Genomic DNA, 56,530 nt, shown 5'->3' with positions numbered 1-56,530 from the left:
CAAGCTGCGGTCAGCGAAGACCAGTACTTCGGGATTCAGGCTGGCCAGGGACTCGACTGAAAAGGGTTTGTAGCCGCTATGAGTCGCCAGATTCTGGCCGCCGGCCTCCTGCAGCAACCAGTCAGCTGCCGTGTCCTTGCCGGCAACCAAGGGCTTGCCACCCGCATGCCCCAGTAACAACAGCACACCCGGTGCTTTTTGCCGGGTCTGCAGCTGGCTGATCCAGGCCCTCTGCTGTTCCAGTTGCTGCTGATAGTTCCGGAACAATTGCGCGGCCTTGTCTTCGGTGCCCAACAGCTTGCCCAGATGCTGCAAGTTACCCTGCAAGGTCGGCAAATCAGGTTGCGCCGAGAACAGCTCGACCTGCACGCCTGCGCTACGAATCTGCGACAGCGTCGGCGGTGGGCCCATTTCTTCGGTGCCGACGAGAATCTGCGGGCGCAAACTCAAAATGCCCTCAGCTGACAACTGCCGCTGATAACCGATACTGGGCAGTGCCTTGAGTGATTCCGGGTGCTGGCTTGTAGTATCTACACCAACCAGCTTCGACTCGCCCCCCAATGCGCTGACCCACTCCGACAACGCTCCACCGGCACTGACCCAACGTTGCGGCAATTGAGCCGCTACGGCGCCATTGGCAAGCAAAAGTCCGACACAGAACACAATAGCGCTGGAACTCAGGCGCATAAGAGGTTTTCCTTTGAGTGGCTGCCCCACTGGATTACGCGTCAATGTGACATGCCGAGGACCCTCGGCATCGTAATCAGCGAGTGCATGCACAACGAGCGAAGCGCGCATTTGATAATTGCTTGCATTTGAGCGTCAAGCACAGACATGTTTCGTCACATCACACCATGGCAGCCCGAGCATAGAGCCTTCGGCATTTGAGGATAGACATGAAGTTTCTTTGCACCCACGCCGAACTGGGCGATGCCAGCAGCCGCGGTTTTGATATCGACGGCCAGAAGCTGTTCGCCGTACGCCGTGACGGCCAGGTCTACGTCTATGTAAACCGCTGTCCGCACCGGGGCGTTGCGCTGGAATGGCAGCCCGATCAGTTTCTCGACCAGAGCGCCAGCTTGATCCAGTGCGCCACCCACGGCGCACTGTTCCTGATTGAAAGCGGTGAATGCATCGCTGGCCCTTGTGCCGGGCAATCCTTGACCACCGTCCCCTGCAAGGAAGATAGCCATGGGATCTGGGTGCAACTCTAGCCGTTCAGGATGACCTCCAGACGCCGGTCGATGCAAACCTCTTCTGCGCTCAGCCGCACGCCGTAAGCCAACACCTCGACCCCGGACGCAATCGCCTCACGCAGCGCCGCGGCATAACCCGGATCGATCTCCTCGGCCGGACGCACTGCCTCGATGCCGGTCAGGTTGACGCAATACAACTGCACCGCACGAATACCGTCCCGCGCCAGACAGGCCAACTCCCGCAGATGCTTGGCGCCGCGTACGGTCACGGCGTCGGGAAACGCGGCGATCGGTGAACCATTGAAGCCTAGCGTGACACTTTTGACCTCGACAAACGCCGGGCCACTTGGGTAATCCAGGCGGAAATCGATTCGGCTGTTTTCCTGACCGTAAGCCACTTCGCGCTTCAGCCCGGTGAAGCCATTGAGCTCAGCGATCAAACCGGCGCGCAAAGCCTCCTCGATCAAGCCATTGGCCCGTGCCGTATTGACGCACGCCAGCCGCCCCTGTGGGGTTTCGCTGATTTCCCAGGTACCGGGCAATTTGCGTTTAGGGTCATTGGAACGACTGAACCAGACCTGCCCGCCTTCCACCATGCAGTTCAACATCGAGCCGGTATTGGGGCAGTGAATGGTCAGCAACTCGCCGCCAATGGTTTCGATATCCGCCAAAAACCGTTTATAGCGACGTAGCAAACGACCTTCTTCGAGTGGAGGATGAAAGCGCATCAGCCTTGCCAGTTCCGCAAACCGCGAGCAATCCGCTCGACTGCTTCCTGCAAACGATCCAGGTTCTGGGTATAGGCAAAGCGCACGTGATGGCCGGCCTGATGACGGCCGAAGTCCAGCCCCGGCGTAAAGGCGACGTGCTCGGTTTCAAGGAAATGCCGGCAGAAAGCAAAGGCATCGCCACCAAACGCGCTGATATCCGCGTATAGGTAAAACGCACCTTCCGGTTCCACGGCAATACCGAACCCCAGCTCCCGCAGGGCTGGCAACAGGAAGTCACGACGACGGCCAAACTCGGCGCGCCGCTCTTCAAGAATGCTCAGCGTGTCGGGCTCGAAGCAGGCTAATGCGGCGTGCTGGGCCATGCTTGGTGCACTGATATAGAGATTCTGCGCAAGTTTTTCCAGTTCACCGATGGCCGCCTGCGGCGCCACCAACCAACCCAGGCGCCAGCCCGTCATGCCGAAATATTTCGAGAAACTATTGAGGACAAACGCGCTGTCATCGACTTCCAGCACGCTGGCCGCGTCAGTGCCATAGGTCAGACCGTGATAGATCTCGTCCACCACCAGATGACCGTTACGCGCCTTGATCGCAGCAGACAACCCGGCCAATTCGTCACGACTCAAAATGGTCCCGGTCGGATTGGCCGGTGAAGCCACCAGCGCACCGACGCTATCCTGATCCCAATGATGCTCGACCAGCTGCGGGGTGAGTTGATAACGCGTGTGCGGACCCACCGGCACCAGCTGCGCTGCACCTTCCACCAATCGCAGAAAGTGCCGGTTGCACGGGTAACCCGGGTCCGCCAGCAGCCAGTGTTTACCCGGATCGACCAGTAAACTGCTGGCCAGCAGCAGCGCACCCGAGCCACCGGGGGTGATCAGAATACGCTCGGGATCGATGTCCAGGCCGTAACGCTGCCGGTAAAAACCAGAGATGGCGGCTCGCAACTCCGGGATTCCACGGGCGGCGGTGTAACGGGTTTTCCCCGCTGTCAGCGCAGCCTGGCCAGCCTTGATAATCGGCTCAGCCGTGGTGAAGTCCGGCTCACCGATTTCCAGGTGAATGACATCGTGGCCGGCCGCCTGCAACTCATTGGCGCGTGCCAGCAACGCCATGACGTGGAAAGGTTCGATAGCGCGGCTGCGCGCACTGTAGGGCTGAGCCATTAGCCATTCCTTCAATGGGGAGCAAAAAACTGATTCTACCCAACGACTGGATCGAGGGAGAGCTTAAAGCAGTTTGAACCATCAGATCGCAAGATCAAACAACTCGAACGTCTGGCTCAAGTTTGACTAAAATCATTAATTGAGCAGGCTCCAGACCTACCAGGCCAGACTTTTCAACCTTTTGCAAACATCACGGACCGCAGGCTCGACAACCGGGAGTAGCGCGGCCCGTTTTGATCTGGTAAGTTCGCCCGCTTGCAGCCGCAGGGCCGGCAGGTGTCGGTATGGAACATTCCTGCGCAATGGATTACAAGAGTAGAGGCGGTCCATTCATGCCCACCCAAGCAAAGCAAAAGCAGAGCCAGTCGATCAGTGGCTTCGAACCCTACGTTGAAACCAAGGGTGAGGAGTACATGGGCGAGCCCATGCGCAAGCACTTCACCAAGATCCTGAACAAGTGGAAACAGGACTTGATGCAGGAAGTCGACCGCACTGTTGATCACATGAAAGACGAAGCGGCCAACTTCCCTGACCCGGCCGACCGTGCCAGTCAGGAAGAAGAATTCAGCCTTGAACTGCGTGCCCGCGATCGCGAGCGCAAGTTGATCAAGAAAATCGACAAGACCCTGCAGCTGATCGAAGACGAAGAGTACGGCTGGTGCGAGTCCTGCGGCGTCGAAATCGGCGTCAAGCGACTGGAAGCCCGCCCTACCGCCGACATGTGTGTCGATTGCAAAACGCTGGCGGAAATCAAGGAAAAGCAGGTCGGCAAGTAACAGTCGACTTGAACGAAGAACGGAGCGTGCAAACGCTCCGTTTTTGTTTCTGGCGCCTGAGCGCCCGCAGGAGCAGCCGGTCGACGCTCGATTGGTCCGGGCGGCGTTCCGACGATGTCGATTTCAAGGACACCATCGCCGGCAAGCCGTGCGCCTACCGGAACAGACAACGTAACATCGCACCCATGACTACCATTAAATCCCCCGCGTACATCGGGCGCTTCGCCCCCACTCCCAGTGGTTACCTGCACTTCGGCTCGCTGGTCGCTGCCCTGGCCTCGTACCTCGATGCCCGCTCGGTAGGCGGACACTGGTTGGTACGCATGGAGGATCTTGACCCACCACGGGAAGAACCCGGCGCCCAAGTTGCGATCCTTGCTGCTCTGGAGCACTACGGCTTCGAATGGGATGGCGAAATGGTCCGACAGAGTGACCGTCACGACGCTTACGCCGAAGTGCTCAATCGCCTGTTCAACCATGGTTTGGCCTACGCTTGCACCTGCTCACGCAAACAGCTTGAGCCCTATCACGGCGTCTATCCCGGCCTGTGTCGCAATGCTGGCCACGCCAGTGACAACGCCGCAATCCGCTTGCGGGTGCCCGAGCTTGAATACCATTTTGAAGATCGGGTGCAGGGAGAGTTTCGTCAACATCTGGGGCGCGACGTCGGTGACTTCGTCATTCGCCGCCGCGACGGGCTTTACGCCTATCAACTGGCCGTAGTGCTCGATGACGCCTGGCAAGGTGTGACGGATATTGTCCGCGGCGCCGACCTGCTGGACTCCACACCGCGTCAGCTGTACCTGCAAGAATTGCTGGGACTGCCGCAACCGCGCTACCTGCACGTGCCGCTGATAACACAACCGGACGGCCACAAGCTGGGAAAATCCTACCGTTCAGCACCGCTGGCCGACGATCAAGCCACGCCACTGTTACTCCGAGCACTGCGTGCCCTGGGCCAGAAACCCGCTAGCGAACTCGACTACGCCAGCCCCCGGGAAGTGCTGAACTGGGGCATTAAGCACTGGGATGCTTTGCAGATCCCGCGCACACTGACCCTGCCCGAAGCGCAAATACGCTGACGGCGCTTGCAGCTTGGCGCCCATCCGTTACCATCGCCGCACGTTTTCGGGCACGCGCACAATAAAGAGAGGCCAGGATGTACATCTATCGTTTGGTCCTGCTCCTGGTAGTCGGGATCTATCTGTTCTCCCCGGCCATCATGGATTGGTGGATCGACGCCACTGGCGCCTGGTATCGCCCTTATCTGCTCTGGCTGATTCTGATCGTCGTGACCTTCATCCTGCAGAGTCAAAAAGATGCCGATGAGCTTTAGCCTGACCCAGATGATCCTGATCAGCGCCGCCTACCTGGCGGTGCTGTTCGCAGTGGCCTGGATCAGTGAGCGCGGGATGATCCCGCGCTCGATCATTCGCCACCCACTGACCTACACCTTGTCGCTGGGTGTGTATGCCAGCGCTTGGGCGTTTTACGGCACGGTCGGCCTGGCCTATCAGTACGGCTATGGCTTTTTGTCCAGTTACCTCGGAGTTTCCGGGGCCTTCCTGCTGGCGCCAGTGTTGCTGTATCCGATTCTGAAAATCACCCGCACCTACCAGCTATCGTCGCTGGCCGACCTGTTCGCATTCCGTTTCCGCAGCACCTGGGCCGGCGCGTTGACGACGATTTTCATGCTGATCGGCGTCTTGCCATTGCTGGCGCTGCAGATTCAGGCAGTCGCCGACTCCATCAGCATCCTCACCCGCGAGCCGGTACAGCATCGCGTGGCCCTGAGTTTCTGTGCGCTGATCACCCTGTTCACGATCTTCTTCGGCTCCCGGCATATCGCTACCCGGGAAAAGCACGAAGGGCTGGTGTTCGCGATCGCTTTTGAGTCGGTGATCAAGCTGATCGCCATCGGCGGCGTCGGTCTGTATGCCCTGTACGGTGTGTTCGACGGTCCGCAACAGCTTGAGCTATGGCTGCTGCAAAACCAGACCGCCCTCGCCGCCTTGCACACACCTCTGCAAGAAGGCCCATGGCGCACGCTGTTGCTGGTTTTCTTCGCCTCGGCAATCGTCATGCCGCACATGTACCACATGACCTTCACCGAAAACCTCAACCCGCGCGCTTTAGTGAGCGCAAGCTGGGGCCTACCGCTTTTCCTGCTGCTGATGAGCCTGGCGGTGCCACTGATTCTCTGGGCCGGCCTGAAACTGGGTGCCACCACCCATCCGGAATACTTCACCCTGGGTGTCGGCATTGCCGCCAACAGCAAGGCACTGGCGCTATTGGCTTATGTCGGCGGGCTGTCGGCCGCCAGCGGGCTGATCATCGTCACCACCCTGGCGCTGTCCGGGATGGCCTTGAACCACCTGGTGCTGCCGCTCTATCAGCCGCCCGCCGAAGGCAACATCTATCGCTGGTTGAAGTGGACCCGCCGGGCGCTGATCGTCGCGATCATCATGGCCGGCTACGCGTTCTATCTATTGCTGGGAGCCGAGCAGGATCTGGCCAACCTCGGCATCGTCGCCTTCGTCGCGACGTTGCAATTCTTGCCCGGCGTGCTGTCGGTGCTGTATTGGCCTACGGCCAACCGCCGCGGCTTCATTGCCGGGTTGCTGGCGGGGACGCTGGTGTGGCTGGTGACGATGCTGTTGCCGTTGATCGGCAATCTGCAGGGCTTCTATATTCCGCTGCTGAACATGATCTACGTGCTGGATGACACCAGTTGGCACATGGCGGCCATCGCCTCGCTGGCCGCCAACGTGCTGATGTTCACCCTGATCTCGCTGTTCACCAATGCCAGCACCGAAGAAGCCAGCGCCGCTGAAGCCTGTGCAGTGGATAACGTCCGTCGCCCGCAACGCCGAGAACTTCACGCGGCCTCGCCACAGGAGTTCGCCACGCAACTGGCCAAACCGCTGGGGGCCAAAGCCGCACAGAAAGAAGTCGAACAGGCGTTGCGCGACCTTTATCTGCCCTTCGATGAGCGTCGTCCTTACGCCTTGCGCCGGTTGCGCGATCGTATCGAGGCCAACCTCTCCGGCTTGATGGGGCCGAGCGTGGCCCAGGATATGGTCGAGACTTTCCTGCCATACAAGGCCGGCGGTGAGAACTATGTCACTGAAGATATCCACTTCATCGAAAGCCGCCTCGAGGACTACCACTCGCGCCTGACCGGCCTGGCGGCCGAGCTCGACGCCTTGCGTCGATATCACAGACAAACCTTGCAGGAACTGCCGATGGGCGTCTGCTCGCTGGCCAAGGACCAGGAAATCCTCATGTGGAACAAAGCCATGGAAGAGCTGACCGGCATCGCCGCCCAGCGTGTGGTGGGTTCGCGTCTGAGCACTATTAACGATCCGTGGAAAGAATTGCTGCAAGGCTTCATCAACCTGCCGGACGAGCATTTGCACAAGCATCACCTGGCCCTCGACGGCCAGACCCGCTGGTTGAACCTGCACAAAGCCGCCATCGACGAGCCGCTGGCGCCCGGCAACAGCGGCCTGGTGCTGCTGGTCGAAGACCTGACCGAAACCCAGATGCTTGAGGACAAACTGGTGCATTCCGAGCGGCTGGCCAGCATCGGCCGACTGGCTGCCGGCGTGGCACATGAAATCGGCAACCCGATCACCGGTATCGCCTGCCTGGCGCAAAACCTGCGTGAAGAGCGCGAAGAAGACAGCGAACTGACCGAAATCAGCGGCCAGATCCTTGAACAGACCAAGCGCGTCTCACGCATCGTCCAGTCGCTGATGAGCTTCGCCCACGCTGGCAGCCATCAGCACAGCGACGAGCCCGTGTGCCTGGCCGAAGTGGCGCAGGACGCCATTGGCTTGCTGGCACTGAACCGACGCAACTTCGAAGTGCAATTTTTCAACCTGTGCGACCCCGAGCACTGGGTCGACGGCGACCCACAGCGGCTCGCCCAGGTACTGATCAACCTGCTGTCCAATGCCCGCGACGCCTCACCGGCCGGCAGTGCAGTACGGGTCAAAAGCGAAGCCGGCGAACACACGGTCGATTTGATCGTCGAAGACGAAGGCAGTGGTATCCCGAAGAACATCATGGACCGATTGTTCGAACCCTTCTTCACCACCAAGGATCCTGGTGAAGGCACCGGTCTGGGCCTTGCACTGGTCTATTCCATCGTTGAAGAGCATTATGGACAAATCACCATCGACAGCCCGGCTGACTCCGAAAGCCAACGCGGCACCCGTATCAGGGTGACCTTACCGCGTCATGTCGAAGCGACGTCCGCTGTGAACTGAGACCGTCGAGAGAATCGAATCAATGCCGCACATTTTGATCGTCGAAGACGAAACAATTATCCGCTCCGCCTTGCGCCGCCTGCTGGAACGTAACCAGTACCAGGTCAGCGAAGCCGGTTCCGTGCAGGAAGCACAAGAGCGTTTCAGCATTCCCACGTTTGACCTGATCGTCAGTGACCTGCGTCTACCGGGCGCACCTGGCACCGAGCTGATCAAGCTCGGCCAGGGCACTCCAGTGCTGATCATGACCAGCTACGCCAGCCTGCGCTCGGCAGTCGACTCGATGAAGATGGGCGCGGTGGACTACATCGCCAAGCCTTTCGATCACGACGAAATGCTTCAGGCCGTCGCACGCATTCTGCGTGACCGGCAATCGGCACAGAGCGCTGCGGGTGAACGTCCTGCCGGCAAAGCGGCCAATGGCGCAGAGAAAGCCGGTGTTGATAACAGCAACGGCGAAATCGGCATCATCGGTTCCTGTCCGCCCATGCAGGATCTTTACAGCAAGATCCGCAAAGTCTCGCCTACCGATTCCAATGTGCTGATCCAGGGTGAGTCCGGTACAGGTAAAGAGCTGGTCGCTCGTGCCCTGCACAACCTGTCCAGACGCGCCAAAGCGCCGATGATTTCGGTGAACTGTGCGGCCATTCCGGAAAGCCTGATCGAGTCCGAACTGTTCGGCCACGAGAAAGGCGCCTTTACTGGCGCCAGCGCTGGCCGTGCGGGCTTGGTCGAAGCCGCTGACGGCGGCACTTTGTTCCTCGATGAAATCGGCGAGTTGCCGCTGGAAGCTCAGGCTCGTTTGCTGCGCGTGTTGCAGGAAGGCGAAATCCGCCGGGTCGGCTCGGTGCAATCGCAGAAGGTCGACGTACGCCTGATCGCCGCGACTCACCGTGATCTCAAGAGTCTGGCCAAAATAGGCCAGTTCCGTGAGGACTTGTATTACCGTCTTCACGTAATTGCCCTGAAGTTGCCAGCCCTGCGTGAGCGTGGAGCCGACGTCAACGAAATCGCCAACGCCTTCCTCGCCCGGCAAAGCGCCCGGGTCAACCGCACTGACCTGAAGTTCGCCCCGGATGCCGAGCAAGCGATTCGTCATTACTCCTGGCCGGGTAACGTTCGTGAACTGGAAAATGCGGTCGAACGTGCGGTGATTCTGTGCGAGAGCCCACAGATTTCCGCCGAGCTACTGGGAATCGATATCGAGCTTAGCGACCTGGAAGATGACGATTTCATCGGTTTGGCGCCGCAACAGGGCAGCGCCAACAACACCAGCCACGAGCCCACGGAAGACTTGTCACTGGAGGACTACTTCCAGCATTTCGTCCTTGAGCATCAGGATCACATGACCGAGACCGAACTGGCCCGCAAGCTCGGGGTCAGCCGCAAATGCTTGTGGGAACGGCGCCAGCGCCTGGGTATTCCACGGCGCAAGACCGGGGTTGCCAGCGAGAGCTGAGTCCGCTCAGCCACACGGGTAACACCCTCATACGTAAAAAAACTGTTACCTAAGCTTTTTCACGTAACAAAAGCCGGGGCTTACGGTAACGAAGCCCCGGCTTTTTTATGCCCTGAAAAACCTCCACCTACCGGCTAACCCCTTGTTTTACTGAGCCTCTCAAAAGTTGGCACGACACCTGCTATATGCTTAGTACAAAAACAATAACAAGCAACGTAAAAGACAATAAAAATAAGACGAATCGGCTCACGCACAATAAAAACAACACGGCGGAGGCGCAGCTAACTGATTCTTTTGGAGAGGCGTTGTATTTGGGGCTTGCCCCGCAACCAGGCCGAGAACAACAAAAAACTGTCCTAAGACAGAGCCTGAACTGGTTGGATCACTGGATCATGCAACACAGCGACCAAAGCAATCCGTTTGCTCTTGGCTCCCGATTGGGAGGGTCACGAAGGCAAAACCTCGTGGCAAGGGCGATCAACAAAAACAAAAAGCCCAACACCAATAATAAAAATAGAGCATGCAACTACTTCTTGGGGAGCTTCGGCTCCCCTTGTAGTTTCTGCGATTCCTGACACCGCGATCAGAACCCGCCGCCTCAGCTCTTAAGAGTTATCCGTATCAGCGTGGCGCAGCTTCCTACACCATCCCCCGACTAAATGCTAGAATCCCCGCCCATCATGCGGTCATTCTTCGTTATGGCCGAACATTCCTTCAAACAGTGCATCCCATGCTGAAGAAGTTGTTCCAGTCATTCCGTTCTCCCTTGCGTCGTACGCAACACATTCGCAGCACGCCTGAAGTGCTCAACAGCAGCCAGCATTCGCTGCAACGCGCCCAGTTCAGCCGTTATGCGGTAAACATCGTCGAACGCCTGCAGAACGCCGGCTACCAGGCTTATCTGGTCGGCGGCTGTGTGCGCGACATGTTGCTTAACATCACCCCCAAAGACTTCGACGTTGCCACCAGCGCCACACCGGAACAGGTTCGCGCCGAATTTCGTAATGCGCGGATCATCGGCCGTCGCTTCAAACTGGTGCACATCCACTTTGGCCGCGAAATCATTGAAGTCGCGACCTTCCGCGCCAATCACCCGCAAAACGACGACGAGGAAGACAGTAACCAGTCCTCTCGTAACGAAAGCGGGCGCATACTGCGGGACAACGTCTATGGCACACTGGAAGAAGACGCTCAACGTCGCGACTTCACCATCAATGCCCTGTATTACGATCCGGTCAGCGAACGCATTCTCGACTACGCCAACGGCGTACACGACATCCGCAACCACCTGATCCGTCTGATCGGCGATCCACGACAACGTTACCAGGAAGATCCGGTACGGATGCTGCGGGCCGTGCGTTTCGCCGCAAAACTGGACTTTGGCATCGAGAAGCACAGCGCCGCGCCTATTCGTGAGCTCGCGCCGATGCTGCGGGAAATCCCGTCGGCCCGACTGTTCGAAGAAGTGCTCAAGCTGTTCCTCTCCGGGCATGCCGCCGACACCTTCGAAATGCTGGTGGACCTTCAGCTGTTCGATCCATTGTTCCCGGCCAGCGCCGAAGCACTGGAACACAACCCGACGTACACCCACACCCTGATCAGCGAAGCCTTGATCAACACCGACCTGCGCATCAAGCAGAACAAGCCGGTCACCCCAGCGTTCCTGTTCGCCGCCCTGCTCTGGCCTGCCCTGCCGGCCCGCGTGCTGCGTCTGCAGGACCGTGGCATGCCGCCGATTCCGGCGATGCAGGAAGCCGCTCACGAGCTGATCAGCGAGCAGTGCCAGCGCATCGCGATTCCGAAACGCTTCACCATGCCGATCCGCGAGATCTGGGACATGCAGGAACGCCTGCCTCGGCGCAGCGGCAAACGGGCCGATCTACTGCTGGACAACCCGCGCTTCCGTGCCGGTTACGACTTCTTGCTGCTGCGCGAAAGTGCCGGCGAACAGACCCATGGCCTGGGCGATTGGTGGACCGATTATCAGGACGGCAACGACAGCGAGCGCCGCGACATGATCCGCGACCTCAGCAGCAAGGACGATAGCGCCAGCGGTGCCCCGCGCAAACGGCGCCGCAGCGGTGCCAGCAAGCGCAAGCGCAGTGCCACTGCCGGTACACCGAGCGCGTCGGGCGAGTAAGTTCATGGAACGCATCTACATAGGTATGGGCAGCAACCTGGCAGCCCCGGTGGAGCAATTGCGTAACGCCGTCGATGCGTTGGCGCAGTTGCCGCAGTCCGAACTGGTCGGCGTGTCAGCCTTCTTCCAGAGCGACTCTCTGCTCCCCGGTCAACCGCGTTACACCAACGCCGTGGCCGCGCTGGACTGCAGACTCGCGCCACTGGAGCTGCTCGATGCGCTGCAAGCCATCGAAAACGATCAGGGCCGCGAGCGCAATGAACGCTGGGGACCACGCACGCTGGACCTGGACATCCTGCTGTTCGGTAACCGACTGATCGACGAACCGCGCCTTAAAGTCCCCCACTACCACATGCAGGCCCGAGCCTTCGTGCTCTACCCCTTGGCCGAACTGGCCCCCTCAGGCCTGCAACTGGCTGATGGCCGACTTCTCAGCGAATTGCTCGCCAACTGTCCATTTATCGGACTCGAACGTCTGGCGCAGGTTTGATTTTTTGCAGGCGCGAGGTGCTGAATCGCATCAGTAACGTCGGTAACACCATCGCCGTAACAATGCGGTAACACACACAATTGACTTCCAGAGTTCTCCTCACGACTATAGGCGTCCCGCTGCCGCCAACCCGGCGCTAAAGGGCGCAATCCAGGCCATATAAGCACCACGAAAGAGGGTGCGCCTGTATAAATGATGAATCACGCGCGTTACTCGCAGTAGTTTCCACAGCGCCTGAATGAGGACTTTTTTCATGCCAGACATCACCCTGACCACCCTGCAAAGCCTCAAGCAAAAAGGTGAAAAAATCACCATGCTGACTTGCTATGACGCAACCTTCGCCCACGCCTGCTGCCAGGCTGGCGTCGAAGTGCTGCTGGTGGGCGATTCCCTCGGCATGGTGTTGCAAGGGCATGACAGCACACTGCCAGTGACCACCGCTGAGATGGCATACCACGTTGCAGCCGTCAAACGCGGTAACACCGGAGCACTGATCCTCGCGGACCTGCCGTTCATGGCCTACGCGACCACCGAACAGGCCCTGACCAACAGCGCACAGCTGATGCAGGCCGGGGCCCATATGGTCAAGGTCGAAGGTGCAGTCTGGCTGGCGGAGTCGATCCGCCTGCTGGCTGAGCGCGGCGTACCGGTATGTGCACACATGGGGTTGACGCCGCAGTCGGTGAACATCCTCGGTGGCTATAAAGTCCAGGGCCGCAATGAGAACCAGGCCCGGCAGATGCGCGCCGACGCCATTGCCCTGGAGCAGGCGGGTGCCGCCATGTTGCTGCTTGAGTGTGTACCGAGCGAACTGGCACAAGAGATCACCCAGGCAGTGAGGATTCCGGTAATCGGGATCGGCGCCGGTAGCGCCACCGACGGCCAGGTGCTGGTTCTGCACGACATGCTCGGCCTGTCCCTCACTGGCCGTGCACCGAAGTTCGTGAAGAACTTCATGGCGGGTCAAGATAACATTCAGGCGGCCTTGAACGCATACGTCACTGAAGTCAAAGCCGTAACTTTCCCTGGCGCTGAACACGGATTCTCTGCATGAACACTGTCAAGACCGTGCGCGAGTTGCGCGCCGCTGTAGCCCGCGCCCGCAGCGAAGGCAAGCGTATCGGCTTCGTGCCGACCATGGGCAACCTGCACAGCGGCCATGTGGCGCTGGTGACCAAGGCGGCCCAGCGAGTGGATTTCGTGGTGGCGAGCATTTTCGTCAACCCGCTGCAATTCGGCGCGGGTGAAGACCTCGACAAGTACCCGCGGACCCTGGCCGCCGATCAGGAGAAACTGCTCCAGGCCGGCTGCCATCTGCTATTTGCCCCAGGCGTTGAAGAAATGTACCCGGACGGCATGGCCGGCCAGACTCGGGTCAGCGTCCCGCAACTGTCCGAAGGTCTGTGCGGCGCCAGCCGTCCCGGTCATTTCGAGGGTGTGGCGACGGTGGTCTGCAAGTTGTTCAATATGGTCCAGCCAGATCTGGCGATCTTCGGCCAGAAAGACTTCCAGCAACTGGCGGTCATTCGCGCCCTGGTCCACGACCTGAACCTGCCGATCCAGATTATTGGCGAGCCGACTGTCCGCGCCGCTGATGGTCTGGCGCTATCCTCGCGCAACGGCTACCTCACTGAGGAACAACGCGCCATCGCACCGGCCTTGTACCGCAGCCTGAGCCAGATTGCCGAAGCCATCGAACAAGGCGAGCGCAATTACCCCAAGCTCCTGTCAATGCATAACCAAAAGCTCGAAGCGGCCGGCTTTCGCCCCGACTACCTGGAAATCCGCCAGGCACTGAGCCTGCGTCCGGCCACCGCGGATGACCGCGACCTGGTGATCCTCGCCGCAGCCTATCTGGGCGCCACCCGGCTGATCGACAACCTGCATTTGAACCTCGACGCGTAAAAGAAAGCGGCTCCGCCACATACTTGTGGGAGCGGGCCGGGCGACGTTCGCTTGCTCGCGATGACGGCTTAACATTCAACAAAGATGTTGACTGCCAGACCGCTATCGCGAGCAAGCGAACGTCGCCCGGCCCTTCCCACATATTGCCCGCCTCAAAGGCTTCGGGCAAACTCCCCGCCGTTCGGATCTGACCAAGGAAACATTCATGCACGCCATCATGCTCAAAGCCAAGTTGCATCGCGCCGAAGTCACCCATGCTGTGCTCGACTACGAAGGCTCTTGCGCCATCGATGGCGAATGGCTGGACTTGTCCGGAATCCGCGAGTACGAACAGATCCAGATCTACAACGTCGACAACGGCGAGCGCTTCACCACTTATGCGATCCGTGGCGAAGAAGGCTCACGCATGATTTCGGTCAACGGCGCCGCAGCACACAAAGCCAAGGTCGGTGATCGGGTAATCATCTGCGCCTATGCCCACTACAGCGAAGCTGAACTGCTCAACTTCAAGCCGCGCATGCTCTACATGGCGCCGGGCAATGAACTGAGCCACACCAGCAATGCCATCCCGGTTCAGGTCGCCTGACCAACCGCGCATTTCTCCACACTGAAAGCCTGGCGGTCATGTCCGCCGGTCGCGATGTTATAAAAAAGTACCGTTCACCGGTCAGACAAAGCCAAGACAGATCAAGACGCGAGGTTTACTGTATTCGCCCTGCGCTTTTCAATCGTGTTAACGCAGGTTGACTGGACATTGTCTTGTGACTGAGCAGGACATTCCGGGCTTTTTAGTGTCCAAAAGGCAGTTCAAGTAAAAGGAAACCCGCTGCGATGGCGTACTACCGCACTCCTCACGACGTTACCGCTCTGCCCGCCTGGCAAGCGTTGAATCAACACCGCGAAGCCATGCAGGATTTCAGCATGCGCGAAGCGTTCAATGCCGACCCCCAGCGCTTCAATGAATTCACCTTGAGCGGCTGTGGGCTTTTTCTCGATTACTCGAAAAACCTGATCAACAAAGAAACCCGCGACCTGCTGGTGGGCCTGGGTAACGAAGCCGGTCTGCAGGACGCGATCAAGGCGCTGTTCGCTGGCGAGCTGGTCAACTCTTCTGAAGGCCGCCCTGCCCTGCACACCGCACTGCGCCGCCCGGTAGGCGACAAGCTGTCGGTGAACGGCGTCAACGTGATGCCGGAAGTGCACAAGGTTCTGAACCAGATCACTGAGTTGGTCGGCCGGATCCACGACGGTCTGTGGCGCGGTTACACCGAGAAGCCGATCACCGACGTGGTGAACATTGGTATCGGTGGCTCGTTCCTCGGTCCGGAGCTGGTCTCCGAAGCGCTACTGTCCTACGCCCAGAAAGGCGTGCGCTGCCATTACCTGGCGAACATCGACGGCAGCGAGTTCCACGAGCTGTCGGCGAAGATTCGTGCAGAGACCACGCTGTTCATCGTTTCCTCGAAATCCTTCAACACCCTGGAAACCCTGAAAAACGCTCAGGCCGCTCGTGCCTGGTATCTGGCCCAGGGTGGCTCTGAAGCCGAACTGTATCGTCACTTCATCGCAGTCTCCAGCAACAATGCCGCCGCCGTGGCGTTCGGTATTCGCGAAGAGAACATCTTCCCGATGTGGGACTGGGTTGGCGGGCGTTACTCGCTGTGGTCGGCCATCGGCTTGCCGATCGCCCTGGCCATCGGCATGTCCAACTTCAAGGAGTTGCTGTCCGGCGCCTACACCATGGACCAGCACTTCCAGAGCGCGCCATTCGAAAAGAACATGCCGGTGCTGCTGGCGTTGCTCGGCGTCTGGTACGGCAATTTCTGGGGCGCGCAAAGCCACGCGATCCTGCCGTACGACCACTACCTGCGCAACATCACCAAGCACTTGCAGCAACTGGACATGGAATCCAACGGCAAGAGCGTGCGCCAGGACGGAACACCGGTGTCCACCGACACCGGCCCGGTCATCTGGGGTGGCGTAGGTTGCAACGGTCAGCATGCATACCATCAGTTGCTGCACCAGGGCACCCAGTTGATTCCGGCCGACTTCATCGTGCCGATCGTCAGCTTCAACCCGGTGGCCGACCATCACCAATGGCTGTACGCCAACTGCCTGTCGCAAAGCCAGGCGCTGATGCTCGGCAAGACTCGCGCCGAGGCCGAAGCCGAACTGCGTGACAAGGGCATGAGCGAGGACGAGGTGCAGAAGCTTGCGCCGCACAAGGTGATCCCGGGCAACCGTCCAAGCAACACGCTGGTCGTCGAACGCATCAGCCCGCGTCGCCTCGGCGCACTGGTGGCAATGTACGAACACAAAGTCTTCGTGCAAAGCGTGATCTGGGGCATCAACGCCTTCGACCAATGGGGTGTGGAGCTGGGTAAAGAGCTGGGCAAAGGCGTCTACAACCGTCTGGTCGGCAGCGAAGAAACCCTGGCCGAAGACGCATCCACCCAGGGCCTGATCAACTACTTCCGCGGTCGTCACCGCGGGTAATCTGAAACTTGCTCCCGTAGGAGCCGAGCTTGCTCGCGATGCAGACGCCGCGGTGTATCAGGTACACCGCGTTATCGTTCATCGCGAGCAAGCTCGGCTCCTACAGAGTCGCTTCTTCCCCCTCTTGAACCCACCTGCTACTCGGCGCATCTTTATCACTTGTCGCAAAACAAGAATAAGGAACCGTCATGTTCGATATCAGCACTTTCCCCAAAGCCGATGCCGTCCGCCGGGCTGCGCAACTGAGTCAGGACGACTACCAGCGCCTGTACCGCCAATCCATCGAGCAACCCGACATCTTCTGGGCTGATCAGGCCAAGCGTTTCCTCGACTGGTCAACACCGTGGCAAAGCGTTCACCACGCGGATCTGAAAACCGGCGCGGCGAGCTGGTTCGCGGGCGGCCAACTGAACGTCAGTTACAACTGCATCGACCGCCATCTTGAACAGCGCGGCGACCAGATCGCGATCATCTGGGAAGGCGACGACCCCGCCGAATCGGCGCAGATCACCTATAAAAAACTTCATCACAACGTCTGCCGCCTGGCCAACGTACTGAAAAGTCGTGGCGTTAAAAAAGGCGACCGGGTCTGTATCTACATGCCGATGATTCCCGAAGCCGCCTACGCCATGCTCGCCTGCACACGCATTGGCGCGGTGCACTCGGTGGTCTTCGGTGGTTTTTCCCCGGACGCCCTGCGTGACCGGATTCTCGACGCCGACTGTCGCACTGTGATCACCGCCGATGAAGGCGTGCGCGGCAGTAAGCTTGTCCCACTGAAAAAGAACGTCGACAAAGCCCTGCTCAGCTGTCCGGACGTCAGCACGGTGCTAGTGGTCGAGCACACCCAAAGTGAGGTCAACTGGGTCGAAGGCCGTGACCTCTGGTATCACCAGGCCCTGCGCAGCATGAGTGACGACTGCCCCCCCGAACCAATGGGCGCTGAAGACCCACTGTTCATCCTTTACACCTCTGGCAGCACCGGCAAACCCAAAGGTGTACTGCACACCACTGGCGGCTACCTGCTGCAAGCGGCGATGACCTTCAAGTACGTGTTCGACTACCGTGACGGCGAAGTCTTCTGGTGCACCGCCGATGTCGGCTGGGTCACCGGCCACAGCTACATCGTCTACGGGCCGTTGGCCAATGGCGCGACCACACTGATCTTCGAGGGCGTGCCGAACTACCCGACCAGCTCGCGGTTCTGGCAGGTCATCGACAAACATCACGTCAACATCTTCTACACTGCGCCCACCGCATTGCGCGCGCTGATGCGTGAAGGCACAGAGCCGTTGCAAGAGACATCGCGCAGCAGCCTGCGGTTGTTGGGCACTGTCGGTGAACCCATCAACCCGGAAGCCTGGGAATGGTATTTCAATGCCGTCGGCGAGCAACGGTGTCCGATCGTCGATACCTGGTGGCAGACCGAAACCGGCGGCATCATGCTCAGCCCGCTGGTCAGCACCCGCCGAATCAAACCCGGCTGCGCCACCCAGCCAATGTTCGGCGTACAACCGGTGTTGCTGGACGAACAAGGCAAGGAAATCAGCGGCGCCGGTAGCGGCATACTGGTGATCAAGGCCAGCTGGCCGGCGCAGATCCGCAGCGTCTACGGCGACCCGAAACGCATGCTTGAAACCTACTTCAAACCCTACCCGGGCTATTACTTCACTGGCGACGGCGCCCGTCGCGACGACGACGGCGATTACTGGATCACCGGGCGTATCGATGACGTGATCAACGTGTCCGGGCACCGCATCGGCACCGCTGAAGTAGAAAGCGCGCTGGTTCTGCACGACAGCATCGCCGAGGCCGCAGTCGTCGGTTACCCCCACGACGTCAAAGGCCAGGGGATCTATGCCTTTGTCACACCGATGAATGGCATCGAACCCAGTGACGCACTGAAGAAAGAACTACTGGCGCATGTCAGCAAAGAAATCGGCAGCTTCGCCAAACCGGATTTGATCCAGTGGGCACCGGCCTTGCCGAAAACCCGTTCGGGCAAGATCATGCGACGGATTCTGCGCAAGATTGCCTGCAATGAACTGGACAGCCTGGGCGATACTTCGACCCTGGCCGACCCGAGCGTGGTCGAGGGTCTGATCGACAAACGCCTGAACCAATAAACCTGCGCGGCCAACGCCGCGCCTTGCTTAGCGCTGTAACAACCGAGCAGTCATGGAATTCATTCGTAGTCGTATCGAAACCCAGATCATGAGCCTGAGCGGCCTGTCCCTCGGCAAGCTTGATCTGGAGAACCCCAAGGGCGATCCCGGTCTGTTCGGCCCGGATTCGGTCAGTTGGCAAGTGCATGGTGACTTCAGCAGCATGTTGATCGGCGGCATCAGCGCCTTGATGCTGCAAGCCCTGCATCCACTGGCGCTGGCCGGGGTCTGGGATCACTCGAACTTCCGTGAGGACATGCTCGGCCGACTGCGCCGTACCGGGCAGTTTATTTCCGGCACTACCTTCGGCTCTCGACAGGACGCCGAGTGGCTGATCGACAAGGTTCGCACCATCCACCTGCAAGTGGTCGGCACCGCGCCCGATGGCCAGCCTTATGCGGCCAGCGACCCGCAGCTGCTGACCTGGGTGCACGTGGCTGAGGTGAGCAACTTCCTCACCGCTCACCTGCGCTACCGCAACCCGAATCTGTCGCCGGCCGATCAGGATCGTTACTACGCGGAAATCGCCGTGGTCGCCGAGCGCCTTGGTGCCCAGGATGTACCGCGTTCACGCCAGGAAATTGCCGACTACCTTGTACGAATCCGCCCACAGTTGGTGTGCGATGAGCGCAGCCACGAAGTGCTGCGCCTACTGCTGGACGCCCCGGCACCGAGCCGTTTGGCCAAGCCCTTCGGTGCGCTGATGATGCAGGCCGGTATCGATTTGTTACCAGACTGGGCGAGCGACATGCTGGGTGTCAGCCAAGGCTCGCTGCAACGCCAATTGATCCGCGCCAGCGTCAACCGCAGTGCGCCGTTGCTGCGCTGGGCGGTGCGCAACGGCTCGGTGCATCGTGCCCGGCGCCGCATGGGTTTGCAGACCTGAGACGGCATGAACAAAACGCGACCGGCCGGTTCGCGATTGGAACCGCTCAGGTTTTGTGTGCAACCATGCGGTCTTGATCGTCAACGCCTCAGGCACGAGCTCCCCGCTTCACAAGGTCGGCCGCGAACCGAGGTGACATCCAACAATAAAGAGGACCTGTGCCATGCAAGACGTCGTAATCGTTGCCGCCACCCGGACCGCTGTGGGTAGTTTCCAGGGTTCGTTGGCGAATATTTCTGCCGTTGATCTGGGCGCTGCGGTGATCGTTCAGTTGCTGGCGCAAACCGGTCTGGACGGTGCGCAGGTCGACGAAGTGATCATGGGCCAGGTCCTCACCGCTGGCGCCGGGCAAAACCCTGCCCGTCAGGCCGCGATCAAGGCCGGCCTGCCTCACGCCGTTCCCGCCATGACCCTGAACAAGGTCTGCGGTTCGGGCCTCAAGGCGCTGCATCTGGCGACCCAGGCCATTCGCTGCGGCGATGCCGAAGTGATCATTGCCGGCGGTCAGGAGAACATGAGCCTGTCCAACTATGTCATGCCCGGCGCACGCACCGGTTTGCGCATGGGCCACGGCCAGATCGTCGACACCATGATCAGCGACGGCTTGTGGGATACCTTCAACGATTACCACATGGGGATCACCGCGGAAAACCTGGTGGCCAAGTACGACATCAGCCGTGAAGCACAGGATGCGTTCGCCGCAGCCTCGCAACAGAAAGCTGTGGCGGCCATCGAAGCCGGGCGTTTCGTCGATGAAATCACTCCGATCCTGATCCCCCAGCGCAAAGGTGACCCGCTCGCCTTCACCACCGATGAGCAGCCACGGGCCCATACCACGGCGCAATCCCTGAGCAAGCTCAAACCCGCCTTCAAGAAAGACGGCTCGGTCACCGCCGGCAACGCCTCGTCACTGAACGATGGTGCCGCCGCAGTGATTCTGATGAGCGCCGCCAAAGCCCGCGCTCTCGGACTGCCAGTGCTGGCGAAAGTCAGCGCTTATGCCAACGCAGGCGTTGACCCGGCAATCATGGGCATCGGCCCCGTCAGCGCCACACGTCGCTGCCTGGACAAGGCCGGCTGGACGCTGGATCAACTGGACCTGATCGAAGCCAACGAAGCCTTTGCCGCACAAGCATTGGCGGTCGGCAAGGAACTGGGTTGGGATACCAGCAAGGTCAACGTCAATGGCGGCGCCATTGCCCTCGGCCACCCGATCGGTGCCTCAGGCTGCCGTGTGCTGGTGACCCTGCTCCACGAGATGATCAAACGCGATGCGAAAAAAGGCCTCGCAACCTTGTGCATCGGTGGCGGTCAGGGTGTGGCATTGGCGATCGAGCGCTAGTTCTCCCCGCCTTGCAGGAGCGTCGACCGGCTGCTCCTACAGGGGCTGCGGTGAAACTGATAGACTGCCGCGCCCAATCACCTTGCAAGGCGCCCGGCATGTCTTCCTTGAATCAGGCGCTGCGCGCCGCCCTCGATCATCGCAAAGACCTGCTCGCTGAACTGCATCAGCAAGGCACCGACTGCTATCGGTTGTTCCATGGCAGCCAGGAAGGTGCCGGCGGCCTGACCATTGACCGTTACGGCCCGCAACTGCTGGTGCAAAGCTTTCACCAGCCGTTGGAGCGCGACGCACTGCTGCAACTGCATGAAACCATCAATCAGCATCTGGACCTGAACACCCTGCTGGTCTACAACGACCGCTCCCGGGGCAATTCGCGCATCGATCGGGAAGACTCGGTCTACCGTGCCGAAGACGCCGCCCTGGAAGATATGATCGGCCACGAATGGGGTTTGAACTACCGCGTCCGCGGCCGTCATGCCGGACAGGACCCTTTGTTGTTTCTTGATCTGCGTAATGCTCGTGGCTGGGTCAAAGATCACAGCGCCGGTAAAAGCGTACTGAACCTGTTCGCCTACACCTGCGGCGTCGGCTTGAGCGCAGCCGCTGGCGGCGCCAGCGAGGTGTGCAATCTGGACTTTGCCGAGGGCAATCTGGCGGTCGGCCGTGAGAACGGCCAGCTCAATCCACAATTGCCGAAAATGCAGTTCATTCAGTCCGACTATTTTGCAGCGATCCGTCAACTGGCCGGTTTGCCAATCATTCAGCGCCGTCACAAATTGCCGAGCTATCCACGCCTGGAACAGCGCCAATACGACCTGGTCCTGCTCGACCCACCCGCCTGGGCCAAAAGTGCTTTTGGCACCGTTGACCTGTTGCGCGACTATCAAAGCCTGCTCAAACCGGCCCTGCTGAGCACCGCAGAAAATGGCGTACTGATCTGCTGCAACAATCTGGCAAAGGTCAGCATGGACGACTGGCGAGAACAGGTACTGCGCTGTGCTGAAAAGGCCGGGCGTCCGGTGCGCGACTGGCAGGTACTGATCCCGGGCAGCGACTTCCCTTCCATGGATCAGCAACCACCCTTGAAAACGCTGATTCTGCAACTTTGAGTCGCCTGTCAAAATCAGAAAAAATCCTGATAACGGCGATTGCTTTGGAACCGGAAACGCGTGCCATACTCCAACGCACTTCCGATTCAGATAGATGACACCCCAGATGCCCAAAGGATTGATTCGCGCTATTGGCGCCTTGCTGACCGCTCTCGCCCTTTATAGCTTGCTGGGGTTTCTGATATTGCCGGGCATCGCCTTGCGAGTCGTCAATCAACAATTGGCCAACTACGCAACAGTCCCGGCACACATCAATCGGATCGAGCTCAACCCCTTCAGTCTGGAGCTGACCTTGTGGGGTCTGAATATCGGTGAGCCGGGGAAGGAGCAAATCGGCTTCGAACGGTTGTACGCCAATCTGCAGATCGACAGCCTCTGGACCCGTGCACTGCACTTGGCCGATGTCGAGTTGGACAAGCCCAAGACCGAAATCCTGTTCGGCAAAGACGGCAAGCTCAATCTGCTGGGACTGTTCAAACTGCCCGCCAGCGAGCCGACACCTGTCGATCCTCAAGCCAAACCATTCCCGCTGCGCATTGAGCGCATCAAGCTGGCAGGTGGCTATGTGCATTTCCAGGATGCGCGCCCAAGCGAGCCCATCGAATTTCTTTACAACACGCTCGACCTCGAACTGAAAAACCTCAGCACCTTGCCCAATGACAATGCCGACATGACCCTGGTCGCGGCAGGTCCCGAAGGTGGGCATCTCGACTGGACCGGCAATTTCAGCCTGGTGCCGATCGCCTCCGAAGGCACACTGAAAGTCACCGACGGCAAAATGAAAGTCTGGTGGCCGTACGTGCGCGATGCCGTGCCGCTGCTGCTCGAAGACGGAATCCTGAACCTCAGCACTCATTACAAACTCAACCTGGCCAAAGAAACCGAATTGCTGCTCAGCGACACCTCGCTAAGCGTGGCGCCATTTGCGATCAAAGCGCCCGACGGCCGGCCACTGGCACGCCTGGAGCGGCTGGATGTCAGCGAGACCTCGGTCGATCTGCTCAAGCAGCAAGTAATCGTCGGCAAGATCCGCAGCCAGAAACTGGAAACCTGGGCTGCCCGCGAAGCCGATGGTCAACTCGATTGGCAGAAACTCTTTGCCAGCCAACCGGCCAAGCCCGCTACGAAACCGGAGCCTGCCAGTGCTCCGGCAGCAGCCGACTCGCCCAAGCCGGCACCGAGCGCCCCAAACAAACCCTGGAAGGTCCTGTTGAAGGACGTGCAACTACGTAACTACCAGGTCCATTTGGCGGATCGCCAGGCACAACCAGCGGTGGAGCTGGAACTCGGCCCGCTGAATCTGGACCTGCAAAACTTCGACAGCCTCAATCAGTCGCCTTTCACCCTCAAGCTCGATACCGGGCTGGGCAAGCAGGGCAAGATCCAGGCAAGCGGCGAAGTCAATCTGAGCCCGGTCAGTGCCAGGCTGCAGGTGCAGACCAAAGACATCGACCTGCGCGTCGCCCAGTCCTATATCAGTCCATTCATTCGCCTGGAGCTGCGCAGCGGCATGCTTGGCAGTGATCTGGCAGTCAATCTCAAAAGCACCGAGCCGTTGGCGTTCAACGTCACCGGTCGGGCTCAGGTCGATCAGTTGCACACCCTGGATACCTTGAAGACCCGCGACTTCCTCAAGTGGCAGCAATTGGTGCTCGAAGGGTTGAATTACCAACACGGCGACAGCCTGTCGATCACCAAGGTCAACCTGTTACAGCCGTACGTGCGCTTCATGATCAACGATGACCGCACCACCAACATCGATGATCTGTTGATCCCGCAGCCAGCTGACAACAGCAGCAAAAGCGCCGTTAAACCGGCCGCCACCAGCAACGAAAAACCGCTGGGTATCCATATTGGTGAAATCGCCATCAACGATGGCTCGGCCAACTTCGCCGACTTGAGCCTGACACCAAACTTCGCCACCGCCATTCAACAGCTCAATGGTCAGATCGGCACCATCGACAGCCGCCAGGCAAAGCCGGCGAGCGTCGATATCAACGGCAAGGTCGACCGTTACGCCCCGGTCACCATCAAAGGCAGCGTGAACCCCTTCGACCCAATGGCGGCGCTGAATATCGCCGCCAGCTTCAAACGTGTCGAGCTGACAACCCTGACGCCCTACTCCGGCAAGTTCGCCGGTTTCCGCATTCGCAAGGGCCGACTCAATCTCGACTTGCATTACCTGATCAGCAAAGGTCAGTTGAAAGCCGAAAACAAAATGGTGGTCGAGCAACTGCAACTGGGTGAAAAAGTCGACAGCCCGGATGCCGTAGACCTGCCGATTCGCCTGGCAATCGCACTGCTCAAAGACTCGGACGGAAAAATTTCCATCGAGCTCCCGATAAGCGGTGACTTGAACAACCCCCAGTTCAGCGTGATGCCGGTCATCTGGCAGACCCTGCGCAATCTGGTGCTGCGAGCGGTTGAAGCTCCGTTCAAGTTTATTGGCGGTCTGGTCAGCGGCGGCGGCGGCGGCTCGGAAGATCTCGGCAGCGTGTTGTTCGCTCCAGGCTCCAGTGACCTGAGTAAGGACTCCGAATCGACGTTGACCAAACTGGCCAACGCCCTGAAAGAGCGCCCGGCCCTGAAACTGGAGATTGAAGGCACCAGCGCCCAGAGCAGTGACGGCCCACCGATCGCCGAACAGCGGCTAGAGCGTGAATATCAATACAACTACTACAAAATGCTTCAACGCCGCGGTGAGAAGGTCCCTGCGCAAGCCTCGCTGTTAGAGGTGCCGGACAGCGAAAAGGCGCCGTTGCTCGAAGGCATCTATCGCACCCGCCTGAAAACACAGCCACCGGCCGAATGGACGCAACTGAGCCGCGACGAACGCACGGCAAAGCTGCGTGAGGGTTTGATTAAATTCTGGAGCGAAAGCGACGTTCTCCTACGTCAACTGGGACAAGATCGGGCCAGCAGCATCAAGGACTTTCTGGTGGACAAAGGGCAGTTGGCTGACGATCGGGTTTACTTCATCGACGCTAATCTTGGGCAAGCTCAAAGTGATGGTCGGGTAATCACGCCGCTGCATCTGGACAGCGAGTAAACATGCAAACACGCTTCTTGCTCAGCCTGGCATTGGCCTCTGCCGCCAGCCAGGCTCAGGCCGATACGCTGCGCTTCAAATAAAACAAGCTCCGACACTCAGTGCCGGAGTCTGTAATGACCACGTCTGCATGGCTTTTGGCATGAACCTTGGAGGAATGACAGACGTACTGCTGGAGCGCCTGTCGTCCCCTTCTCCCAGCCCAGGCGAGAAGCTTGAACCCTACTCGGCTTTCAGACCGTCAGCCGATACGGCTTTTACGCCTTTGATTTTCCTGGTGATATCCACTGCCATTTTTTTCTGTGCGTCGGTTACAAGAACAGTCGAGGACAAAGAAACCACGCCTTTGTTGGTTTCAACTTTGATGTCAGTGCCAGGAATACCTTTCTCGGTTACCAGATCGCTTTTCACTTTAGTCGTGATCCAGGTGTCAGAAGTGACTTCCTTGACCTTCGCCATTTCACCAGCAGCCACAAGCATTGGCGACTGGGTGGTTTGAGTGGTCTGGGCAAAAGCAGCATTGGCCATGGTCAGGGTCAGAGCGGTTGCCGTAGCGGCAGCGATAGCGAACCTCTTCATACGAGTAACTCCTGTTTTTCCAGAAAGCCTGCGCCGTGCTTTGGCGACAGGGTCTAGCAGAGATATAGCAGGCGTTGTGCCAACTCCAGGATAAAAATAAATACTTGAAAATCAATGTATTGAGATATAAGCAAAGTTCCTGAATCGTGCAGATTGCATGACCTGTATGTAATCTGCATGCAAGTTGCGAGTATCACAAAAGTTCCTGACACCCTGAGTTTCTGGCCATTTACGGTTTGATCTAACCTGCTATGAATAGACTGAAACGACTCCGCTGATCACCCTCGGTTCATCTTCGATTTTCCCCATAAGAAGTGCCCTGACTTCACTAGCCGGGGCACTTCTTACTGGTTTACCGGCTTGCGAGAACGCTACGTACCGCTGGCAGCACAACCTTTTGGAGAGTACTCAGGCTCCACAGTGGTAGAGCAGGTCCAGCCCTCGTCGTGTGTGCGGGTGAGAGTGATGGTTTTGCTCAGCACAGGGCCCGGAGCATTCAGAATCGTGCAAGCAATTGTGCCTGCACCCGTCGAGGCGGTACCTGATGCGGTCATTGTGCAGTTAGACGTAGTAGCGGTGCCGCCCACCAAGGCTAATGTCGGATCGGTGCCCTGATTGATGATGTCTTCAAATGAAACTTTCAGCGCGGATATCTCTGCCAGACCGGCCGTACTCTTGGCCCGCGCCTGATATTTCGTATAAAGCGGCAACGCAAAGGTGGCCAAAATGCCGATGATCGCGACCACGATCAACAGCTCGATCAAGGTAAACCCTTTTTGACTATTCATAGACAAGCTCCAGGCATTAAGTGAAGTCTGATGACCTATACAGGTCAACGCACAGTGCATGCCAAACACGTTGGGCCTTTGTCTGCGGGTGCGCGAGGCTGCTGGCGCATCGCCCTTATCCCCAGAAACTGCACAAAATGACACTTTTTGTCACTCGCCTGCCGCTGGCTTGCTGATCTGACCGACTACGCTATAAATCAAATCCATCGACTTGCGGGTCAACACCCTGCCAACACGGTGGGGCGAGCCGGGATCGATAAAGTGGTGAGACTGAACGATGGCAGTCAAAGCAGTAAAAGTCAGTGTTTACGCGTGGGAAGGTACCGATAGAAAAGGCACCAAAATGACCGGCGAACTGAGCGGCCATAATCCGCTGCTGATCAAGGCGCAGTTACGCAAGCAAGGCATTAGCCCGGGTAAAGTACGAAAAAAAAACGGCTCGATCTTTAACGCCGGCAAACGCATCAAACCCGTGGATATCGCTCTGTTCACCCGTCAGATGGCGACCATGATGAAAGCCGGAGTACCGTTGCTGCAGTCCTTCGACATCATCGGTGAAGGTTTCGATAACCCCAACATGCGCAAATTGGTGAGCGAGGTGAAACAGGAAGTCGCGGCCGGCAACAGTTTTGCCGCGGCGCTGCGCAAAAAACCGCAGTATTTCGATGACCTGTACTGCAACCTGGTGGACGCCGGTGAGCAGGCCGGAGCTCTGGAAACCTTGTTGGAGCGGGTGGCAACCTACAAGGAAAAGAGTGAAACCCTCAAAGCCAGGATCAAGAAAGCCATGACCTACCCCTTGGCCGTGATCTTCGTCGCGAGCATTGTGACTGGCATTCTGCTGGTCAAGGTGGTCCCGCAATTCCAGACGGTATTTTCAGGTTTAGGTGCGCAACTCCCGGCCTTCACCCTGATGGTCATCGCCCTCTCGGAGTTCATGCAGCAGTGGTGGCTACTGGTGCTGGTCGGGATTGTCGCTGTGGTATTTGGTTTCCGGCATACGCGCAAACGTTCACAACGCTTGCGTGACTGGCTGGACGTCAGCCTGCTGAAACTGCCGCTGGTGGGCACGCTGATGTACAAATCAGCCGTGGCTCGTTATGCCCGCACACTCTCCACCACCTTTGCTGCCGGCGTACCACTGGTGCAAGCTCTGGATTCGGTGGCTGGCGTCACAGGCAATATCGTGTTCACGAACGCGGTCAATCGCATCAGGCAGGATGTCTCGAACGGCATACAGCTGAATTTCTCCATGCGCACTTGCGGCGTCTTCCCGAACATGGCGATCCAGATGACCGCCATTGGCGAAGAATCGGGTGCACTGGACGACATGCTGGAAAAGGTCGCAACTTACTATGAGGGTGAAGTCGACAATATGGTCGATAACCTGACCAGTCTGATGGAGCCGTTCATCATGGTGACTCTTGGCGTTATCGTCGGCGGTCTGGTGGTAGCCATGTACCTGCCCATCTTCCAACTCGGCTCAGCGATCTGAATATGCCCTTGAACGATTTTTTGGCCAACTATCCGCTGGCCTTTGTTGTATCAGTGCTGGTCCTGGGACTGATTATCGGCAGCTTCCTCAACGTGCTGGTCTGGCGCCTGCCAAAAATGCTCGAACGCGAATGGAGGGAGCAAGCCCATGATGTGTTGGGCTTACCGCCAGAGGCGCCAGGCCCGACCTACAACCTGCTGCTGCCCCACTCTCAATGCCCGCACTGCGCTCAGCCGATTCGGGTCTGGGAAAATATCCCCGTCCTCAGCTATCTGCTATTGAGAGGCCGCTGTGCGAAGTGCAAGGCCCCTATCAGCAAACGCTACCCGGTCACCGAACTGGCCTGCGGACTGCTTTCTGCCTTCGTCGCCTGGCATTTCGGTTTTGGCTGGCAGGCGGGGCTGGTATTGATCTTGAGCTGGGGCTTGCTGGCGATGAGCTTGATCGATGCCGACCATCAACTGCTGCCAGATGCCTTGGTTCTACCGATACTTTGGCTGGGCTTGATCGTCAACAGCTTCGGCCTGTTCGTGTCCTTGCACGACGCCTTGTGGGGCGCGGTGGCCGGCTACATGAGCCTGTGGTCGGTGTATTGGCTGTTCAAGCTGCTCACTGGCAAGGACGGTATGGGCTTTGGTGACTTCAAGCTCCTGGCGATGCTCGGTGCCTGGGGCGGCTGGCAAATTCTGCCGCTGACGATTCTGCTGTCATCCTTGGCCGGCGCCGTTCTGGGCCTGATTTTGCTGCGCGTGCGTAACGCGCAAACTTCGACGCCAATTCCTTTCGGCCCTTATCTGGCAATTGCCGGCTGGATTGCGTTGCTCTGGGGTGGTCAAATAACCGACTCCTACTTGCAGTCTGTCGGTTTCAAATGACTACCTCTGTTATCAAACCCTGGATTCTTGGCCTGACCGGCGGGATCGGCAGCGGCAAAAGTGCCGCGGCTCAGCACTTCATTGACCTCGGTGTGCATCTGGTCGATGCCGATCATGCCGCTCGTTGGGTTGTCGAGCCGGGGCGTCCGGCACTGGCGAAAATCGCCGAGCACTTCGGTGCGGGCGTGCTGCAAGCGGATGGTCAACTGGATCGTGCGGCGTTGCGCAGGCTGATTTTCGAAGTTCCTGAAGAGCGGCGCTGGCTCGAATCCCTGTTGCACCCACTGATCGGTCAGGAGATCGCCAGTCATTTGGCCAAGGCCCAGTCGCCTTACGCGATTCTGGTGTCGCCGCTATTGGTCGAATCCGGACAGTACGCGCTGGCTCAACGTGTCCTGGTGATCGATGCGCCAGAGCAACTGCAAATCGAGCGAACCCTGCTGCGCGACCAGACCAGCGAGCAACAGGTCCAGGCGATTCTCAAAGTCCAGGCCAGCCGTGAAGAACGCTTGCGCCATGCCGACGATGTACTGGTCAATGACCGCGATCTAAACTGGCTGCACAGCGAGGTCGAACGCCTGCATCACTTTTATCTTACTTTGCGTGGAGGCCAGTCATGAGCCAAACCCTGACCGTCGAATGCCCAACCTGCGGTGCCCCTGTGGAATGGAGCGCAACCAATCTCAACCGGCCGTTCTGCTCGGACCGCTGCAAACTGATCGACCTGGGTGCCTGGGCCGCCGAAGAACACAAGATCCCGGTCAGCCCGGATGCCGAAGACGAGATGTTCTCCGAGGACTTCGATCCTCGTACGCACTAATTAGATAATCACGGCCGCATAAAACCGTAATCCTGCCCCTCGTCGAGGTTCTCGGCCAGAAACTGCAGCTCATCCGCCAGATCCTCGACGCTGCGTATGCCCTTGCTCTGCTGCACCACAGCACTGAGCAAGGCGCGCAGACTCAACCCCGGATCAAAGCCCACTTCTTGCGCCGTATCCAGACTCCTGCGCAGTTCCTGCCTTGCCCATTCGTAGACACTCATGACCGTGCTCCTGAAGATTTTCCAGAGCATGCCGGGAGCCGTGATTTGAGTCCTTGATCCGGATCAAGGTTCTTACTCCCGTGGCCCGTCGTCTTTCCACGGTGCCGACAGGTAGCGCGTGCGATTGAAAGTCTCCAGCCACTCAGGGCAGAACACCACCAGCGCACTCACCACCATGCCGTTGATAAAGGCCTCGGGGAAAATGATCAGCCACAGATAGCCGACAAAATCCTCCAGCCATTCGGGCATGGCGAAGCGCTCGTCGAACCACAGCAAGCCGAGCGCCAGCAACAGACACAACAACGCCGAGAGTGCCGCCGCAAAAAAGCCGGAGCAAAAGATATACACAAAGGGACTACGCGGCTGCGCTCGCTCCACCAGGATCGCACAGCATTCGGTGACCAGCACCGGCAGCAGGATCAACAAAGTGCCGTTGACCCCAACCGCCGCCAGATCCTGACGGCCCAACGCGACCAGCCCGAGTTGCGCGATCAAGCCACCGACGATTGCCAATGGCCAGTCCAGCAACAAGGTCACCGCGGTCATGCCGATAAAGTGGTAAGACACGCCAGTATCGAAGTCCCGTCGCACCAGCCACAAAATGAACAGCGCGAACACCGTACCAAACAGCAAATGCTGACGGCGGCTATCAGTGAACAGCTCGACCCACGGCGAGCGCAGAATCGCCCAGACCAGCACCGGCACGTACAACAACCAGCCGACAGTAAGGGTTTGCGGCGAAAGTAGCCCAGCGCTGATCATGGCCGGGCTCGCGGCAAAGCATCACGCAATAGCGCGGCGCCGGCGTAGCTGCCCTGCTGAACTGACAAAAACTGCACCCGATACTCCTTGATGAGAGATGAGGACCTGACAGACACCCCACTTTACGATCTCTCCATACTTGAGTGCACCTATACGTACAACGCGGCCTGCGGCTTTAACCGCCGTTTGCTCTTTGACCTGGGGGGAACAGCCGCAAAAGTCAGGCTTGGCGAACCTGTCAAAAAATTCATGTGGCGGGGAACGGGCTGAAATACGGGCGCCACTAGGATGAGCTCAAGCCTAAAGCTTAAGCCAACAAACATTCTTGCTGGCAGAACCCGAGTATTGGAGATCCCCCATGAAAACCCTTAAAGCATTGTTGATCGTTACCCTGATGGGCGCGTCTGTGGCTGCGATGGCCGCAGGTGGCAGCGACCGGGTAATGGCCCGGATGGATGCTGCGCGAGATGCCTCGATGGCGCACTACCAGACGTCTGAACATGCCAAGGCTGTAGCGAGCACTCAGAAAGCCGCCTCCAGCGATGTCGAACGCTCAAACTGACAGTGCTTTACCGGTCAAGTCGACTGGGCAGCCGCGTTAATCGCCATGCGCTTGGGGTGTCATGGGATACAGACGGGCAACTGCGCAAACGATGCTTTAACCGAATCGCTGACTCGCCTTGTGGCAGTGGGATTCGGCGAGGAAGAGGCGGTGAAATATCGCCTCAGGCCGGGACTGCGGGGTACTCCGAGAGTCCTGGCGATTACCGCAAACACCAGCTAGCCACCGAAAACCAGGCTGGCTATCTTTGACTCCTGGCCCCGTCACTGCGTTGTTGGATAAGCAGTAGAATCAGCGCTGCTGCTGAAAATGCCGCCCCCGCGTAGAAAGCTACCTCGGCGCCGTATACCTGCCAGAGTCCGCCGGCGATGACGCTGGCCAACAGCAAAGCAATCCCGCTGACCAGATTGAACAGTCCAAAGGCTGTGCCTTTAAGATTGGGAGGTGTCGTGTCCGCTACCAGCGTCGCCAGAATGCCTTGACTGAAGCCCATGTGCAGCCCCCATAAGGCGACACCGAGTAGAACCATGCTGACGGACCCGGCATAAGCCAACACCACATCTGCAAGAATCAGCAGCACCAGACCGACGCTGAGTAACGCCGTGCGGCTGATACTGTCTGACCATTTTCCAACCGGATAGGCCGACAGCATATAAAACCCCGCCATCACCACCATGACCAGAGGAACCCAGGTAGCAGAGAACCCTAATTGCTGGGCACGCAAGATCAGGAAAGCTTCACTGAAACGCGCAAGGGTGAATGCCGCACCTATGCCCACAACCCACCAATAGTTTTTTGAGAACTGCCTCAATGACCTCATTTGTATGGGTGAGCGGAAATGCCGCGGTACGGCTTCATGCTCCGGCTCATCAATCCCGAAAAAAAGCAGCATGACTGCCAGTACTGCGGGAATCACTGCAAACCACAACACCAGGGAAATATCGTCGGCAAACCAGGCCATCAGAAAAATGGCCAGAATGGGGCCTAAAAAAGCGCCCACGGTATCCATCGACTGACGTAACCCAAAGCACGCACCTCGAATGGCAGGTGGGGCCACATCTGCGACTAACGCATCACGCGGCGCACCGCGGATGCCTTTACCAATCCGGTCGAGGATTCGGGCGGTGAAGACCAGTTCCGCAGAGGCGGCCAGCGGAAATAGCGGTTTTGTAAGCGCCGCAAGACCGTAACCCAAGAGCAACAATTCTTTCCTGCGGCCGATGAAGTCGCTGATTGCTCCAGAAAAGACTTTAACGACCAGTGCTGTAGCCTCCGCCACCCCTTCGATGAGTCCAATAGTCATCACACTGATGCCCAGCGTACCCACCAAAAATACGGGTAAGAGGCTATGCACCAGCTCCGACGACAGATCCATGAACAGGCTGACGAATCCCAACGCCCAGATCGTGCGCGGAATGGCTCGGGTCGAGCTACTTGCAAGTTCGCCCATCTCTTTTCCCCCAGGTGATTAGCCTGATTCCTTCCACTATCACTTGAAACCCTGCACGACATTTACCCATACCACAGCTTAAACGTTTCGACGTGGCTCAATGTCGGCGGCAAGAGATCCGTTGAACACTGACTAACAATAGGCCTGCTCCCCAGCTATCGCGCCACTACCGCAACGTTTTTGAGAGGACGAAAGGAGTTGTGCTGCCCCCGCCTTTCTGTGACCATCGCCGCCATATATAGGTAGGGGGGGTATGGTATGTCTCATGTAATGGCCGGCAAAGACGAGCTTCTCAAGCGCGTCAAGCGAATCGCCGGGCAGATCCAGGCAGTCGAACGCGCACTGGACTCTGACGATGACTGCGCGAAAACCCTGCATCTGGTGGCTGCAACACGGGGTGCCATCAATGGGCTGATGGACGAAATCATTGAGGCTCATGCCCATGAGCACGTTGCAAACCCGCAGTTAAGCGATGAAGAAAGGGCAAAAGGCGTCGAGGAATTACTTGAAGCCATACGCCGGTATTCAAAATAGGGGGTGTTGAGATGGTTGATCCACAGATGAGTTACACCCATGACCATGTATTTCTCGGTGCGTCACATGATGAGAACGCCAAGCGCACCCTCTGGGTCGTCGCGCTGACGGTCGTCATGATGATTGGGGAAATTACCGCGGGCTATCTGACCGGGTCGATGGCGTTGCTTGCGGACGGCTTTCATATGGCCACGCATGCCGGTGCTCTGGGTATTGCAGCGGCGGCTTATGGTTATGCCAAGCGGCATGCTTCAAGTTCTACCTATAGCTTCGGTACGGGAAAAGTAGGTGACTTGGGGGGATTTGCCTCAGCGCTTGTACTAGGCCTGGTATCCGTCGGGATTGGTGTCGAATCAGTGCTGCGTTTATTCGAACCTGCCAACGTCCAATTCGGTACGGCGACGCTTATTGCCATTGTCGGGCTCATCGTCAATATCGTCAGCGCTCTTCTCCTGTCCGGTAGCCATGACCACCACCATGATCATGCACACGACCATAGCCACGGTGCCCATGGTCAGGACAACAACCTGCGGTCTGCCTACGTCCATGTTCTTGCTGATGCGCTGACGTCTATCCTTGCCATCGCGGCCTTGTTGGCCGGTCGATACCTGGGCTGGGTCTGGCTTGATCCAGCAATGGGCATTGTCGGTGCGCTGGTGATTGCGCGTTGGGCCTGGACGCTGATGCGCGATACCGCAGGGGTCCTGCTCGATAAAACAGATGATCACGTCGCTCAGGAAATTCGCGACATCCTTGATGGCTCTGATGATGCCAAAATTACCGATCTGCATGTATGGCGTGTGGGCCCGCAGGCTCGGGCCGCGATTGTAAGCGTCCTGGCAAGCCCGGCTATCAACGCAGACATTATTCGAGAGCGACTGGCCGCGGTTCATGAGGTGACTCACCTGACCGTGGAATACCGTAGCTTCTAGAGCATCATGCCACTGGGCTACCCAGTGGCATTCCAATCCTGAATAACCCGCGTGTTAATCAACCGCTTCGTTGCCGGATGCATCGTCACCTGCGTCGAGCCGGTAACCCACGCCTGCAATTGTAATGATCAGAGAGTGATCAAACCCTTCGTCCAGCTTGCGACGCAAGCGATAGATATGTTTATCGATGACGTTGTCATTGGGATCAAACTCATAGTCCCAGGCGCTCTCAAGCAACATCATGCGGGACACGACTTCACCGCTGTGACGCATGAGTTTTTCCAGGATCAAGGTTTCACGATAGGCTAGAGCAATGGTTCGTCCCTGACGCGTTGCCTGGCGCACAGCACAGTCGAGGTACAGGTCACCGACCCTCAGACTGCGCGCAGGCCCTGGTTGCTGATCGCGAGTACGCAACAAGGCATCCAGCCGAGCCAGGACTTCGACAAAAGCATAAGGTTTAGCCAGATAATCGTCGCAGCCAGCCTGCAAGCCTTCGACTCGCTGTTGAGTCGAGGCCAGCGCACTGAGCATCAGCACCGGCATGGCAATGTGTTGGCGGCGCAACTCCCGGACCACCGCCAAGCCGTCCATACCCGGCAGACGTCTATCGATAATCAACGCATCGTAGATACCTTCCAGCGCCAAGGCCAAACCGGTTGGGCCATCTTCGGCCGCATCAACGATATGCCCGCTCTCACTCAATCCGCGTACCAGATAGCTTGCCGCACGAGCATCGTCTTCAATCACCAGGATGCGCATGCAGACCTCCGCGCCTGCGCAGCTAAACTTTCTTTCATGTTGCCGCGACCTTTGCGTCTATGTCGATTTGGCACACTATGCCATCAACCCGGTCGAGAGCCAGTGCCACGACCTGCAAACATCAACTACAGAGTTGCGCTTAACGCTTATGACCCATGTATTGGTTGTTGAGGATGACCCCGTCACCTCTCGCGAGATAGAAGCAGCCCTCCAGGATCACGGCTTCGACGTGACACTGGTCGACAATGGCCGAGACGGTTTGCTGCAAGCAATCAACGATACATTTGACATTATCATCCTGGACCGCATGCTACCTGGCGCTCTGGATGGCTTGGGCATGCTCACCGCTTTACGCGCCTCGGGCATTTCCACGCCAGTACTGATTCTGAGCGCCTTAAGCGCACTGGATGATCGGGTCAAAGGCCTTCGCGCAGGGGGTGACGACTATCTGACCAAACCCTTCGAGTTCATCGAGTTGACCGCCCGTCTGGATGCACTGAGCCGACGACGCGTCCTGCAACCGGGTCAGGACCGCGAGAACCGTCTGCGCGTTGGCAATCTTGACCTTGACCTGCTGCGCCGCTCAGTACGGCGTGGAGAACGGCAAATTGATTTGCTGCCCCGTGAATACGCCTTGCTTGAATACCTGGCGCAGCACGCAGGACAAGTTGTGACCCGCACGATGTTGTTCGAGGCGGTGTGGAACTACAGCTACGACGAACGTACCAACGTCATCGAAGTCCATATTGGTCGCCTGCGCCGCAAGATTGATAGCGATGGCGAAGCACCCATGCTCCAAACCATTCGCGGGGCCGGCTATGTTCTCCGTTCACCTGAGTGAAATTCCACGCACCATCAGCTTCCGCACCGCACTGATGTTTCTGGCGTTGTTCGGGTGCTCGTTTTTGGCCTTGTTTGGTTATATTTACTGGCAAACCACTGGGTATCTCATATCCGAAGTGGACACCGCCCTGTATCACGAGATGGATAACCGCAGCCAACAGACGCCCGTCTTGCGCCAGCAGGAAATCCTCAAACATACCGAGCAGGATCCGGACGGGCGACTCCCCTACACATTGTTCAATACCCAAGGCAAGCCCATCGCTGGAGCGTTACAGTCCTTACCTCGATTGCGCGACTATGACAAACCCACTGAATTTGTCTGGGATAAAGTCAAAGGCCACGACCGGCCTGTGCGCTTTATTGCTCATCACCTGGAAGATGGCACAACCTTGCTGATAGGCCAGGACATCCACGACATCCGTGAGTTCGACGAACTATTGATCAAGGCCCTGATCTCCGGGGGAGCACTGTTATTGGTAGTAGGCCTGCTCGGTGCCATTGCGCTGGGTTATTCCGCCCGGCGACGCCTGGATGCGCTCAGTCGGTCCATAAAGAAAATTGTCGAAGGCGATCTAAGCCGACGTCTTCCCACGCGTGGCAACCGCGACGACATCGATCGTATCGCCAGTGTGGTGAACGGCATGCTTGATGCGCTTGAACGATTGATGAGTGAAGTAAAAGGTGTCTGCGATGATATAGCCCATGATTTACGCACACCGCTTACCCGCCTGATCGCTGGACTGGAGCGTGCACAGCGACGCAACCTGAGCCAAGAGGAATATGCCAGCGCCATCGATTCCGCCATTGCGGAAGCGAAGGGCTTGATGCAAACCTTCCGCGCCCTGCTGCGTATATCGGAAATCGAAGGCAGTGCCCGTCGTAGCAACTTTACCCAGGTCGATCTCAACAGGATTGGCGCCGATGCCACAGAGCTTTTCGAGCCTCTGGCTGAAGAGCGTGGCATGACCCTGGAATTCATTCCCAGTTCAGTGCCCGCCAACCTGTCGGGTGACCCTCAGCTATTATTCGATGCGGCCTGCAACTTACTCGATAACGCCATCAAGTTCTCTGCACCTGACGGTCATGTTCGCGTCAATATTATTGCCGATGAGACCCGTAGCGGGCTAAGCGTTAGCGACAATGGTCCGGGCATACCGGAGGCCGAGCGAGAGGCCGTGTTCCGACGCCTTTATCGCTCAGAGTCCAGCCGCCACACGGTAGGAAATGGACTGGGTTTAAGTATGGTTTCGGCAATTGCGCGATTACATGACATGTCGCTCAAAGTTCATGATGCACAACCGGGTTGCCGGATTGATCTGATAGGAAAAGCACTGTCAGCTTGAGTGATCGACATCGATAGAAACGGCGTTATAGGTACTGGCTAAACCATTAGCACGATTAGCCATGCTCATCGTGCGTTATTGGGTATCCGTCCAGATCGCCACCCTAAACGGCGCATATGCCTGGCTATGTTCAGTGTCGCCCTGCACTTGACCACCGATCACTTTAACCCCCGCTGTAGAAGCCTTAGATCTTGCGCAAGACATAGACTCGCCACATGGAGTACAGCGGGATGAAATCCAGTCGTTCCTGAATTCGAAACCCCGCCTTTATGAACTCAGCCTCCGCTACCGCCTTAGGAATAACGAGTCGGTTCTGATGTTCCAGTCCATCTCCTCTGGCGCGCCGCCGCTGCTCATGGTGCTTGCGCCGCCAGGATTTGAAGTTACCGTCTACCCACAAGGAAATAATTACCGCATCCCGGGTAACTCGATAAAACTCGGTAAGCATGCCCAATCGATGTTGCGGTTCGCCGACGTGGTGTAATAAACGCATGCTGAAAATACAATCGACCGAATTGTCGGGCAAATCGATATCAACTGCGGATGCTTGTAACGTCCGCACGCGCTTTGCAATGTGCGCAGGTTGAGAGGCGTAAGCGGCCTGAATCATTTCACCCGAGTTGTCCGCTCCAATGATGATCCTGTTCTGTTTCTGCGCAAGCAATGACCAAAATCTTCCGGTGCCACAAGGAAGATCAAGAACGAGTCCGGGTTCGCCAGCCAGCGCCAATGCCTTGCGAGCCAGTTGTTCATCCCGCCAGTGCGACAACCTGCGAGCAAGCCCGGCCTGATACGCCAACAAGTATTGTTGCGCATGTTCCAGGACGTTTTTTTCAAAAAGCTTAAGCTTGATTGGGCTGCTCATAATGCCCTCCGGCCACTCATGAACCGAAGGCTAAGCATTTAAAAGTCTCCAGGAGGTCCATACATTGTGAAAAACTTGTTCACCCTCTGTTTTCAGGCACCTCCTTCACGACACTGCTTGAGCGGGTCGTGCCTGGTACCCGGCTTTTCAAAAACGCGGCGAAGCCAGGCAGCAAGTGCCCGACAGACTTTATTCCTTCGGACCACATTTGGACGCTAAGCTTGGCATATGGATGACTCAGATTATTTGCGCCTGCTCACCATCGCGGCCGAACAAGCCAACGCGTTTCTGTCCAATGCCCGCAAATGGGAGCGTGAGCGTTGGGTCTGCCAGCGCCTGCTGCAAGGCTTGAATATCCCCTATCGTGCCGACGAATTCGCTCCCGCCGGAGAGCCGCCGGACGTGCTGTTTCGTGACGCCAGTTTCGAGGTGTTCTTCGTGCTCGATGAAGGACGACGACTGAACGACGAATGGCGCGACGAACTGCAACGCCGACGCAGTGCGTTTTCCCTGAGCCAGCTGGTGCGCCGCGAAGCCAAACCCCGGCGCATTCCTGCCAACGAGTTCCTGCTGCGACTGGCGCCGACCCTGCGTAAAAAAGCCCATAACTACAAAGAACGCGGCATGGAGCTGGGCGAGCTGGACATCATCGCCTTCGCCAGCCTCAAACGTGAAGTGCTCGACCTCAACAGCCACTTCCCGCCGCCGACCGAATACCTGCGCCAGGGCTGGCGTTCACTGTCGCTGGTCGGTCCGACCTTTGCCCGCGTGCTGTTTGCCCACCCGGATGCCCCCGACTTCCTGCGCAACAACCTGGGACGCAGCATCGTTTTCGACGTCGGTATCAGCCTGTGAGCCCGCAGCAGGAGCTGATCGCCGAGCGAGGGCATGGCGCAATCACTGCCCGAGTGTTACAAAGCGCAATCATTCGCCTGGACGACAGCGTGCGCGTCGAACCCCTGACTGCGAGCGGCTATGCTCCGTTCATTGCCGGATAGCTTGGCAACATGGCTCCGCGTTGTAGCGTCAACACATTTAGTAACGTCTACCTGACGAGGCCCGATATGACCAGCCGCCTGAAACCCGACGACCAGCAGCACGTCGAAGAGTACCTGCAACTGCCCCAGAACCGAGTCGAGCGCCGGCCATTCCGGCCGTGGATGCTCCTGGTGGTGGTACTGGCAGTGACTATTGGCCTGGGCCTGTTGAGCCGACTTGTGAGTTACCTGACGCTATGAGCTGCCTCGCGCTCGCTCGGGTAACTGCACCGATTTCTTTTAGCCTTGCGAGATATCCCCATGACTCATCGTATTGTCATCGTTGGCGGCGGCGCCGGCGGTCTGGAGTTGGCTACCCGTCTGGGTAAGACTCTGGGCAAGCGTGGTACGGCCAGTGTAATGCTGGTCGACGCGAACCTGACCCACATCTGGAAACCGCTGCTGCATGAAGTGGCCGCCGGCTCCCTGAACTCTTCCGAAGACGAACTCAACTATGTCGCCCAGGCAAAATGGAACCACTTCGAGTTCCAGCTAGGGCGCATGAGCGGGCTCGATCGGGCACAGAAGAAAATCCAGCTGGCCGCTACCTACGACGAAAACGGCCTGGAACTGGTGCCGGCCCGCGAGGTGGGTTACGACTCGCTGGTGATCTCGGTCGGCAGCACCACCAACGATTTCGGTACTCAAGGCGCAGCGCAACACTGCCTGTTCCTGGACACCCGAAAACAGGCCGAACGCTTCCATCAGCAATTGCTCAACCACTACCTGCGCGCCCATGCCGGTCAATCCGATACAGTCCAGCAAATCAGCGTGGCCATCGTCGGTGCCGGTGCTACCGGTGTCGAGCTGGCGGCCGAACTGCACAACGCGGCCCATGAACTGGCAGCCTACGGTCTGGACCGCATTCTTCCGGAAAACATGTACATCACCCTGATCGAAGCCGGTCCTCGAGTACTGCCAGCGCTGCCGGAACGGATTGGCGGCCCGGTGCATAAAACCCTGGAGAAACTCGGCGTCACCGTACTGACCAACGCGGCGGTCAGCGAGGTGACTGCCGATACGCTGATCACCAGCAGTGGCCAGGAGATCAAGGCCAGCCTGAAAGTCTGGGCCGCCGGGATTCGCGCGCCGGGTTTCCTCAAGGATATCGACGGCCTGGAAACCAACCGGATCAACCAGCTGCAAGTACTGCCGACCCTGCAAACCACCCGCGACGAAAACATCTTCGCCTTCGGCGACTGTGCGGCCTGCCCGCAACCGGGCACAGACCGCAACGTTCCGCCACGGGCGCAAGCTGCACACCAGCAAGCGTCGTTGCTGGCCAAGTCGCTGAAGCTGCGGATCGAAGGCAAGCCGCTACCGGAGTACAAGTACACCGACTACGGCTCGCTGATCTCGTTGTCGCGCTTTTCGGCTGTGGGTAACCTGATGGGCAACCTGACCGGCACCGTCATGCTCGAAGGCTGGCTGGCACGGATGTTCTACGTGTCGCTATACCGCATGCACCAGGTGGCGCTGTACGGTCCGTTCCGCACGGCAATGCTGATGCTGGGCAGCAAGATTGGCCGTGGGACTGAACCGCGTCTGAAACTGCACTGATAAAGCCAATAAGGTGGGAGCGAGCTTGCTCGCGATGACGGTAGGTCAGTCAACACTTGTGTTAACTGGCAGTCCGCTATCGCGAGCAAGCTCGCTCCCACATTTTTTTATCGCTCAAATTTACACCTGAAAGCGCCGTACCATGCCCTGCAACGCGTTGGCCAGCTGCGACAGTTCATGGCTGGAAGCGCTGGTCTGATCCGCACCCGCCGCAGAACGCATCGACAAATCACGGATGTTCACCAGATTGCGATCCACTTCCCGCGCCACTTGCGCCTGTTCTTCGGCGGCACTGGCGATCACCAGATTGCGCTCGTGAATTTCATGCACCGACGCTGTGATGGTTTGCAGGGCTTCGCCTGCCCGCTCGGCCAGTACCCGCGTACTGGCGGCACGGGAGGCGCTGGCCTGCATGGACTCGAGTGCCAGGCTCGACCCGTTGCGCATGCCCTGCACCATCTGCTCGATTTCCTGAGTCGATTGCTGTGTGCGATGCGCCAGCGCGCGTACTTCATCGGCCACCACTGCAAAACCTCGCCCGCTCTCCCCCGCACGTGCGGCTTCGATCGCGGCATTTAGCGCCAACAGGTTGGTTTGCTCGGCAATGGCGCGAATCACATCCAGCACCTTGCCGATGTCCTGTGATTGGTTGGCCAGCGACTGCACCAGTTCACCGGTGTGCTGCACATCGCTGGCCAAGGCGCTGATGGCACTGGCGGTTTCGCTGACCCGCTCTTGGCCCAGATGCGCCGACTCACTGGACTGGCGAGTCGCATCGGAAGTCGACACCGCATTGCGCGCGACTTCTTCCACGGCGGTGGTCATTTCGTTGACTGCGGTCGCCGCCTGTTCGATCTCGTTGTTCTGCTGTTGCAGTCCCTGAGTGCTGTCGAGGGTCACCGCGTTCAACTCATCCGCCGCCGTGGTCAATTGCGTGGCCGAACTGCTGATGCCTTGCAGGGTTTCCCGCAGGTTCTGCTGCATGGTCGCCAGCGCCTTGAGCAAACGGCTGACTTCGTCGTTGCCATGGGTTTCGATGGCCCGTGTCAGGTCGCCCCGCGCCACGTTTTCGGCTGCATTCAGGGCTTCGGTCAGAGGGCGCACGATGCTGCGGGTCAGCAACATGGCGAGTCCGACGGTGGCCAGAGCGGCCAGACCGATGAACAGGCTGACAATCAGGCGCGAGGTTTCGTAATGCGCTGCGGAGTTCTGGCTTTCAGTGGCGACCTGTTTGGCGAACAGTTCTGCCAGGTCATTGAGCTGCTTGCCGGAACCGTCGACCACGGTTTTCATGTCGACCAGCAGCAGCTTGGTCAGCTCGTCACGCCGACCTTGCTCGGCCAGGACGAAGGACTGGGCGATGCCCGAACGATAGGCCAGGAAGGCTTTTTTGAACTGCTCATACAACCCTTTGCCTTCGGCGGTGGTGACCAGCTTATCGTAGGCGGCGATCTTGTCGCTCAGCTCCTTGTCGCGGGTGTCCATCTGGCTGCGGTACTGCGCAATGTTCTTCAGATCCGGATCCAGGGCCATGCGCAGGGAAATGGTACGGATGCGCAACATGATCTCGCGGATCTCGTCGCCGCCACGAATGCTCGGCAGCCATTGGTTCTCTACCGCGACCTCACTGTCGCGAATACTCGACATCTGTCCCAGTGCAAACACGCCGAGCAAGGCGACCAGCACTGCAATAAGGGCAAATCCCAACGCTGCGCGAGGAGCGATATTCAACTGACGAAGCAACATAACGAGCGCCCTTTTTCTTGTCGTGGCTTGAGTAAAGGGGCGTTACTGCGGCAGTCCCCCGTCAACTCGTTATCGGCAAGTTGTACGATGACTGAAGGCGACGGAGATTTTTCAACAGCCAAAAAAAATCCCCGTATCTTTCGATACGAGGATTTTTAATATGGTCGGGGTAAGGGGATTCGAACTCCTGACATCCTGCTCCCAAAGCAGGCGCGCTACCGGACTGCGCTATACCCCGGTAAAAAAAGGCACCGTTGAAAGGCGCCTTCTTCGATCAGCGCTTTTGGCCTCTGATCTTAAGATTCGATTCCAGCATTAGCTGGTTTCAAAAATGGTGGGTCGTGTGGGATTCGAACCTACGACCAATTGGTTAAAAGCCAACTGCTCTACCAACTGAGCTAACGACCCAAAAATGGTCGGGGTAAGGGGATTCGAACTCCTGACATCCTGCTCCCAAAGCAGGCGCGCTACCGGACTGCGCTATACCCCGGTTTGAAATTGGCTCCGTGACCAGGACTCGAACCTGGGACCCAATGATTAACAGTCATTTGCTCTACCGACTGAGCTATCACGGAACTACATATTTCAATTACAACATTTGCTGCGTACTTCACTCTCTTCTACATGTTCGCATCGCTGCGTTCGTGTGTCTGAGGCGCGCTATTCTACAATCTTAAAAACCCCTGTCAACCCTTTAAAATGCTTTTAAGACAATGATTTGCGACTTTTTTCAGATTTCTCCTTGGGGAGAAGAAACCGCTGGGCTGACATACTGCGGGGCGCACTTTACAAGCCTTTGTCTTACAGTTCAACGCCCTATCGAAAAAAAAGGCCTCGCAGTGCGAGGCCTCTTCTATAGCAGCGTAGCGGATGATCAGGCGAAAACGATCTCGTCGTTCTCCACAGTCCCCTTTATGCTGGCCCCAGGCATAAACCGCCCCGAAAGGATCAACTGCGCCAACGGGTTCTCGATCCAGCGCTGAATCGCTCGTTTGAGCGGTCGTGCGCCGTATACCGGGTCGTAACCCACCGCGATCAGCTTATCCAGCGCCTCGCTGTTGAGCTCCAGTTTCAGCTCACGCTCAGCCAGACGGCTACGCAGACGGCCCAGCTGGATTTCGGTGATGCCAGCAATCTGATCCCGGGCCAAAGGCTCGAAGATCACGACTTCATCGATCCGGTTGATGAACTCCGGACGGAAGTGGGTAGACACCGCATCCATCACCGCAGCCCGCTGCGCTTCACGATCACCCACCAACTCCTGAATCTGCACAGAGCCCAGGTTGGAGGTCATCACGATCACCGTATTGCGAAAATCCACGGTCCGCCCGTGGCTGTCAGTCAACCGGCCATCTTCCAGGACTTGCAGCAGCACGTTGAACACGTCCGGGTGGGCCTTCTCAACCTCGTCCAGGAGGATCACCGAATAGGGTTTGCGACGCACCGCCTCAGTCAGGTAGCCGCCCTCCTCATAGCCTACGTAGCCCGGAGGGGCACCAATCAGCCGCGCCACAGAGTGTTTCTCCATGAACTCGGACATATCGATGCGCACCATCGCCTCTTCGGTATCGAAAAGGAATTCGGCCAGGGCCTTGCAAAGCTCGGTTTTACCCACACCGGTAGGGCCCAGGAACATAAACGAGCCACTTGGACGGTTCGGATCGGACAACCCGGCACGAGAACGCCGCACCGCGTTGGCTACCGCCACCACGGCCTCGTCCTGACCGATAACGCGCTGGTGCAACAAGCTTTCCATCTTCAACAGCTTGTCGCGCTCACCTTCGAGCATTTTCGATACCGGAATACCGGTCCACTTCGAAACGACTTCAGCGATCTCTTCTTCGGTCACTTTGTTGCGCAGCAACTGATTTTCGCTTTTGCCGTGCTGATCGACCATCTGCAGGCTGCGCTCCAGGTCCGGGATCACCCCGTATTGCAGCTCGGCCATACGGTTGAGATCACCTTTGCGACGGGCAGCTTCCAGCTCCTGACGGGATTGTTCGATTTTCTGCTGAATCTGCGCCGAGCCGTGCACTTCGGCTTTTTCCGAGGTCCAGATTTCTTCCAGATCCGAATACTCACGCTCCAGCCGGACAATTTCCCCCTGCAACTTCTCCAGGCGTTTGATCGCGGCTTCGTCGTCTTCCTTCTTCAGCGCCTGGGATTCAACCTTAAGCTGAATCAAACGGCGCTCCAGGCGATCGAGCACTTCTGGCTTGGAGTCGATCTCCATACGTATACGGCTGGCCGCTTCGTCGATCAGGTCGATGGCCTTGTCCGGCAGCTGGCGATCGGTGATGTAACGATGACTCAGCTTGGCCGCGGCGATGATTGCGCCGTCGGTGATCGCCACCTTGTGGTGGACTTCGTAACGCTCCTTCAAACCGCGCAGGATCGCAATGGTGTCTTCTTCGCTCGGTTCGTCTACCAATACTTTCTGGAAACGCCGCTCGAGCGCAGCGTCCTTCTCTATGTATTGGCGGTATTCATTGAGAGTAGTCGCGCCAACGCAATGCAACTCGCCTCGCGCCAGCGCCGGCTTGAGCATATTGCCTGCATCCATCGAGCCTTCGCCCTTACCGGCGCCCACCATGGTGTGCAGCTCGTCGATGAACAGGATGATCTGCCCTTCCTGCTTCGACAGCTCGTTGAGCAACGACTTCAGGCGCTCTTCGAACTCACCACGGTACTTGGCACCCGCGATCAGCGAACCCATATCCAACGACAGCAGGCGCTTGCCTTTTAGGCCATCAGGCACTTCGCCGTTGATGATCCGCTGGGCCAGGCCCTCGGCGATGGCGGTTTTACCCACGCCTGGCTCACCGATCAAGACCGGGTTGTTCTTGGTACGCCGTTGCAGCACCTGAATGGTCCGGCGAATTTCGTCGTCACGGCCGATTACCGGGTCAAGCTTGCCTTCTTCGGCGCGCTTGGTCAGGTCGATAGTGTATTTGTCCAGGGCCTGGCGCGATTCCTCAACGTTGGCGTCATTGACCGCTTCGCCGCCACGCAGATTGTTGATCGCATTCTCCAGTGCTTTCTTGCTGACGCCTTGGCCGAGCAGCAACTTGCCGAGCTTGCTGTTCTCGTCCATTGCCGCGAGCAACACCAGTTCGCTGGAAATGAATTGGTCGCCTTTTTGCTGCGCCAGGCGATCCGCCTGATTGAGCAGGCGCGCCAGATCCTGCGACATGTTGACGTCGCCGGTAGGGTTCTGGATTTTTGGTAGATGGTCGAGCTCTTTGCTCAACTCTTTGCGCAGACTGTTGACGTCAAAGCCCACTTGCATCAGCAACGGCTTGATCGAGCCACCCTGCTGTTCAAGCAGCGCGTGCATCAGGTGCGCAGGTTCAATGCCCGGATGATCGAGGCCGACTGCCAGAGATTGGGCATCGGATAAGGCTAACTGTAATTTGCTGGTTAAACGGTCTATACGCATGAGTCACCTTCCTAGTTGGGCAGGCCGGAGCGATGGACACACCTTAATGAAGAAAACCTGCCAGATACCCCACAAGATGCGGTCGATTCTGGAAGATTCAAGCGACGCAGGGTTGACGCAGGTCAGGAGAGTCTAGTGTTCGAGCCAGACAAGGGAGGCAAACCGACCGGTGCGAGGACTGCGGCGGTAAGAATAGAAGCGAGGATCGGTCACGGTACAGAAACCGCCGCCGTACACGGCCGTAACGCCGCAAGCTGCCAGACGCAGGCGCGCCAGCAGATAGATGTCGGCCATGAACTTGCCGGTGTTGTGACTCGGGACAAAGGCCTGATCCGCTTCGGGAAGTTGCTGGACAAAGGCCTCGCGAACTTCCGGACCGACTTCAAACGCTTGCGGGCCGATGGCCGGCCCCAACCAGACCAGTACCTCGGAAGGTGGCACGGCAAGACTGTCCAGCGTGGCTTCAAGCACGCCAGCCGCCAGCCCGCGCCACCCGGCATGGGCCGCTGCGACGCGAGTGCCGGCGCGGTCACAGAACAACGCAGGCAGGCAGTCCGCTGTCATCACCGTACAGGCGATGCCCGGTGTCGCGGACCAACTGGCGTCAGCGGTTGCGACCAGACCGGGATCTGCATGAGCCACGGCAACGCCATGAACTTGCTGCAGCCAGACCGGCTCAATAGAGAAGTGTTCAGTCAGACGACGGCGATTCTCGGCAACAGCCGCAGGGCTGTCCTCGACATGGTCGCCCAGGTTGAGGCTGTCGAACGGCGCCAGACTGACGCCGCCCGCTCGAGTGGTGACGCAGGCTTTCACCCCGGCCGGCGCAGGCCAGTCAGGAATCAACCAATTCGTCATCCGATGAACGCCTCGCGGTCCTGCTTGAGCAGCGACAGCAACCAGACGAAGTCGTCCGGCAGTGGTGATTCCCAGCTCATGCGTTTACCGGTGGTCGGATGGTCCAACTCAAGGAAACGCGCGTGCAGTGCCTGACGCGGGAACGTTTTCAGCGATTCGACCATGGTCAAGCTAGCGGCCGGCGGGATGCGGAAACGTCCGCCGTAGGCAGGGTCTCCGACCAACGGGAAGTTGATGTGGGCCATGTGCACGCGAATCTGGTGCGTACGACCGGTTTCCAGCTTGACCCGCACGTGAGTGTGGGAGCGGAAACGCTCGAGTACGCGGTAATGACTGACCGCCTGCTTGCCGCCTTCCATCACCGCCATGCGCTGACGCTGCTGGCCGTGACGACCGATCGGCGCGTTGATCTTGCCGCCGGCGGTGACCACACCGATCACGATGCACTCGTAGATCCGGCTGACGCTGCGGCTCTGCAACTGGGTGACCAGCTGGGTCTGCGCCTGAATCGTCTTGGCCACCACCATCAGACCGGTGGTGTCCTTGTCGAGACGGTGCACGATACCGGCGCGCGGCACATTGATGATGTCCGGCACGTGGTGCAGCAAGGCGTTGAGCAGAGTGCCATCAGCATGACCGGCAGCCGGGTGCACCACCAGGCCCGCAGGCTTGTTGATTACCAGGATGTCGTCGTCTTCATAGACGATATCGAGCTTGATGTCTTGAGCGATCCATTCTCCTTGGGCTTCCTGCTCGGCAGTCAGCTCAAGAATGGCGCCACCATGGACTATGTCTCGCGGGCGGATAACCGCTCCATCCACAGTCAGGTGGCCGTCTTTGATCCAGGCGGAAAGGCGCGAGCGCGAGTGCTCAGCGAATAATTGTGCGGCGACTTGATCGAGGCGTTGGCCGCCCAATTCGGACGGCACCTCTGCGCGAAGTTCAATTTTATCGGACATGCTCAGACTAGGCGTCGGCACAGCCTTTGGTTTCGGCTGCGCGCTTGTGGTTAAATACGGCGTCTTTTGCCCCGTGGCTTACAACGGGGCGTTCATCATAACAGGACGGCCACGCCCAAGACAGCGGCCGTCATAGGGACGCAAGCCGCCATGCAAGTGAAACACCTGCTGCTGATCGCCATCCTCGCATTGACCGCTGCTTGCTCATCGAAGGAAGTCGTCGACGAAAACCTGAGCGAGGTCGAGCTGTACCAGCAGGCGCAGGCCGACCTGGACAACCACAGCTACACCAGCGCCACAGCCAAGCTGAAGGCTCTGGAGTCACGCTATCCATTCGGTCGCTACGCTGATCAGGCTCAACTTGAGCTTATCTACGCTAACTACAAGAACGCCGAGCCCGAAGCTGCCAAGTCCGCCGCCGAGCGTTTCATCCGACTGCACCCGCAACATCCGAACGTGGATTATGCGTACTACCTGAAGGGTTTGACCTCCTTTGACCAGGATGTCGGCCTACTGGCGCGTTTTCTGCCTCTGGACATGACCAAGCGTGACCCGGGTGCCGCTCGAGACTCTTACAACGAGTTCGCGCAACTCACCAGCCGTTACCCGAACAGCCGCTACGCGCCGGATGCCAAGCAGCGCATGATTTACCTGCGCAACCTGCTGGCGGCCTACGAGATCCATGTGGCTGACTACTACCTGACCCGTCAGGCCTATGTAGCCGCTGCCAACCGCGGTCGTTATGTGGTGGAAAACTTCCAGGAAACCCCTTCGGTCGGTGACGGCCTGGCGGTGATGGTCGAGTCCTACCAGCGTCTGCACCTGGACGAACTGGCCAATACCAGCCTGGAAACCCTGAAGCTCAACTACCCGAACCACCCGACGCTGGTGGGCGGTCAGTTCGTACCGCGGGTTGCCGAAGCGGACAACCGTTCGTGGCTGAGCAAAGTGACCCTGGGCCTGATCGAATCCCGTCCGCCGCTGCCGCCGGGCGAAACCCGCGCCAACCAGGATGTGATGAGGCAGTTCCAGGATGCCAAAGACGCGATCCCGGCCGATCTCAAGCCTAAAGATGCAAACGGTGACGCCGTCAAAGAAGAACAACACGAAGCGGAAGGTAACAAGGGCGACCGTTCGTGGTTCAGCCGTATGACCTTCGGCGTGTTCGACTGACGCCAGCGCGGTACCAAAAGGGAGACTTTCGAGTCTCCCTTTTTTATTGCGCTGTGCGCTTGTCTTGTCCTTGGCTAAACTGCCGGATCATTCGTCGAAAAGCTGGTCACCATGGTTCGTTTACTGTTCTGGATCGCTCTGATTGCTGCTGCGGTATGGTTCTGGCGCAAGATCAAGCGCTCAACTTCTGCGACCAATACGCCCAGTGAGCAAAGCGCGCCGCCTATGGTTCGCTGTGCCCACTGCGGTGTGCATTTGCCCCGCGACCGTGCGTTACGTCTTCAACAACAGTGGTATTGCAGCCAGGCGCACCTGGAGCAAGGCCCGGATTCACGTGACCGCTGAAACCTTAAGTCCCGGCGGCAAACAGGCCCGTTGACGTCTTCAGCCTCACATTGGCTGACATCAAACAGATTCATCTGCAGATCGGTACGGGTTCTTTCGACACTTTGATGGACCCGAATCAACGGCCCCAAGAACTAAACAACTTGCGACAAAATGCATTTCGCCACAACGCCAAGGCTCACGAACACGCCGAGGTCCGGCTGAAGTTGTTCATCGAACCCGAAAACGAGCTGCCGACCCTGTAAATACTGGATAACGGCCCCGGTGTGGACGATGAACATCGGGTGCATTTGTTCGAACCCCTCTTCACCACCGATATCCAACGCACTGGCCTGGGTCTCTATCTGTCCCGCGAGCTGTGCGAAAGCAACCAGGCCAGCCTAGACTTCGAATCACGCCAAGGCGGCGATTGCTTTTGCATCACCTTTGCTCACGGACGAAAACAGAGTTGAATATGGGCCCACGGCAAAAAGTCCTGATCGTCGATGACGAGCCGGATATTCGCGAACTCCTGGAAATCACTTTAGGCCGGATGAAGCTCGACACCCAAAGTGCCCGCAATGCCAGCGAAGCTCGTCGCTGGCTGGCTCAGGAACCTTTCGATCTATGCCTGACCGACATGCGTTTGCCCGACGGCACCGGGCTGGAACTGGTGCAGCACATCCAGCAGCGTTACCCGCAGACTCCGGTGGCGATGATCACCGCCTATGGCAGCCTGGAAACGGCGATCAACGCCCTGAAAGCCGGCGCCTTCGACTTTTTGACCAAACCGGTGGACCTGAGCCGCCTGCGGGAGCTGGTGGCAAGCACCCTTCGCCTGCCTGCTGCGGGTAGCCAGTCTCCGTCCATCGACAGCCGTCTGCTCGGCGACTCTTTGCCAATGCGCAGCCTGCGCAAACACATTGATAAACTGGCTCGCAGCAAGGCACCGGTGTACATCAGCGGAGAATCTGGTAGTGGCAAGGAGCTGGTGGCCAGGCTGATTCATGAGCAAGGCCCGCGTGCCAGCCGACCATTCGTGCCAGTCAACTGTGGCGCGATTCCGTCAGAACTGATGGAGAGCGAATTCTTCGGCCATCGCAAAGGCAGCTTCAGCGGCGCAATCGAAGACAAACCCGGGCTGTTTCAGGCAGCCAACGGTGGCACGCTGTTCCTTGACGAAGTGGCCGACCTGCCTTTGGCGATGCAGGTCAAACTGTTGCGGGCGATTCAGGAGAAAGCCATTCGCAGCGTCGGAGGGCAACAGGAAGTCGTGGTCCAGGTGCGCATTTTGTGTGCCACGCATAAGGATCTGGACGCCGAAGTCGCCGCTGAACGCTTTCGTCAGGATCTTTATTATCGGTTGAATGTGATCGAACTGCGGGTGCCGCCACTGCGCGAGCGACGCGACGATATTGAGCCGTTGGCCAGCAACGTCCTCAAGCGACTGGCCGCGGACAGCGGCTTGCCGGCGGCGCAGCTGCACCCGCAAGCCCTGGACGCGCTCAAAAGCTATCGCTTCCCGGGCAATGTGCGCGAACTGGAGAACGTGCTTGAACGTGCGCATACCCTCTGCGAAAACAAACAGATCGAAGCGGGTGACCTGCGTCTGGCAGAAGGCAGTTGCACAGCCGAACCCGGTGAACCGGATCTGGCGCACATCGACAACCTGGAAAACTACCTGGAAAACGTCGAACGCAAATTGATTCTCCAGGCCCTCAAAGAGAACCGCTGGAACCGCACGGCAGCAGCTCGGCGTCTGAATCTGTCGTTTCGTTCGATGCGCTATCGCTTGAAGAAACTAGGGCTGGATTGAGCAGGGACTCTTGCGAGAGCATCCCTCAGGCGATTCATTGTGGTGAAGGAGCTTCCCTCGCCACAATGAATAACCGAACCCAATCCCCGCTAAATGCGCCCTGCCGGGGCATACGGCGCGGGATCAATGACCGGCTCGCGGCCAAGCATCAAGTCGGCGAACAACTGGCAGGAGGCCGGCGCCAGCACCAGGCCATTTCGGTAATGCCCACAGTTGAGCCACAACCCTTCAAACCCCGGAACCTTACCAATATAGGGAATTCCCTCTGGCGAACCCGGCCGCAGCCCCGCCCAATGCCCCACCACTTCGGCATCCACCAACGCTGGAATCAATTCGATGGCCGAGGCCTTCAGGCTTTCCAGGGCGGACTGAGTGGGAGTTTTGTCAAAGCCTTCATGCTCCAGCGTACTGCCGATCAGCACATGGCCGTCACGGCGCGGAATCGCATACCGACCTTTGGCCAGGACCATACTCGAGAGGAAGTCAGACGCGCATTTGTAGAGGATCATCTGACCCTTTACCGGCTCGACCGGTAATTCCAGCCCAAGGCTTTGCAACAACTCACCGCTCCAGGCCCCCGCCGATAGCACCACCTGATCCGCATGAATCTCGCCCGCTGACGTTTGTACGCCGACGACCCTCTCGCCCTGGCGAACAAAACCGCTGACTTCGCATTGCTCATGAATCGTGACATTCGGCAATGCCAGCAACGCGGCCTTGAGCGACTTTACCAATCGCGGATTACGCACGTTGGCCACATCCGCCATGTAGAGCGCCCGCGAGAACCCGGCGCCCAGTACGGGCACTGCATCGTGCGCAACCGAAATATCCACCTTGCTCAGCGGGCGGTTTTCCCTCACGGCCCAGGCCAGTGCCTCGGCCTCATCATCCAGATCAAGCCAGTACAGACCGGTCTTGTGCACCTGCGGATCAATACCGGTCGTTACAAACAGGCGCTCGGCGAGCTGTGGATAAAAATCCTGCGACCAATGGGCCAGCGCAGTGACCGCCGGACTGTAGCGCCACGGGTACAGCGGCGAAACAATCCCGCCGCCAGCCCAGGACGACTCCTGCCCCACATTCGAGCGATCCAGCAGGACCACACTCTGCACTTCAGAAGCCAGATTAAACGCCGTCAGCAGGCCAATAACCCCACCGCCGACAATCACCACTTGCTGTTGCTTGGCCATCTTCTGATCCAACAATAAAAAGACAAAGGGCGCAAAGGACGCCTGAAAAATGGACTCAACGACCCCAGCAATCTTTGGCGGTCAGGCCGCTAGTCGCATTGGTAATGGTTCTGACGCCGGTATTGGTGATCGTGAAATCACCACACTTGTCACTCTCCATCATTGATCCGCTTTTACGTGCCGCTGTCAGCGAGAAGGCCTGATCGGTCAGCGTCGGGGTGATGGTGTAGTAGTCGTTGCCCACGCTAAGACCGGTGGCGTTGGTGTACACATTGTTCTTCGAATAGAACCGCTCCAGATTCTGTGCCTGCTCGGAGAGCAGCCCGGCGATTGCGGTGCGGTGGGTTTTCTTCACGTATTCGGTAATTGCCGGGTAGCCGATGGTCACCACAATCCCGATGATCGCGATTACGATCATTATTTCAATCAGGGTGAAACCTTGGTTGAATCTACGCATGCCTACATCTCACTTACTGTATTTGTCGCCACATGATCCGTCGGCTTGCACCGCCCGGTTTTTCTACCAGCGTGGAAATGCCACCACTGGAATCGTTCACTATCTTGCCGGTCGCGTCGTCGATGATCGCGGTCGGTGTTGGAATACCGCCACTAAAGATCACGCCACTGGACAGTGTATCCATGCTGTCGATCCCCCCATCACCGTTGGTATCGAGTACTGCACAGTTGAGCATCTTACCGCTGAACGCATCCAGTTCGACCAGTTTACCGGCGCCGACGCTGGAACAGAGGTCCGCCGTATCCACGCCCGTACTGGTCAATACTTTGTGCCCCAACACTGGGTTGACCTGGATGCTGTCGAGCAAAGGTGGTGAGTCCGAGGACTCGACGGCGTAAGTCGGCGCCGCCAGGTACAGACTCGACACAGTGGCGCAGAACAACTGCAGCAACCAACGTTGCCAGCTTACGCGGGCCTCAATACTTCGCATAAATACTCTCCAGCACGCTGCGTGAGTTACCCACCCGCCCGACCGCCGTGACCCGATACAGCGTAGCGCAGGTGTTGCCTGGGACATTGACGGCGGTCATTGTCGTGCCGATGTTCTGCACCCCATAAAAGCCGTCACCGGCGGCGATCCAGTTCACCCCTGAGGAGGAATTGAGGCCGGCGGCAGCCACCACCGACGATTCGGCAGGCGGCGCGCACCGAGTTCCCGCGCAAACCGATAGTGAGTAGGCGTTCTGCTGCACGGCGCTTTCACCGATCCGCAATGCGGCTTCGGCCAGTTGAAACGACTGATTGCGCAGAATTACGCTGCCGGCCATTTTTTCTTGCAAGGTCGCGTTCTGCATCGATGAAATGCCGATTAGCGTCAACAGCAAGAGAAACACCAGGCTGACCAGCAGTGCCATGCCGCGCTCGGACCGTGCCGTCATTCGAGGAATACTCATTGGCACCGCGCCCTACAGCAACCGGTTGCGCAAAGCGGCAACCACGTTATAGGTCTGGTTGCGTACGCGGCTGTTCGGGTCCGTCAGGGTCAAGGTCAAGCGCACACTGCGTATACGCGCCGGATCAGAGGGGTTGCTGGTGTAGCTGGAAGCTGCGATATCAGTGGCTGTACTGGCGACCCCGAAGGTCACGCCGAAAGCGCTGACGTTGTTCACCAGCACCTGGCTGGCCTGGGTGCCAATGGCCACCCACAATTGATTGTTGCTGAAGGTGTAGGTCAATCGGCGGATCGGGAACGCCAACCGCCCGGTCGGGGCCGCATGAGCGCCGGAATAGGCCGTTGCGCTGTTTCGACAGTCGGAGATTACAGTCCAGATCGGCGCACCGCCGTTGTTGCCGACGTCGGCGGTCACCAGTGTCAACTTGAGATTGGCATTGTCCCAGCTGATGGGCGTTACCGAGCTGGCAGCGAAGTCCGAGGCCGAGCTCGAATCGGTGATCGCCCCAAGGCAACCGAACATGCCGACCATACGTATTTCCTGGAGCATTTTGCTCAGGACGAAACGCGCATCCTCCTGCATGTTGGCTGAGGCGTTCTGGCTGACGTAGGTGTTTTTCGCCGAAATGAATATCTGCGCAACACCCAGCAGCACGATCAGACTCAACGCCAACGCCACCATCATCTCGATCAGGCCGAAACCTCTGAGCAACCTGTTCACGGCGTCACCGCAGGGTCGGCGGCGACGCGGCTGGTCAGGACAAAACTTCGCTGAGGGGGGCTGCTCTGACCGGGGTTGGCCGCTGTGCCAGCGCGTGAATCGTCCCAGTTGATGGTGATTGTGAACACTCGCTGGTTCACCGTAACGCTCCCGGTCGCCGTCGGCCCGCCAAAATTGATGATGTTGGTAGTGAAGTCGTAGAGGTCCTGATCCCGGGCGACATTCAGGTTGCTCGAGCCGGGAGGCGTGACGCTGTAATCGGCGCCGGAGTTGGCCCGAATGCGGTCCAGCATGTCATAGGCGATAAAACTGGCCTGGCTGGTCATCAGCGAACTGTCAGTGTATTTCAGCGCATTCAACTGAATTGCCGCCGCGCCCAACAACCCTACGCCGAGGATCAATACCGCAACCAATACTTCAATCAGTGTCATGCCGTCCTGTGCACGCGTTCCCGATACCGTCATTCATCGTCCTTGTTTGCGCTTGCGACACATAATTGATGACCACGGCTGTGGCTGGCATCGACAACCTGCGCAGATTGTTGAAATCGATGCTGGATACCCCGAAGGTTAGCGTCAACGTCGCGTCGCTGCTCATGGCTGGCACAACCGGCAATACATTCGCCGGGTTGCCAGTACCGTCGTAAACCGAAAGCTGCGCAGTCCAGACACTGTCATCGGCTATAACTAACCCTACAACCTGGATCATTCATCGACGGGATGTAGGTTGATTTGCCAGGACCCGCGCACGGATCGCGCATGCTCACACCATCTCCATGGAGGGAGACGCTATGCCTCAGAAAGGTTTCAGTCTGATTGAACTGCTCGCAGGACTGGCCATTACCGCCCTCCTCCTGCAACTTGCCAGCCCGCCATTCAAGGGACTGATCGAGTCGATGCACCGAGAGAATGCTGCTCAAACGCTCGTCAGTGGCCTGCGCAATGCCCGTACAGAAGCCATCCTGCGCAACCAGATCATCGTCATCCATGCAGTGGACGACGACTGGAGCCAGGGTTGGCGAATCATTCTGGATATCAGTGGCAAGGGTCATAAGGACAGCGATAACCCGGTGCTGCTTGAGCGCCAGGAAAGCGGGCGGGTGACGATTGTCGGAAATGGACCGGTGAAGAACTATGTTCGTTTCACCGGCTTGGGCGAAGCGTTGCTGTCAGGGTCAGGCGGCGCCTTTCGCGCCGGGACCATGTATGTTTGTGCCACGGACCAAGGTATCAGTCACCATCAAGTGGTGCTGGCCAAGACTGGCCGCATCAGTCTGCGCAGCGATAAGACCGAGCAGAAGCTGTGCGAGGGTGACACCTCACAGCAGCGAGCGAACACGTAGTTCTTTAGGCATGGAGAAGGTGATGTTCTCCTCGCGACCGGCCAGCTCATCGGCACCGGTTGCGCCCCAGGCCTGCAATTGCTGAATCACGCCGCGCACCAGCACTTCCGGTGCTGAAGCGCCGGCGGTGATGCCAATCCGCTCGACGCCATCGAACCAGCTGAGCTGCAGGTCTTCAGCACCGTCGATCAGATAGGCCGGGGTGGCCATGCGCTCGGCCAGTTCGCGCAGGCGGTTGGAGTTGGAGCTGTTCGGACTGCCGACTACCAACACCACATCGCACTCGTCCGCCAGTTGCTTGACCGCGTCCTGACGGTTTTGCGTGGCGTAGCAGATGTCGTCCTTGCGTGGACCGCCAATGGCCGGGAAACGACTGCGCAGTGCGTCGATGACGCGACTGGTGTCATCCATGGACAAGGTGGTCTGGGTCACGAACGCCAGGTTCTCTGGATTGCGCACTTGCAATGCGGCGACGTCTTTTTCATCTTCTACCAGGTAGATCGCCCCGCCACTGCTGCTGTCGTACTGGCCCATGGTGCCTTCGACTTCCGGGTGACCGGCGTGGCCGATAAGGATGCACTCGCGACCGTCGCGGCTGTAACGCGCGACTTCAATGTGAACCTTGGTCACCAACGGACAGGTCGCATCGAAGACTTTCAGGCCACGGCCTGCCGCTTCGGTACGCACTGCCTGGGAAACACCGTGGGCGCTGAAGATCACGATGACGTCGTCCGGCACCTGATCCAGTTCTTCGACGAAGATCGCTCCGCGAGCGCGCAGGTCTTCGACGACAAATTTGTTGTGGACCACTTCGTGGCGCACATAGATTGGCGGTCCGAAGACTTCCAGGGCGCGATTGACGATTTCGATCGCCCGGTCTACACCGGCGCAGAAGCCACGGGGGTTGGCGAGTTTGATTTGCATACTGTGCC

At 58.3% G+C, this 56,530-nt stretch carries 53 protein-coding genes, 4 tRNA genes and 5 pseudogenes (1 of these 62 only partly in view); 35 read left to right on the top strand and 27 right to left on the bottom strand.

The features are described 5' to 3' along the window. Positions 1-687 carry the 5' portion of a heme/hemin ABC transporter substrate-binding protein gene (locus AC07VR_RS12185; protein ID WP_495011334.1) on the bottom strand. The gene continues 201 nt to the left of window position 1, outside the view, so 687 of the gene's 888 nt are visible here — the first part of the coding sequence; its start codon is at positions 685-687; the stop codon falls past the left edge of the window. A 209-nt stretch (positions 688-896) separates the two neighbouring features. Here AC07VR_RS12185 and AC07VR_RS12180 point away from each other — a divergent pair, with 209 nt between their 5' ends. Beyond that, a complete protein-coding gene (locus AC07VR_RS12180) occupies positions 897-1,214 on the top strand; it encodes a Rieske (2Fe-2S) protein (RefSeq protein WP_494995678.1) in 318 nt (105 codons plus the stop codon). Here the strand turns inward: AC07VR_RS12180 and sfsA are convergent. Together sfsA and AC07VR_RS12170 are read right to left on the bottom strand one after the other, a co-directional pair. After that, on the bottom strand, positions 1,211-1,924 hold the full coding sequence (gene sfsA, locus AC07VR_RS12175) for a DNA/RNA nuclease SfsA (protein ID WP_495011333.1): 714 nt from the start codon (positions 1,922-1,924) through the stop codon (positions 1,211-1,213). The genes AC07VR_RS12180 and sfsA overlap by 4 nt on opposite strands. Beyond that, positions 1,924-3,096: a pyridoxal phosphate-dependent aminotransferase gene (locus AC07VR_RS12170; protein ID WP_494995676.1), complete on the bottom strand. Its 1,173-nt coding sequence runs from the start codon at positions 3,094-3,096 to the stop codon at positions 1,924-1,926. The genes sfsA and AC07VR_RS12170 overlap by 1 nt, the downstream gene beginning before the upstream one ends. A gap of 332 nt (positions 3,097-3,428) precedes the next feature. On the opposite strand from AC07VR_RS12170, the gene dksA reads away from it, so the two are divergent. The 16 genes from dksA (at position 3,429) to AC07VR_RS12090 (ending at position 25,190) form a co-directional block, all read left to right on the top strand. Further along, positions 3,429-3,872, top strand: a complete 444-nt coding sequence (gene dksA, locus AC07VR_RS12165) for an RNA polymerase-binding protein DksA (protein ID WP_494995675.1) — start codon at positions 3,429-3,431, stop codon at positions 3,870-3,872. A 185-nt stretch (positions 3,873-4,057) separates the two neighbouring features. Then, positions 4,058-4,954 (top strand): tRNA glutamyl-Q(34) synthetase GluQRS, encoded by an 897-nt coding sequence (gene gluQRS / locus AC07VR_RS12160; protein ID WP_494995674.1) that lies wholly within the window; start codon positions 4,058-4,060, stop codon positions 4,952-4,954. A 77-nt stretch (positions 4,955-5,031) separates the two neighbouring features. After that, positions 5,032-5,208, top strand: coding sequence for a hypothetical protein (locus AC07VR_RS12155; RefSeq protein WP_003176118.1), 177 nt, complete (start codon positions 5,032-5,034; stop codon positions 5,206-5,208). Next, positions 5,192-8,146, top strand: a complete 2,955-nt coding sequence (locus AC07VR_RS12150) for a sensor histidine kinase (RefSeq protein WP_494995673.1) — start codon at positions 5,192-5,194, stop codon at positions 8,144-8,146. Before AC07VR_RS12155 ends, AC07VR_RS12150 begins: the two co-directional genes overlap by 17 nt. A 22-nt stretch (positions 8,147-8,168) precedes the next feature. Next, positions 8,169-9,605 carry a sigma-54-dependent transcriptional regulator gene (locus tag AC07VR_RS12145; protein ID WP_494995672.1) on the top strand — a complete coding sequence of 479 codons (1,437 nt, stop codon included), beginning with the start codon at positions 8,169-8,171 and terminating at the stop codon, positions 9,603-9,605. Positions 9,606-10,335: 730 nt separating this feature from the next. Next, positions 10,336-11,745: a polynucleotide adenylyltransferase PcnB gene (locus tag AC07VR_RS12140; RefSeq protein WP_494995670.1), complete on the top strand. Its 1,410-nt coding sequence runs from the start codon at positions 10,336-10,338 to the stop codon at positions 11,743-11,745. Between the two features lie 4 nt (positions 11,746-11,749). Next, positions 11,750-12,235 carry a 2-amino-4-hydroxy-6-hydroxymethyldihydropteridine diphosphokinase gene (gene folK, locus AC07VR_RS12135; RefSeq protein ID WP_495011332.1) on the top strand — a complete coding sequence of 162 codons (486 nt, stop codon included), beginning with the start codon at positions 11,750-11,752 and terminating at the stop codon, positions 12,233-12,235. A gap of 253 nt (positions 12,236-12,488) precedes the next feature. Beyond that, entirely contained in the window at positions 12,489-13,289 is an 801-nt protein-coding gene (gene panB / locus AC07VR_RS12130) for a 3-methyl-2-oxobutanoate hydroxymethyltransferase (RefSeq protein WP_494995668.1), read from the top strand. Continuing rightward, a complete protein-coding gene (panC, locus tag AC07VR_RS12125) occupies positions 13,286-14,140 on the top strand; it encodes a pantoate--beta-alanine ligase (RefSeq protein WP_495011331.1) in 855 nt (284 codons plus the stop codon). Before panB ends, panC begins: the two co-directional genes overlap by 4 nt. Before the next feature lie 205 nt (positions 14,141-14,345). Further along, positions 14,346-14,726, top strand: coding sequence for an aspartate 1-decarboxylase (gene panD / locus AC07VR_RS12120; protein ID WP_003228271.1), 381 nt, complete (start codon positions 14,346-14,348; stop codon positions 14,724-14,726). A 245-nt stretch (positions 14,727-14,971) separates the two neighbouring features. Then, positions 14,972-16,636, top strand: coding sequence for a glucose-6-phosphate isomerase (pgi, locus tag AC07VR_RS12115; protein WP_494995666.1), 1,665 nt, complete (start codon positions 14,972-14,974; stop codon positions 16,634-16,636). Positions 16,637-16,824: 188 nt separating this feature from the next. Then, a complete protein-coding gene (gene acs / locus AC07VR_RS12110) occupies positions 16,825-18,762 on the top strand; it encodes an acetate--CoA ligase (RefSeq protein WP_495011330.1) in 1,938 nt (645 codons plus the stop codon). A 52-nt stretch (positions 18,763-18,814) separates the two neighbouring features. Then, positions 18,815-19,687, top strand: coding sequence for an oxygenase MpaB family protein (locus AC07VR_RS12105; RefSeq protein WP_494995664.1), 873 nt, complete (start codon positions 18,815-18,817; stop codon positions 19,685-19,687). Between the two features lie 163 nt (positions 19,688-19,850). Then, positions 19,851-21,029 carry an acetyl-CoA C-acetyltransferase gene (locus AC07VR_RS12100; RefSeq protein WP_495011329.1) on the top strand — a complete coding sequence of 393 codons (1,179 nt, stop codon included), beginning with the start codon at positions 19,851-19,853 and terminating at the stop codon, positions 21,027-21,029. A gap of 98 nt (positions 21,030-21,127) precedes the next feature. After that, positions 21,128-22,141 (top strand): class I SAM-dependent rRNA methyltransferase, encoded by a 1,014-nt coding sequence (locus tag AC07VR_RS12095; RefSeq protein ID WP_494995662.1) that lies wholly within the window; start codon positions 21,128-21,130, stop codon positions 22,139-22,141. 106 nt (positions 22,142-22,247) lie between these two features. Next, the gene (locus AC07VR_RS12090; RefSeq protein ID WP_495011328.1) at positions 22,248-25,190 is read left to right on the top strand and encodes a DUF748 domain-containing protein; all 2,943 of its coding nucleotides are present in this window, start codon (positions 22,248-22,250) and stop codon (positions 25,188-25,190) included. A gap of 222 nt (positions 25,191-25,412) precedes the next feature. Here AC07VR_RS12090 and AC07VR_RS12085 read toward each other — a convergent pair whose 3' ends face one another. Further along, positions 25,413-25,769: a BON domain-containing protein gene (locus AC07VR_RS12085; RefSeq protein WP_494995660.1), complete on the bottom strand. Its 357-nt coding sequence runs from the start codon at positions 25,767-25,769 to the stop codon at positions 25,413-25,415. Positions 25,770-26,140: 371 nt separating this feature from the next. Next, the gene (locus AC07VR_RS12080) at positions 26,141-26,557 is read right to left on the bottom strand and encodes a pilin (protein ID WP_495011327.1); all 417 of its coding nucleotides are present in this window, start codon (positions 26,555-26,557) and stop codon (positions 26,141-26,143) included. 277 nt (positions 26,558-26,834) lie between these two features. Here AC07VR_RS12080 and AC07VR_RS12075 point away from each other — a divergent pair, with 277 nt between their 5' ends. The 4 genes from AC07VR_RS12075 to yacG are packed head-to-tail and all read left to right on the top strand — an operon-like array spanning position 26,835 to position 29,747. Then, positions 26,835-28,052 (top strand): type II secretion system F family protein, encoded by a 1,218-nt coding sequence (locus AC07VR_RS12075; protein WP_495011326.1) that lies wholly within the window; start codon positions 26,835-26,837, stop codon positions 28,050-28,052. A gap of 2 nt (positions 28,053-28,054) precedes the next feature. Next, a complete protein-coding gene (locus tag AC07VR_RS12070; protein WP_494995657.1) occupies positions 28,055-28,927 on the top strand; it encodes a prepilin peptidase in 873 nt (290 codons plus the stop codon). Continuing rightward, positions 28,924-29,547: a dephospho-CoA kinase gene (gene coaE, locus AC07VR_RS12065; RefSeq protein WP_494995656.1), complete on the top strand. Its 624-nt coding sequence runs from the start codon at positions 28,924-28,926 to the stop codon at positions 29,545-29,547. The genes AC07VR_RS12070 and coaE overlap by 4 nt, the downstream gene beginning before the upstream one ends. Continuing rightward, positions 29,544-29,747 carry a DNA gyrase inhibitor YacG gene (gene yacG / locus AC07VR_RS12060; RefSeq protein WP_494995655.1) on the top strand — a complete coding sequence of 68 codons (204 nt, stop codon included), beginning with the start codon at positions 29,544-29,546 and terminating at the stop codon, positions 29,745-29,747. The genes coaE and yacG overlap by 4 nt, the downstream gene beginning before the upstream one ends. 8 nt (positions 29,748-29,755) lie before the next feature. Here yacG and AC07VR_RS12055 read toward each other — a convergent pair whose 3' ends face one another. Beyond that, complete coding sequence (locus AC07VR_RS12055) at positions 29,756-29,971, bottom strand: hypothetical protein (RefSeq protein WP_494995654.1); 216 nt, start codon at positions 29,969-29,971, stop codon at positions 29,756-29,758. Positions 29,972-30,043: 72 nt separating this feature from the next. Continuing rightward, the gene (locus AC07VR_RS12050; RefSeq protein WP_494995653.1) at positions 30,044-30,733 is read right to left on the bottom strand and encodes an energy-coupling factor ABC transporter permease; all 690 of its coding nucleotides are present in this window, start codon (positions 30,731-30,733) and stop codon (positions 30,044-30,046) included. Positions 30,734-31,091: 358 nt separating this feature from the next. Here AC07VR_RS12050 and AC07VR_RS12045 point away from each other — a divergent pair, with 358 nt between their 5' ends. Then, a complete protein-coding gene (locus tag AC07VR_RS12045; protein WP_494995652.1) occupies positions 31,092-31,295 on the top strand; it encodes a co-regulatory protein PtrA N-terminal domain-containing protein in 204 nt (67 codons plus the stop codon). 241 nt (positions 31,296-31,536) lie between these two features. On the opposite strand, the gene AC07VR_RS12040 is transcribed toward AC07VR_RS12045, so the two are convergent. Further along, the gene (locus tag AC07VR_RS12040; protein WP_495011325.1) at positions 31,537-32,745 is read right to left on the bottom strand and encodes an MFS transporter; all 1,209 of its coding nucleotides are present in this window, start codon (positions 32,743-32,745) and stop codon (positions 31,537-31,539) included. 258 nt (positions 32,746-33,003) lie between these two features. Between AC07VR_RS12040 and AC07VR_RS12035 the strand changes: the two genes are divergently transcribed. Then, on the top strand, positions 33,004-33,279 hold the full coding sequence (locus AC07VR_RS12035) for a metal/formaldehyde-sensitive transcriptional repressor (RefSeq protein WP_494995650.1): 276 nt from the start codon (positions 33,004-33,006) through the stop codon (positions 33,277-33,279). Between the two features lie 11 nt (positions 33,280-33,290). After that, positions 33,291-34,211 (top strand): CDF family Co(II)/Ni(II) efflux transporter DmeF, encoded by a 921-nt coding sequence (dmeF, locus tag AC07VR_RS12030; protein ID WP_494995649.1) that lies wholly within the window; start codon positions 33,291-33,293, stop codon positions 34,209-34,211. Positions 34,212-34,265: 54 nt separating this feature from the next. Here the strand turns inward: dmeF and AC07VR_RS12025 are convergent, their stop codons facing one another. Further along, positions 34,266-34,973 (bottom strand): response regulator transcription factor, encoded by a 708-nt coding sequence (locus AC07VR_RS12025; RefSeq protein ID WP_494995648.1) that lies wholly within the window; start codon positions 34,971-34,973, stop codon positions 34,266-34,268. 148 nt (positions 34,974-35,121) lie between these two features. On the opposite strand from AC07VR_RS12025, the gene AC07VR_RS12020 reads away from it, so the two are divergent. Next, positions 35,122-35,814: a response regulator transcription factor gene (locus AC07VR_RS12020; RefSeq protein ID WP_495011345.1), complete on the top strand. Its 693-nt coding sequence runs from the start codon at positions 35,122-35,124 to the stop codon at positions 35,812-35,814. Then, positions 35,792-37,159 carry a sensor histidine kinase gene (locus AC07VR_RS12015; RefSeq protein WP_495011324.1) on the top strand — a complete coding sequence of 456 codons (1,368 nt, stop codon included), beginning with the start codon at positions 35,792-35,794 and terminating at the stop codon, positions 37,157-37,159. The genes AC07VR_RS12020 and AC07VR_RS12015 overlap by 23 nt, the downstream gene beginning before the upstream one ends. A 184-nt stretch (positions 37,160-37,343) precedes the next feature. Here AC07VR_RS12015 and AC07VR_RS12010 read toward each other — a convergent pair whose 3' ends face one another. Next, complete coding sequence (locus AC07VR_RS12010) at positions 37,344-38,024, bottom strand: class I SAM-dependent methyltransferase (protein ID WP_494995646.1); 681 nt, start codon at positions 38,022-38,024, stop codon at positions 37,344-37,346. A gap of 228 nt (positions 38,025-38,252) precedes the next feature. Between AC07VR_RS12010 and AC07VR_RS12005 the strand changes: the two genes are divergently transcribed. The 4 genes and pseudogenes from AC07VR_RS12005 (at position 38,253) to AC07VR_RS11990 (ending at position 40,621) form a co-directional block, all read left to right on the top strand. After that, the gene (locus AC07VR_RS12005; protein ID WP_494995645.1) at positions 38,253-38,879 is read left to right on the top strand and encodes a DUF1780 domain-containing protein; all 627 of its coding nucleotides are present in this window, start codon (positions 38,253-38,255) and stop codon (positions 38,877-38,879) included. Between the two features lie 20 nt (positions 38,880-38,899). Further along, positions 38,900-39,022 (top strand): annotated as a pseudogene (locus AC07VR_RS12000) (MOSC domain-containing protein); the annotation flags it as partial. A gap of 66 nt (positions 39,023-39,088) precedes the next feature. Then, the gene (locus AC07VR_RS11995; RefSeq protein ID WP_494995644.1) at positions 39,089-39,262 is read left to right on the top strand and encodes a DUF3094 family protein; all 174 of its coding nucleotides are present in this window, start codon (positions 39,089-39,091) and stop codon (positions 39,260-39,262) included. Positions 39,263-39,322: 60 nt separating this feature from the next. Further along, positions 39,323-40,621 carry an NAD(P)/FAD-dependent oxidoreductase gene (locus tag AC07VR_RS11990; protein ID WP_494995643.1) on the top strand — a complete coding sequence of 433 codons (1,299 nt, stop codon included), beginning with the start codon at positions 39,323-39,325 and terminating at the stop codon, positions 40,619-40,621. Positions 40,622-40,741: 120 nt separating this feature from the next. Here the strand turns inward: AC07VR_RS11990 and AC07VR_RS11985 are convergent, their stop codons facing one another. From AC07VR_RS11985 to rluD, 9 genes and pseudogenes are all read right to left on the bottom strand, one after another. Beyond that, complete coding sequence (locus tag AC07VR_RS11985; protein WP_495011344.1) at positions 40,742-41,605, bottom strand: methyl-accepting chemotaxis protein; 864 nt, start codon at positions 41,603-41,605, stop codon at positions 40,742-40,744. Continuing rightward, positions 41,597-42,367, bottom strand: a pseudogene (locus AC07VR_RS11980) (MCP four helix bundle domain-containing protein); the annotation flags it as partial. The gene AC07VR_RS11985 and the pseudogene AC07VR_RS11980, both read right to left, overlap by 9 nt. A 161-nt stretch (positions 42,368-42,528) precedes the next feature. Then, positions 42,529-42,605: transfer RNA gene (locus AC07VR_RS11975), tRNA-Pro, on the bottom strand. A gap of 94 nt (positions 42,606-42,699) precedes the next feature. After that, positions 42,700-42,775 (bottom strand) — tRNA-Lys (locus AC07VR_RS11970). 5 nt (positions 42,776-42,780) lie between these two features. Then, a tRNA-Pro gene (locus AC07VR_RS11965) sits at positions 42,781-42,857 on the bottom strand. Between the two features lie 9 nt (positions 42,858-42,866). Further along, positions 42,867-42,942: transfer RNA gene (locus AC07VR_RS11960), tRNA-Asn, on the bottom strand. 299 nt (positions 42,943-43,241) lie between these two features. After that, on the bottom strand, positions 43,242-45,806 hold the full coding sequence (gene clpB / locus AC07VR_RS11955) for an ATP-dependent chaperone ClpB (protein ID WP_494993621.1): 2,565 nt from the start codon (positions 45,804-45,806) through the stop codon (positions 43,242-43,244). A gap of 132 nt (positions 45,807-45,938) precedes the next feature. Beyond that, a complete protein-coding gene (gene pgeF / locus AC07VR_RS11950; protein WP_495011323.1) occupies positions 45,939-46,664 on the bottom strand; it encodes a peptidoglycan editing factor PgeF in 726 nt (241 codons plus the stop codon). Further along, on the bottom strand, positions 46,661-47,623 hold the full coding sequence (gene rluD, locus AC07VR_RS11945) for a 23S rRNA pseudouridine(1911/1915/1917) synthase RluD (RefSeq protein WP_495011322.1): 963 nt from the start codon (positions 47,621-47,623) through the stop codon (positions 46,661-46,663). Before rluD ends, pgeF begins: the two co-directional genes overlap by 4 nt. A 150-nt stretch (positions 47,624-47,773) precedes the next feature. Here rluD and AC07VR_RS11940 point away from each other — a divergent pair, with 150 nt between their 5' ends. The 4 genes and pseudogenes from AC07VR_RS11940 (at position 47,774) to AC07VR_RS11925 (ending at position 50,936) form a co-directional block, all read left to right on the top strand. Beyond that, on the top strand, positions 47,774-48,796 hold the full coding sequence (locus AC07VR_RS11940) for an outer membrane protein assembly factor BamD (protein WP_495011321.1): 1,023 nt from the start codon (positions 47,774-47,776) through the stop codon (positions 48,794-48,796). A 111-nt stretch (positions 48,797-48,907) separates the two neighbouring features. Continuing rightward, positions 48,908-49,141, top strand: coding sequence for a PP0621 family protein (locus AC07VR_RS11935; RefSeq protein WP_495011320.1), 234 nt, complete (start codon positions 48,908-48,910; stop codon positions 49,139-49,141). A gap of 56 nt (positions 49,142-49,197) precedes the next feature. Then, positions 49,198-49,593 (top strand): annotated as a pseudogene (locus tag AC07VR_RS11930) (sensor histidine kinase); the annotation flags it as partial. Positions 49,594-49,595: 2 nt separating this feature from the next. After that, positions 49,596-50,936, top strand: coding sequence for a sigma-54-dependent transcriptional regulator (locus AC07VR_RS11925; protein WP_495011319.1), 1,341 nt, complete (start codon positions 49,596-49,598; stop codon positions 50,934-50,936). Between the two features lie 89 nt (positions 50,937-51,025). Here AC07VR_RS11925 and thiO read toward each other — a convergent pair whose 3' ends face one another. From thiO to AC07VR_RS11890, 7 genes and pseudogenes are all read right to left on the bottom strand, one after another. Beyond that, complete coding sequence (thiO, locus tag AC07VR_RS11920; protein WP_494993616.1) at positions 51,026-52,126, bottom strand: glycine oxidase ThiO; 1,101 nt, start codon at positions 52,124-52,126, stop codon at positions 51,026-51,028. A gap of 55 nt (positions 52,127-52,181) precedes the next feature. Beyond that, positions 52,182-52,583, bottom strand: coding sequence for a type IV pilin protein (locus AC07VR_RS11915; RefSeq protein WP_495011318.1), 402 nt, complete (start codon positions 52,581-52,583; stop codon positions 52,182-52,184). 13 nt (positions 52,584-52,596) lie between these two features. Next, a pseudogene (locus AC07VR_RS11910) lies at positions 52,597-52,935 on the bottom strand (pilus assembly protein); the annotation flags it as partial. 124 nt (positions 52,936-53,059) lie between these two features. Next, on the bottom strand, positions 53,060-53,536 hold the full coding sequence (locus AC07VR_RS11905; protein WP_495011317.1) for a pilus assembly PilX family protein: 477 nt from the start codon (positions 53,534-53,536) through the stop codon (positions 53,060-53,062). A 12-nt stretch (positions 53,537-53,548) separates the two neighbouring features. After that, positions 53,549-54,256: a PilW family protein gene (locus tag AC07VR_RS11900; protein ID WP_495011316.1), complete on the bottom strand. Its 708-nt coding sequence runs from the start codon at positions 54,254-54,256 to the stop codon at positions 53,549-53,551. Next, a complete protein-coding gene (gene pilV / locus AC07VR_RS11895) occupies positions 54,253-54,720 on the bottom strand; it encodes a type IV pilus modification protein PilV (RefSeq protein WP_494993612.1) in 468 nt (155 codons plus the stop codon). The genes AC07VR_RS11900 and pilV overlap by 4 nt, the downstream gene beginning before the upstream one ends. Continuing rightward, positions 54,674-54,937 (bottom strand): annotated as a pseudogene (locus AC07VR_RS11890) (hypothetical protein); the annotation flags it as partial. The pseudogene AC07VR_RS11890 and the gene pilV, both read right to left, overlap by 47 nt. Positions 54,938-55,046: 109 nt before the next feature. Between AC07VR_RS11890 and AC07VR_RS11885 the strand changes: the two are divergent. Continuing rightward, the gene (locus tag AC07VR_RS11885; protein ID WP_494993611.1) at positions 55,047-55,598 is read left to right on the top strand and encodes a GspH/FimT family pseudopilin; all 552 of its coding nucleotides are present in this window, start codon (positions 55,047-55,049) and stop codon (positions 55,596-55,598) included. Here the strand turns inward: AC07VR_RS11885 and ispH are convergent. Next, positions 55,575-56,522: a 4-hydroxy-3-methylbut-2-enyl diphosphate reductase gene (gene ispH / locus AC07VR_RS11880; RefSeq protein WP_494993610.1), complete on the bottom strand. Its 948-nt coding sequence runs from the start codon at positions 56,520-56,522 to the stop codon at positions 55,575-55,577. The genes AC07VR_RS11885 and ispH overlap by 24 nt on opposite strands. Positions 56,523-56,530: the final 8 nt, after the last annotated feature.

It is taken from the genome of Pseudomonas sp. GW821-FHT02H09 (assembly GCF_059421425.1).
This window is presented reverse-complemented; position numbering and strand designations above follow the sequence as displayed.

Coding starts and splice junctions, on each gene's coding strand:
- AC07VR_RS12180 (WP_494995678.1), top strand. CDS start 897: ATGAAGTTTCTTTGCACCCACGCCGAACTGGGCGATGCCAGCAGCCGC.
- sfsA (WP_495011333.1), bottom strand. CDS start 1,924: ATGCGCTTTCATCCTCCACTCGAAGAAGGTCGTTTGCTACGTCGCTAT.
- AC07VR_RS12170 (WP_494995676.1), bottom strand. CDS start 3,096: ATGGCTCAGCCCTACAGTGCGCGCAGCCGCGCTATCGAACCTTTCCAC.
- dksA (WP_494995675.1), top strand. CDS start 3,429: ATGCCCACCCAAGCAAAGCAAAAGCAGAGCCAGTCGATCAGTGGCTTC.
- gluQRS (WP_494995674.1), top strand. CDS start 4,058: ATGACTACCATTAAATCCCCCGCGTACATCGGGCGCTTCGCCCCCACT.
- AC07VR_RS12155 (WP_003176118.1), top strand. CDS start 5,032: ATGTACATCTATCGTTTGGTCCTGCTCCTGGTAGTCGGGATCTATCTG.
- AC07VR_RS12150 (WP_494995673.1), top strand. CDS start 5,192: ATGCCGATGAGCTTTAGCCTGACCCAGATGATCCTGATCAGCGCCGCC.
- AC07VR_RS12145 (WP_494995672.1), top strand. CDS start 8,169: ATGCCGCACATTTTGATCGTCGAAGACGAAACAATTATCCGCTCCGCC.
- AC07VR_RS12140 (WP_494995670.1), top strand. CDS start 10,336: ATGCTGAAGAAGTTGTTCCAGTCATTCCGTTCTCCCTTGCGTCGTACG.
- folK (WP_495011332.1), top strand. CDS start 11,750: ATGGAACGCATCTACATAGGTATGGGCAGCAACCTGGCAGCCCCGGTG.
- panB (WP_494995668.1), top strand. CDS start 12,489: ATGCCAGACATCACCCTGACCACCCTGCAAAGCCTCAAGCAAAAAGGT.
- panC (WP_495011331.1), top strand. CDS start 13,286: ATGAACACTGTCAAGACCGTGCGCGAGTTGCGCGCCGCTGTAGCCCGC.
- panD (WP_003228271.1), top strand. CDS start 14,346: ATGCACGCCATCATGCTCAAAGCCAAGTTGCATCGCGCCGAAGTCACC.
- pgi (WP_494995666.1), top strand. CDS start 14,972: ATGGCGTACTACCGCACTCCTCACGACGTTACCGCTCTGCCCGCCTGG.
- acs (WP_495011330.1), top strand. CDS start 16,825: ATGTTCGATATCAGCACTTTCCCCAAAGCCGATGCCGTCCGCCGGGCT.
- AC07VR_RS12105 (WP_494995664.1), top strand. CDS start 18,815: ATGGAATTCATTCGTAGTCGTATCGAAACCCAGATCATGAGCCTGAGC.
- AC07VR_RS12100 (WP_495011329.1), top strand. CDS start 19,851: ATGCAAGACGTCGTAATCGTTGCCGCCACCCGGACCGCTGTGGGTAGT.
- AC07VR_RS12095 (WP_494995662.1), top strand. CDS start 21,128: ATGTCTTCCTTGAATCAGGCGCTGCGCGCCGCCCTCGATCATCGCAAA.
- AC07VR_RS12090 (WP_495011328.1), top strand. CDS start 22,248: ATGCCCAAAGGATTGATTCGCGCTATTGGCGCCTTGCTGACCGCTCTC.
- AC07VR_RS12085 (WP_494995660.1), bottom strand. CDS start 25,769: ATGAAGAGGTTCGCTATCGCTGCCGCTACGGCAACCGCTCTGACCCTG.
- AC07VR_RS12080 (WP_495011327.1), bottom strand. CDS start 26,557: ATGAATAGTCAAAAAGGGTTTACCTTGATCGAGCTGTTGATCGTGGTC.
- AC07VR_RS12075 (WP_495011326.1), top strand. CDS start 26,835: ATGGCAGTCAAAGCAGTAAAAGTCAGTGTTTACGCGTGGGAAGGTACC.
- AC07VR_RS12070 (WP_494995657.1), top strand. CDS start 28,055: ATGCCCTTGAACGATTTTTTGGCCAACTATCCGCTGGCCTTTGTTGTA.
- coaE (WP_494995656.1), top strand. CDS start 28,924: ATGACTACCTCTGTTATCAAACCCTGGATTCTTGGCCTGACCGGCGGG.
- yacG (WP_494995655.1), top strand. CDS start 29,544: ATGAGCCAAACCCTGACCGTCGAATGCCCAACCTGCGGTGCCCCTGTG.
- AC07VR_RS12055 (WP_494995654.1), bottom strand. CDS start 29,971: ATGAGTGTCTACGAATGGGCAAGGCAGGAACTGCGCAGGAGTCTGGAT.
- AC07VR_RS12050 (WP_494995653.1), bottom strand. CDS start 30,733: ATGATCAGCGCTGGGCTACTTTCGCCGCAAACCCTTACTGTCGGCTGG.
- AC07VR_RS12045 (WP_494995652.1), top strand. CDS start 31,092: ATGAAAACCCTTAAAGCATTGTTGATCGTTACCCTGATGGGCGCGTCT.
- AC07VR_RS12040 (WP_495011325.1), bottom strand. CDS start 32,745: ATGGGCGAACTTGCAAGTAGCTCGACCCGAGCCATTCCGCGCACGATC.
- AC07VR_RS12035 (WP_494995650.1), top strand. CDS start 33,004: ATGTCTCATGTAATGGCCGGCAAAGACGAGCTTCTCAAGCGCGTCAAG.
- dmeF (WP_494995649.1), top strand. CDS start 33,291: ATGGTTGATCCACAGATGAGTTACACCCATGACCATGTATTTCTCGGT.
- AC07VR_RS12025 (WP_494995648.1), bottom strand. CDS start 34,973: ATGCGCATCCTGGTGATTGAAGACGATGCTCGTGCGGCAAGCTATCTG.
- AC07VR_RS12020 (WP_495011345.1), top strand. CDS start 35,122: ATGACCCATGTATTGGTTGTTGAGGATGACCCCGTCACCTCTCGCGAG.
- AC07VR_RS12015 (WP_495011324.1), top strand. CDS start 35,792: ATGTTCTCCGTTCACCTGAGTGAAATTCCACGCACCATCAGCTTCCGC.
- AC07VR_RS12010 (WP_494995646.1), bottom strand. CDS start 38,024: ATGAGCAGCCCAATCAAGCTTAAGCTTTTTGAAAAAAACGTCCTGGAA.
- AC07VR_RS12005 (WP_494995645.1), top strand. CDS start 38,253: ATGGATGACTCAGATTATTTGCGCCTGCTCACCATCGCGGCCGAACAA.
- AC07VR_RS11995 (WP_494995644.1), top strand. CDS start 39,089: ATGACCAGCCGCCTGAAACCCGACGACCAGCAGCACGTCGAAGAGTAC.
- AC07VR_RS11990 (WP_494995643.1), top strand. CDS start 39,323: ATGACTCATCGTATTGTCATCGTTGGCGGCGGCGCCGGCGGTCTGGAG.
- AC07VR_RS11985 (WP_495011344.1), bottom strand. CDS start 41,605: ATGCAGCAGAACCTGCGGGAAACCCTGCAAGGCATCAGCAGTTCGGCC.
- clpB (WP_494993621.1), bottom strand. CDS start 45,806: ATGCGTATAGACCGTTTAACCAGCAAATTACAGTTAGCCTTATCCGAT.
- pgeF (WP_495011323.1), bottom strand. CDS start 46,664: ATGACGAATTGGTTGATTCCTGACTGGCCTGCGCCGGCCGGGGTGAAA.
- rluD (WP_495011322.1), bottom strand. CDS start 47,623: ATGTCCGATAAAATTGAACTTCGCGCAGAGGTGCCGTCCGAATTGGGC.
- AC07VR_RS11940 (WP_495011321.1), top strand. CDS start 47,774: ATGCAAGTGAAACACCTGCTGCTGATCGCCATCCTCGCATTGACCGCT.
- AC07VR_RS11935 (WP_495011320.1), top strand. CDS start 48,908: ATGGTTCGTTTACTGTTCTGGATCGCTCTGATTGCTGCTGCGGTATGG.
- AC07VR_RS11925 (WP_495011319.1), top strand. CDS start 49,596: ATGGGCCCACGGCAAAAAGTCCTGATCGTCGATGACGAGCCGGATATT.
- thiO (WP_494993616.1), bottom strand. CDS start 52,126: ATGGCCAAGCAACAGCAAGTGGTGATTGTCGGCGGTGGGGTTATTGGC.
- AC07VR_RS11915 (WP_495011318.1), bottom strand. CDS start 52,583: ATGCGTAGATTCAACCAAGGTTTCACCCTGATTGAAATAATGATCGTA.
- AC07VR_RS11905 (WP_495011317.1), bottom strand. CDS start 53,536: ATGAGTATTCCTCGAATGACGGCACGGTCCGAGCGCGGCATGGCACTG.
- pilV (WP_494993612.1), bottom strand. CDS start 54,720: ATGACGGTATCGGGAACGCGTGCACAGGACGGCATGACACTGATTGAA.
- AC07VR_RS11885 (WP_494993611.1), top strand. CDS start 55,047: ATGCCTCAGAAAGGTTTCAGTCTGATTGAACTGCTCGCAGGACTGGCC.
- ispH (WP_494993610.1), bottom strand. CDS start 56,522: ATGCAAATCAAACTCGCCAACCCCCGTGGCTTCTGCGCCGGTGTAGAC.